This is a genomic window from Enterobacter sp. BNK-22 (genome assembly GCF_048684805.1).
GTDB lineage: Bacteria > Pseudomonadota > Gammaproteobacteria > Enterobacterales > Enterobacteriaceae > Enterobacter > Enterobacter quasiroggenkampii.
This window is the reverse complement of the sequence record NZ_JBLQTT010000001.1, coordinates 2,690,486-2,748,156: the sequence shown is the minus strand read 5'-3', so window position 1 is coordinate 2,748,156 and position 57,671 is coordinate 2,690,486. Positions and strand designations below refer to the sequence as shown.

General features: G+C 56.3%; 48 protein-coding genes and 1 pseudogene (2 of these 49 running past the window's edge). 24 read left to right on the top strand and 25 right to left on the bottom strand.

All coding sequences use genetic code 11. From position 1 onward, the window contains the following. From ACMGGE_RS13000 to ACMGGE_RS12990, 3 genes are all read right to left on the bottom strand, one after another. A protein-coding gene (locus ACMGGE_RS13000) for a glycoside-pentoside-hexuronide (GPH):cation symporter (RefSeq protein ID WP_045907808.1) crosses the window boundary here: on the bottom strand, window positions 1–712 show its 5' portion. 686 nt of this gene lie to the left of the window's left edge; 712 of the gene's 1,398 nt are visible here — the first part of the coding sequence; its start codon is at window positions 710–712; the stop codon falls past the left edge of the window. A 164-nt stretch (window positions 713–876) separates the two neighbouring features. Continuing rightward, complete coding sequence (aroP, locus tag ACMGGE_RS12995; RefSeq protein ID WP_024907477.1) at window positions 877–2,247, bottom strand: aromatic amino acid transporter AroP; 1,371 nt, start codon at window positions 2,245–2,247, stop codon at window positions 877–879. Window positions 2,248–2,293: 46 nt separating this feature from the next. Further along, on the bottom strand, window positions 2,294–2,521 hold the full coding sequence (locus ACMGGE_RS12990; protein ID WP_083261508.1) for a hypothetical protein: 228 nt from the start codon (window positions 2,519–2,521) through the stop codon (window positions 2,294–2,296). Between the two features lie 263 nt (window positions 2,522–2,784). On the opposite strand from ACMGGE_RS12990, the gene pdhR reads away from it, so the two are divergent. The 5 genes and pseudogenes from pdhR (at window position 2,785) to traT (ending at window position 10,455) form a co-directional block, all read left to right on the top strand. Beyond that, entirely contained in the window at window positions 2,785–3,549 is a 765-nt protein-coding gene (gene pdhR / locus ACMGGE_RS12985) for a pyruvate dehydrogenase complex transcriptional repressor PdhR (RefSeq protein ID WP_420293839.1), read from the top strand. 123 nt (window positions 3,550–3,672) lie between these two features. Beyond that, a complete protein-coding gene (gene aceE / locus ACMGGE_RS12980) occupies window positions 3,673–6,336 on the top strand; it encodes a pyruvate dehydrogenase (acetyl-transferring), homodimeric type (RefSeq protein ID WP_028015529.1) in 2,664 nt (887 codons plus the stop codon). A gap of 14 nt (window positions 6,337–6,350) precedes the next feature. After that, window positions 6,351–8,246 carry a pyruvate dehydrogenase complex dihydrolipoyllysine-residue acetyltransferase gene (gene aceF / locus ACMGGE_RS12975; RefSeq protein ID WP_023326706.1) on the top strand — a complete coding sequence of 632 codons (1,896 nt, stop codon included), beginning with the start codon at window positions 6,351–6,353 and terminating at the stop codon, window positions 8,244–8,246. Window positions 8,247–8,421: 175 nt separating this feature from the next. Then, window positions 8,422–9,846 carry a dihydrolipoyl dehydrogenase gene (gene lpdA / locus ACMGGE_RS12970; RefSeq protein WP_003856313.1) on the top strand — a complete coding sequence of 475 codons (1,425 nt, stop codon included), beginning with the start codon at window positions 8,422–8,424 and terminating at the stop codon, window positions 9,844–9,846. Between the two features lie 28 nt (window positions 9,847–9,874). Further along, window positions 9,875–10,455 (top strand): annotated as a pseudogene (traT, locus tag ACMGGE_RS12965) (complement resistance protein TraT). 55 nt (window positions 10,456–10,510) lie between these two features. Here the strand turns inward: traT and ACMGGE_RS12960 are convergent. Then, the gene (locus ACMGGE_RS12960) at window positions 10,511–11,302 is read right to left on the bottom strand and encodes a DUF2950 family protein (RefSeq protein ID WP_420293838.1); all 792 of its coding nucleotides are present in this window, start codon (window positions 11,300–11,302) and stop codon (window positions 10,511–10,513) included. Between the two features lie 10 nt (window positions 11,303–11,312). Further along, complete coding sequence (locus ACMGGE_RS12955; RefSeq protein WP_420293837.1) at window positions 11,313–12,881, bottom strand: DUF3300 domain-containing protein; 1,569 nt, start codon at window positions 12,879–12,881, stop codon at window positions 11,313–11,315. 893 nt (window positions 12,882–13,774) lie between these two features. Here ACMGGE_RS12955 and acnB point away from each other — a divergent pair. Next, window positions 13,775–16,372 (top strand): bifunctional aconitate hydratase 2/2-methylisocitrate dehydratase, encoded by a 2,598-nt coding sequence (acnB, locus tag ACMGGE_RS12950; RefSeq protein WP_032645211.1) that lies wholly within the window; start codon window positions 13,775–13,777, stop codon window positions 16,370–16,372. 190 nt (window positions 16,373–16,562) lie between these two features. Next, window positions 16,563–16,925, top strand: a complete 363-nt coding sequence (yacL, locus tag ACMGGE_RS12945; protein WP_045907811.1) for a protein YacL — start codon at window positions 16,563–16,565, stop codon at window positions 16,923–16,925. A 31-nt stretch (window positions 16,926–16,956) separates the two neighbouring features. On the opposite strand, the gene speD is transcribed toward yacL, so the two are convergent. The 3 genes from speD to ACMGGE_RS12930 form a co-directional block, all read right to left on the bottom strand. Beyond that, window positions 16,957–17,751: an adenosylmethionine decarboxylase gene (gene speD / locus ACMGGE_RS12940; RefSeq protein WP_008501953.1), complete on the bottom strand. Its 795-nt coding sequence runs from the start codon at window positions 17,749–17,751 to the stop codon at window positions 16,957–16,959. Continuing rightward, the gene (gene speE, locus ACMGGE_RS12935; RefSeq protein WP_039265690.1) at window positions 17,752–18,621 is read right to left on the bottom strand and encodes a polyamine aminopropyltransferase; all 870 of its coding nucleotides are present in this window, start codon (window positions 18,619–18,621) and stop codon (window positions 17,752–17,754) included. It abuts the gene before it with no gap. A gap of 115 nt (window positions 18,622–18,736) precedes the next feature. Continuing rightward, entirely contained in the window at window positions 18,737–19,084 is a 348-nt protein-coding gene (locus ACMGGE_RS12930) for a YacC family pilotin-like protein (protein ID WP_045327862.1), read from the bottom strand. Window positions 19,085–19,229: 145 nt separating this feature from the next. Here ACMGGE_RS12930 and cueO point away from each other — a divergent pair, with 145 nt between their 5' ends. Continuing rightward, window positions 19,230–20,798, top strand: coding sequence for a multicopper oxidase CueO (cueO, locus tag ACMGGE_RS12925; RefSeq protein ID WP_420293836.1), 1,569 nt, complete (start codon window positions 19,230–19,232; stop codon window positions 20,796–20,798). 86 nt (window positions 20,799–20,884) lie between these two features. Here the strand turns inward: cueO and ACMGGE_RS12920 are convergent, their stop codons facing one another. After that, complete coding sequence (locus ACMGGE_RS12920) at window positions 20,885–23,275, bottom strand: glucose/quinate/shikimate family membrane-bound PQQ-dependent dehydrogenase (protein ID WP_048225662.1); 2,391 nt, start codon at window positions 23,273–23,275, stop codon at window positions 20,885–20,887. A gap of 208 nt (window positions 23,276–23,483) precedes the next feature. Between ACMGGE_RS12920 and hpt the strand changes: the two genes are divergently transcribed. Next, window positions 23,484–24,020 carry a hypoxanthine phosphoribosyltransferase gene (gene hpt / locus ACMGGE_RS12915; protein ID WP_008501948.1) on the top strand — a complete coding sequence of 179 codons (537 nt, stop codon included), beginning with the start codon at window positions 23,484–23,486 and terminating at the stop codon, window positions 24,018–24,020. An 86-nt stretch (window positions 24,021–24,106) separates the two neighbouring features. Here hpt and can read toward each other — a convergent pair whose 3' ends face one another. Beyond that, window positions 24,107–24,769 (bottom strand): carbonate dehydratase, encoded by a 663-nt coding sequence (gene can / locus ACMGGE_RS12910; protein ID WP_008501947.1) that lies wholly within the window; start codon window positions 24,767–24,769, stop codon window positions 24,107–24,109. Window positions 24,770–24,876: 107 nt separating this feature from the next. Here can and ACMGGE_RS12905 point away from each other — a divergent pair, with 107 nt between their 5' ends. The 4 genes from ACMGGE_RS12905 (at window position 24,877) to ACMGGE_RS12890 (ending at window position 28,427) form a co-directional block, all read left to right on the top strand. Next, window positions 24,877–25,803 carry an ABC transporter ATP-binding protein gene (locus ACMGGE_RS12905; RefSeq protein WP_008501946.1) on the top strand — a complete coding sequence of 309 codons (927 nt, stop codon included), beginning with the start codon at window positions 24,877–24,879 and terminating at the stop codon, window positions 25,801–25,803. Continuing rightward, window positions 25,800–26,570 carry an ABC transporter permease gene (locus ACMGGE_RS12900; RefSeq protein WP_032675960.1) on the top strand — a complete coding sequence of 257 codons (771 nt, stop codon included), beginning with the start codon at window positions 25,800–25,802 and terminating at the stop codon, window positions 26,568–26,570. Before ACMGGE_RS12905 ends, ACMGGE_RS12900 begins: the two co-directional genes overlap by 4 nt. A gap of 104 nt (window positions 26,571–26,674) precedes the next feature. Beyond that, complete coding sequence (locus ACMGGE_RS12895) at window positions 26,675–27,115, top strand: PTS sugar transporter subunit IIA (protein WP_045907814.1); 441 nt, start codon at window positions 26,675–26,677, stop codon at window positions 27,113–27,115. Window positions 27,116–27,179: 64 nt separating this feature from the next. Beyond that, window positions 27,180–28,427 (top strand): polysaccharide deacetylase family protein, encoded by a 1,248-nt coding sequence (locus ACMGGE_RS12890; RefSeq protein WP_048225666.1) that lies wholly within the window; start codon window positions 27,180–27,182, stop codon window positions 28,425–28,427. A gap of 3 nt (window positions 28,428–28,430) precedes the next feature. Here ACMGGE_RS12890 and panD read toward each other — a convergent pair whose 3' ends face one another. The 9 genes from panD to thpR all read right to left on the bottom strand — a co-directional run bounded on the left by panD (window position 28,431) and on the right by thpR (window position 35,370). Then, window positions 28,431–28,811 carry an aspartate 1-decarboxylase gene (gene panD / locus ACMGGE_RS12885; RefSeq protein WP_003856284.1) on the bottom strand — a complete coding sequence of 127 codons (381 nt, stop codon included), beginning with the start codon at window positions 28,809–28,811 and terminating at the stop codon, window positions 28,431–28,433. Window positions 28,812–28,845: 34 nt separating this feature from the next. Next, window positions 28,846–29,697 carry a pantoate--beta-alanine ligase gene (panC, locus tag ACMGGE_RS12880; RefSeq protein ID WP_008501942.1) on the bottom strand — a complete coding sequence of 284 codons (852 nt, stop codon included), beginning with the start codon at window positions 29,695–29,697 and terminating at the stop codon, window positions 28,846–28,848. 11 nt (window positions 29,698–29,708) lie between these two features. After that, on the bottom strand, window positions 29,709–30,500 hold the full coding sequence (gene panB, locus ACMGGE_RS12875; RefSeq protein ID WP_008501941.1) for a 3-methyl-2-oxobutanoate hydroxymethyltransferase: 792 nt from the start codon (window positions 30,498–30,500) through the stop codon (window positions 29,709–29,711). A 123-nt stretch (window positions 30,501–30,623) separates the two neighbouring features. Beyond that, window positions 30,624–31,103, bottom strand: coding sequence for a 2-amino-4-hydroxy-6-hydroxymethyldihydropteridine diphosphokinase (gene folK, locus ACMGGE_RS12870; protein WP_420293835.1), 480 nt, complete (start codon window positions 31,101–31,103; stop codon window positions 30,624–30,626). Continuing rightward, a complete protein-coding gene (gene pcnB / locus ACMGGE_RS12865; protein ID WP_080347332.1) occupies window positions 31,100–32,497 on the bottom strand; it encodes a polynucleotide adenylyltransferase PcnB in 1,398 nt (465 codons plus the stop codon). Before pcnB ends, folK begins: the two co-directional genes overlap by 4 nt. 42 nt (window positions 32,498–32,539) lie before the next feature. Beyond that, window positions 32,540–33,430: a tRNA glutamyl-Q(34) synthetase GluQRS gene (gluQRS, locus tag ACMGGE_RS12860; RefSeq protein ID WP_420293834.1), complete on the bottom strand. Its 891-nt coding sequence runs from the start codon at window positions 33,428–33,430 to the stop codon at window positions 32,540–32,542. Between the two features lie 59 nt (window positions 33,431–33,489). Further along, on the bottom strand, window positions 33,490–33,945 hold the full coding sequence (gene dksA / locus ACMGGE_RS12855; RefSeq protein ID WP_001155232.1) for an RNA polymerase-binding protein DksA: 456 nt from the start codon (window positions 33,943–33,945) through the stop codon (window positions 33,490–33,492). 176 nt (window positions 33,946–34,121) lie between these two features. After that, the gene (sfsA, locus tag ACMGGE_RS12850) at window positions 34,122–34,826 is read right to left on the bottom strand and encodes a DNA/RNA nuclease SfsA (RefSeq protein ID WP_420293833.1); all 705 of its coding nucleotides are present in this window, start codon (window positions 34,824–34,826) and stop codon (window positions 34,122–34,124) included. Next, the gene (gene thpR, locus ACMGGE_RS12845) at window positions 34,816–35,370 is read right to left on the bottom strand and encodes an RNA 2',3'-cyclic phosphodiesterase (RefSeq protein ID WP_420293832.1); all 555 of its coding nucleotides are present in this window, start codon (window positions 35,368–35,370) and stop codon (window positions 34,816–34,818) included. The genes sfsA and thpR overlap by 11 nt, the downstream gene beginning before the upstream one ends. Before the next feature lie 73 nt (window positions 35,371–35,443). On the opposite strand from thpR, the gene hrpB reads away from it, so the two are divergent. The 6 genes from hrpB to fhuB all read left to right on the top strand — a co-directional run bounded on the left by hrpB (window position 35,444) and on the right by fhuB (window position 46,703). Continuing rightward, window positions 35,444–37,873: an ATP-dependent helicase HrpB gene (gene hrpB, locus ACMGGE_RS12840; protein WP_420293831.1), complete on the top strand. Its 2,430-nt coding sequence runs from the start codon at window positions 35,444–35,446 to the stop codon at window positions 37,871–37,873. Window positions 37,874–38,015: 142 nt separating this feature from the next. Beyond that, window positions 38,016–40,541, top strand: a complete 2,526-nt coding sequence (gene mrcB, locus ACMGGE_RS12835) for a bifunctional glycosyl transferase/transpeptidase (protein WP_045907821.1) — start codon at window positions 38,016–38,018, stop codon at window positions 40,539–40,541. A gap of 234 nt (window positions 40,542–40,775) precedes the next feature. After that, the gene (gene fhuA, locus ACMGGE_RS12830) at window positions 40,776–42,986 is read left to right on the top strand and encodes a ferrichrome porin FhuA (protein WP_420293830.1); all 2,211 of its coding nucleotides are present in this window, start codon (window positions 40,776–40,778) and stop codon (window positions 42,984–42,986) included. 50 nt (window positions 42,987–43,036) lie between these two features. Beyond that, window positions 43,037–43,834, top strand: coding sequence for a Fe3+-hydroxamate ABC transporter ATP-binding protein FhuC (gene fhuC, locus ACMGGE_RS12825; protein ID WP_420293829.1), 798 nt, complete (start codon window positions 43,037–43,039; stop codon window positions 43,832–43,834). Beyond that, on the top strand, window positions 43,834–44,724 hold the full coding sequence (gene fhuD, locus ACMGGE_RS12820; RefSeq protein ID WP_420293828.1) for a Fe(3+)-hydroxamate ABC transporter substrate-binding protein FhuD: 891 nt from the start codon (window positions 43,834–43,836) through the stop codon (window positions 44,722–44,724). Before fhuC ends, fhuD begins: the two co-directional genes overlap by 1 nt. Next, complete coding sequence (gene fhuB / locus ACMGGE_RS12815) at window positions 44,721–46,703, top strand: Fe(3+)-hydroxamate ABC transporter permease FhuB (protein ID WP_063620827.1); 1,983 nt, start codon at window positions 44,721–44,723, stop codon at window positions 46,701–46,703. The genes fhuD and fhuB overlap by 4 nt, the downstream gene beginning before the upstream one ends. A 93-nt stretch (window positions 46,704–46,796) precedes the next feature. Here fhuB and hemL read toward each other — a convergent pair whose 3' ends face one another. Beyond that, a complete protein-coding gene (hemL, locus tag ACMGGE_RS12810; protein WP_196365518.1) occupies window positions 46,797–48,077 on the bottom strand; it encodes a glutamate-1-semialdehyde 2,1-aminomutase in 1,281 nt (426 codons plus the stop codon). A gap of 177 nt (window positions 48,078–48,254) precedes the next feature. Between hemL and clcA the strand changes: the two genes are divergently transcribed. Together clcA and erpA are read left to right on the top strand one after the other, a co-directional pair. Then, window positions 48,255–49,655 carry a H(+)/Cl(-) exchange transporter ClcA gene (clcA, locus tag ACMGGE_RS12805; protein WP_420293827.1) on the top strand — a complete coding sequence of 467 codons (1,401 nt, stop codon included), beginning with the start codon at window positions 48,255–48,257 and terminating at the stop codon, window positions 49,653–49,655. A gap of 85 nt (window positions 49,656–49,740) precedes the next feature. Beyond that, the gene (erpA, locus tag ACMGGE_RS12800; RefSeq protein WP_013095643.1) at window positions 49,741–50,085 is read left to right on the top strand and encodes an iron-sulfur cluster insertion protein ErpA; all 345 of its coding nucleotides are present in this window, start codon (window positions 49,741–49,743) and stop codon (window positions 50,083–50,085) included. Window positions 50,086–50,143: 58 nt separating this feature from the next. On the opposite strand, the gene ACMGGE_RS12795 is transcribed toward erpA, so the two are convergent. From ACMGGE_RS12795 to mtnN, 3 genes are read right to left on the bottom strand one after another with little or no spacing between them, the layout of a single operon-like run. Then, entirely contained in the window at window positions 50,144–50,767 is a 624-nt protein-coding gene (locus tag ACMGGE_RS12795; RefSeq protein WP_223540034.1) for a TRIC cation channel family protein, read from the bottom strand. A 27-nt stretch (window positions 50,768–50,794) separates the two neighbouring features. Further along, complete coding sequence (btuF, locus tag ACMGGE_RS12790) at window positions 50,795–51,595, bottom strand: vitamin B12 ABC transporter substrate-binding protein BtuF (RefSeq protein ID WP_420293826.1); 801 nt, start codon at window positions 51,593–51,595, stop codon at window positions 50,795–50,797. Continuing rightward, window positions 51,588–52,286, bottom strand: a complete 699-nt coding sequence (gene mtnN, locus ACMGGE_RS12785; protein ID WP_420293825.1) for a 5'-methylthioadenosine/S-adenosylhomocysteine nucleosidase — start codon at window positions 52,284–52,286, stop codon at window positions 51,588–51,590. Before mtnN ends, btuF begins: the two co-directional genes overlap by 8 nt. A gap of 82 nt (window positions 52,287–52,368) precedes the next feature. On the opposite strand from mtnN, the gene dgt reads away from it, so the two are divergent. The 3 genes from dgt to cdaR all read left to right on the top strand — a co-directional run bounded on the left by dgt (window position 52,369) and on the right by cdaR (window position 56,755). Next, complete coding sequence (dgt, locus tag ACMGGE_RS12780; RefSeq protein WP_045907830.1) at window positions 52,369–53,883, top strand: dGTPase; 1,515 nt, start codon at window positions 52,369–52,371, stop codon at window positions 53,881–53,883. A 131-nt stretch (window positions 53,884–54,014) separates the two neighbouring features. Next, window positions 54,015–55,451, top strand: a complete 1,437-nt coding sequence (degP, locus tag ACMGGE_RS12775) for a serine endoprotease DegP (protein ID WP_025756813.1) — start codon at window positions 54,015–54,017, stop codon at window positions 55,449–55,451. A 146-nt stretch (window positions 55,452–55,597) separates the two neighbouring features. Continuing rightward, complete coding sequence (gene cdaR / locus ACMGGE_RS12770; RefSeq protein WP_045907831.1) at window positions 55,598–56,755, top strand: DNA-binding transcriptional regulator CdaR; 1,158 nt, start codon at window positions 55,598–55,600, stop codon at window positions 56,753–56,755. A gap of 92 nt (window positions 56,756–56,847) precedes the next feature. Here cdaR and ACMGGE_RS12765 read toward each other — a convergent pair whose 3' ends face one another. Both ACMGGE_RS12765 and dapD read right to left on the bottom strand, forming a co-directional pair. Further along, window positions 56,848–57,234 carry a DUF3461 family protein gene (locus ACMGGE_RS12765; protein WP_014168696.1) on the bottom strand — a complete coding sequence of 129 codons (387 nt, stop codon included), beginning with the start codon at window positions 57,232–57,234 and terminating at the stop codon, window positions 56,848–56,850. A gap of 111 nt (window positions 57,235–57,345) precedes the next feature. Beyond that, window positions 57,346–57,671, bottom strand: the end of a protein-coding gene (gene dapD / locus ACMGGE_RS12760; protein ID WP_008501915.1) for a 2,3,4,5-tetrahydropyridine-2,6-dicarboxylate N-succinyltransferase. Its footprint extends 499 nt past the window's final position; only the last 326 of its 825 coding nucleotides appear in the window; the start codon falls outside the window, past its right edge; the stop codon is at window positions 57,346–57,348.

Below are 57,671 nucleotides of genomic sequence, written 5' to 3'. Positions count from 1 at the left end.
TCAGCAGCAAAATGCGCACCCACTGGTCGTTCTTCCACACGTCTTTCAGATCGTTTTTCAACTCATCGTTGGTCTGCACCGCCGGGCGCACGCGCTCGCGCACGGTGGCGAAGCAGAACAGGAACATGCAGGTGCCAATCAGCGCTAGTACGGTCATCGCCATCTGGTAGCCTTTGGCTTTGTTGTCCCCGCCAAACCAGTCGGCCATCGGCAGCAGCGTTAATGAGAGCAGCAGCGTGGCGATGCCGACCAGCACGAAGCGATACGACTGGCAGGCGACGCGCTCTTTCGGGTCGTTAGTGATCACCCCGCCCAGCGAGCAGTAGGGGATGTTGATGGCGGTATAGGTCAGCGACAGCAGGAAATAGGTGACAAAGGCATAGATAACTTTGCTGTTATAGCTCCACTCTGGCGTGGTGAACATCAGGATGCTGAACAGCGCGTAGGGGAAAGCGATCCACAGCAGCCATGGACGAAACCGGCCATATTTGCTGCGGGTACGGTCGGCAATCGCGCCCATGATCGGGTCCGTTACGGCGTCAATCACGCGGACAGACAGCAGCAGCACGCCGACCAGCGCAGGGGCGAGGCCAAAAATATCCGTATAAAAATAGTTAACAAACAGCATGATGGCGCCAAAGATAATGTTGCATCCGGCGTCGCCCATCCCATAGCCGATCTTTTCTTTTACTGACAGTGTGTTGTTATCCATCGACAGCTCTCCGGTTTACGGTATGGAGAGAATTATTCGCTGGCGAAGGGATATATGCGTTGCAGTATCAGGGCGGTGATATGGATAAATGCGCTGTGGGCGCGAAAGTGTGAGGAAGGTAACAACGCGCGGTACCCGTAAAAGCAGGTACCGCGGAGGGAGGCTTAGTGCGCCTTCATGGCATTACGGCTTTTCTGACTGAACAGATAGCCCACGCCCAGGATCGCAATCCAGACCGGGATCAGGTAGACGGAAATCGCCATACCCGGCGTGATCAGCATGATCACCAGAACGGCCGCCATGAACAGCAGGCAGATCCAGTTACCCAGCGGATAGAGCAGGGCAGGGAAGCGCGTGGTGACGCCCTGCTGCTGTTTCGCGCGGCGGAACTTGATGTGTGCCAGGCTGATCATCGCCCAGTTGATGACCAGAGCAGAGACCACCAGCGCCATCAGCAGGCCAAACGCCGATTCCGGTGCCATGTAGTTAATGAGCACGCACAGGGCGGTCACGATGGCGGAAACAATGATGGTATTCACCGGCACGCCGCGTTTATCAACGTTAAGCAGCATCTTCGGTGCGTTGCCCTGTTGGGCGAGGCCGAACAGCATACGGCTGTTGCAGTATACGCAGCTGTTGTATACGGAGAGCGCTGCGGTCAGCACCACGATGTTCAGGGCGTTGGCGACAAAGGTGTCGCCCAGCTCGTGGAAGATCAGCACAAACGGGCTGGTGTCGGCGGTGACGCGCGTCCACGGCAGCAGGGAGAGTAGCACGGCCAGTGAGCCCACATAGAAGATCAGAATACGGTAGATAACCTGATTTGTGGCTTTCGGGATGCTCTGCTCAGGGTTGTCGGCTTCAGCGGCAGTGATCCCTACCAGCTCCAGACCGCCGAAGGAGAACATAATGATGGCCATCATCATCACCAGACCGGTCATGCCGTGAGGCAGGAAGCCACCCTGTTCCCAGAGGTTGCGCACGGTGGCCTGCGGGCCGCCGTTGCCGCTGAACAGCAGCCAACCGCCGAAGATAATCATCGCCACCACGGCAATGACCTTGATGATGGCAAACCAGAACTCCATCTCCCCGAACACTTTAACGTTAGTCAGGTTAATGGCGTTGATAATGACGAAGAAGGCTGCAGCAGAAGCCCAGGTTGGGATTTCGGGATACCAGAACTGAATGTATTTCCCGACGGCGGTCAGTTCGGCCATGGCAACCAGAACGTACAGCACCCAGTAGTTCCAACCCGAGGCGAAACCGGCAAAGCTGCCCCAGTATTTATAGGCAAAGTGGCTGAAGGAGCCCGCGACCGGCTCTTCTACTACCATTTCGCCCAGCTGGCGCATGATCAGAAAAGCAATGAAACCCGCAATCGCGTAACCCAAAATAATGCCCGGACCGGCAGACTGGATAACGGATGCGCTGCCCAGAAACAGGCCGGTACCAATCGCACCGCCCAGTGCGATGAGCTGAATATGGCGGTTTTTAAGCCCGCGCTTTAGCTGATCGCCGTGCTGTTGAGCTTCCATTTGAAACCTCGTGTGTGGTTGTTATGTTCACGCTGAGCGTGTGTAATTATGAAAATCCATATTCTGTATTTATTTCTTTACGGTAAACGAGACCGAAAAAAGCGGAGATGACTTCCGTAAGCGCCAGAATAGTGGTAAGTGCCTGCGAATGCACCTGCTTTATGAAGGGGTGATGACGACTTGAATAAAAAGAAAGCATTTGTAAATCGGCCCGCTCGTTGTTCCTCTCCCAACCTATAGAATAGAAATGCGCCTTAAGTGGGCGAATTTTCATTATTTGCCTTGTTGAATCGCTTCAGATTGCAAAAACCCTCGTTTCATTATGGTTAAAACTCCCTCTTTGGGGGTAATCAACTCATTTGTGCAAAGTTACATTTCTGAAACGTTATTTCTGTAAGGTTGTTAAAATGTGCAGGGTTTACTGATTTCAATCAAAACCAATATGGACAGAAGGTGAATACTTTGTTACTTTAGCGATACGAAATAGAAATTGGTAAGACCAATTGACTCCGGGCAAAAAGGCGTAAGACAGGGAATATGGCCTACAGCAAAATTCGCCAACCAAAACTATCTGATGTGATTGAGCAGCAGCTGGAGTTTTTAATCCTCGAAGGGACTCTGCGCCCGGGTGAGAAACTTCCGCCAGAACGCGAGCTGGCAAAACAGTTCGACGTTTCACGTCCTTCTCTGCGTGAGGCGATTCAACGTCTCGAAGCAAAGGGCTTGCTGCTTCGTCGCCAGGGCGGCGGAACCTTTGTGCAAAACAGCCTGTGGCAGAGCTTCAGCGATCCGCTGGTAGAACTTCTCTCTGACCACCCAGAATCCCAGTTTGACCTGCTTGAGACCCGTCACGCGCTGGAAGGTATTGCGGCCTATTACGCCGCCCTTCGCAGCACTGATGAAGATCGCGTGCGTATCCGCGAACTGCATCAGGCCATTGAACGGGCACAGAAGTCCGGCGATTTAGACGCCGAGTCCAGCGCCGTCGTCCAGTATCAAATCGCCGTCACCGAAGCGGCACACAATGTGGTGCTCCTCCATCTGCTACGCTGCATGGAGCCGATGCTGGCCCAGAACGTTCGTCAAAATTTTGAATTGTTGTATGCCCGTCGGGACATGCTCCCACTGGTAAGCAACCATCGCACCCGAGTATTCGAGGCGATAATGGCCGGGGAACCGGAGCAGGCGCGCGAAGCGTCGCACCGCCATCTGGCTTTCATTGAGGAAATCTTGCTGGACCGCAGCCGTGAACAATCGCGTCGCGAACGTTCATTACGCCGCATACAGCAACGAAAGGATTAAGCGCCAGGTACTTTTAGAGCGCGGCAACTAAACGCAGAACCTGTCTTATTGTGTTCTTGCCCAAGAGCACAATGGGACAGGTTCCAGACAAATCAACGTATTAGATAGATAAGGAATACCCCCATGTCAGAACGTCTCCAAAATGACGTGGATCCGATCGAAACTCGCGACTGGCTACAGGCGATCGAATCGGTCATCCGTGAAGAAGGTGTTGAGCGCGCTCAGTATCTGATTGATCAGCTGCTTTCTGAAGCCCGCAAAGGCGGTGTGAAGGTTGCTTCAGGTGCAGGGGCTAGCAACTACGTAAACACGATTGCCGTCGAAGACGAACCGGAATACCCGGGCAATCTGGATCTGGAACGTCGTATCCGTTCTGCAATTCGCTGGAACGCCATCATGACCGTTCTGCGCGCATCCAAGAAAGACCTGGAGCTGGGTGGCCACATGGCGTCCTTCCAGTCTTCTGCGACCGTTTACGAAGTGTGCTTCAACCACTTCTTCCGTGCAGCGAACGAGAAAGACGGCGGCGATCTGGTGTACTTCCAGGGCCACATCTCTCCGGGCATCTATGCACGTGCATTCCTGGAAGGTCGTCTGACTGAAGAGCAGATGAACAACTTCCGTCAGGAAGTTCACGGTAAAGGTCTGTCTTCTTACCCGCACCCTAAACTGATGCCTGAATTCTGGCAGTTCCCGACCGTATCAATGGGGCTGGGCCCAATCGGTGCGATCTACCAGGCGAAATTCCTGAAGTATCTGGAACACCGTGGTCTGAAAGACACCTCTGAGCAGACCGTATACGCCTTCCTGGGCGACGGCGAAATGGATGAGCCAGAATCCAAAGGCGCGATCACCATCGCGACCCGTGAGAAGCTGGACAACCTGTGCTTCATCATCAACTGTAACCTGCAGCGTCTGGATGGTCCGGTAACCGGTAACGGCAAGATCATCAACGAACTGGAAGGCATCTTCGCAGGTGCTGGCTGGAACGTGATCAAAGTCATGTGGGGTTCCCGTTGGGACGAACTGCTGCGTAAAGACACCAGCGGTAAACTGATCCAGCTGATGAACGAAACCGTTGACGGTGACTACCAGACCTTCAAATCCAAAGACGGTGCCTACGTGCGTGAGCACTTCTTCGGCAAATATCCAGAAACCGCAGCCCTGGTTGCAGACTGGACTGATGAGCAGATCTGGGCCCTGAACCGCGGTGGTCACGATCCGAAGAAAATCTACGCTGCACTGAAAAAAGCGCGTGAAACCAAAGGTAAAGCGACTGTAATCCTGGCCCACACCATCAAAGGTTACGGCATGGGTGATACCGCAGAAGGTAAAAACATCGCTCACCAGGTTAAGAAAATGAACATGGACGGCGTGCGTTATATCCGCGACCGTTTCAACGTTCCAGTCACCGATGAGCAGGTAGAAAACCTGTCTTACATCACCTTCCCGGAAGGCTCTGAAGAGCACAAGTACCTGCACGAACGTCGTCAGGCGCTGAAAGGCTACCTGCCAGCTCGCCAGCCTAACTTCACCGAGAAGCTGGAACTGCCAGCGCTGGAAGACTTCTCTCAGCTGCTGGAAGAGCAGAACAAAGAGATCTCTACCACTATCGCTTTCGTTCGTGCCCTGAACGTGATGCTGAAGAACAAGTCGATCAAAGATCGCCTGGTGCCAATCATTGCCGACGAAGCGCGTACTTTCGGTATGGAAGGTCTGTTCCGTCAGATCGGTATCTACAGCCCGAACGGCCAGCAGTACACCCCGCAGGACCGTGAGCAGGTTGCTTACTACAAAGAAGACGAGAAAGGTCAGATCCTGCAGGAAGGTATCAACGAGCTGGGCGCAGGCGCATCCTGGCTGGCTGCTGCGACCTCTTACAGCACCAACAACCTGCCGATGATCCCGTTCTACATTTACTACTCCATGTTCGGGTTCCAGCGTATCGGTGACCTGTGCTGGCAGGCAGGCGACCAGCAGGCTCGCGGCTTCCTGATCGGTGGTACTTCCGGTCGTACGACCCTGAACGGTGAAGGTCTGCAGCACGAAGATGGTCACAGCCACATTCAGTCTCTGACTATCCCTAACTGTATCTCTTACGACCCGTCTTACGCGTACGAAGTGGCAGTCATCATGCATGACGGTCTGCAGCGCATGTACGGTGAAGCGCAGGAGAACATTTACTACTACATCACCACCCTGAACGAAAACTACCACATGCCGGCAATGCCAGCAGGTGCCGAGGAAGGTATCCGTAAAGGTATCTATAAACTCGAAACCATCGAAGGTAGCAAAGGCAAAGTTCAGCTGCTGGGCTCCGGTTCTATCCTGCGTCACGTTCGTGAAGCAGCACAGATCCTGGCGAAAGACTACGGTGTCGGTTCCGATGTGTACTCTGTGACTTCCTTCACTGAACTGGCGCGTGATGGCCAGGATTGTGAGCGCTGGAACATGCTGCACCCAATGGAAACCCCACGCGTTCCGTACATCGCTCAGGTGATGAACGACGCGCCAGCGGTGGCGTCTACTGACTATATGAAACTGTTCGCTGAGCAGGTTCGTACTTACGTTCCAGCTGATGATTATCGCGTTCTGGGTACTGACGGCTTCGGTCGTTCTGACAGCCGCGAAAACCTGCGTCACCACTTCGAAGTTGATGCTTCTTACGTGGTTGTAGCAGCACTGGGCGAACTGGCTAAACGTGGCGAAATCGATAAGAAAGTGGTTGCGGACGCAATCACCAAATTCAACATCGATGCAGAAAAAGTTAACCCGCGTCTGGCGTAAGAGGTAAAAGAATAATGGCTATCGAAATCAATGTACCGGACATCGGGGCTGATGAAGTTGAAATCACCGAGATCCTGGTCAAAGTAGGCGACAAAGTTGAAGCTGAACAGTCGCTGATCACCGTAGAAGGCGACAAAGCCTCTATGGAAGTCCCGTCTCCTCAGGCTGGCATCGTTAAAGAGATCAAAGTCTCTGTTGGCGATAAAACCGAGACTGGCAAACTGATCATGATTTTCGATTCCGCCGACGGTGCAGCCGCTGCTGCACCTGCGCAGGAAGAGAAGAAAGCCGCTCCGGCCGCCGCTGCTCCAGCAGCTGCCGCGAGTGCGAAAGAAGTGAACGTGCCTGACATCGGCGGTGACGAAGTTGAAGTGACTGAGATTCTGGTGAAAGTGGGCGATACCGTTGCGGCCGAGCAGTCACTGATCACCGTAGAAGGCGACAAAGCCTCTATGGAAGTGCCAGCACCGTTTGCGGGTACCGTTAAAGAGATCAAGATCAACACCGGTGACAAAGTGTCTACTGGCTCCCTGATCATGATCTTCGAAGTGGCAGGTGCTGCACCTGCTGCCGCGCCTGCACAGGCCGCTGCTCCGGCACCAGCCGCAGCACCAGCCGCTGCTGGCGGCGCGAAAGACGTTAACGTACCGGACATCGGCGGTGACGAAGTTGAAGTCACCGAAGTGATGGTAAAAGTGGGCGACAAAGTTGCCGCTGAACAGTCACTGATCACCGTTGAAGGCGACAAGGCTTCTATGGAAGTCCCTGCGCCATTCGCGGGTACCGTTAAAGAGATCAAAATCAGCACCGGCGACAAAGTGTCTACCGGCTCTCTGATCATGGTCTTCGAAGTGGAAGGCGCTGCGCCTGCCGCAGCTCCGGCTGCTGCGGCTGCTCCAGCACCGGCTGCTGCACCGGCTCAGGCTGCTAAACCAGCCGCTGCCCCTGCTGCAAAAGCAGAAAAATCAGAGTTCGCTGAAAACGACGCTTACGTCCACGCGACGCCGCTGATTCGTCGCCTGGCGCGCGAATTCGGTGTGAACCTGGCGAAAGTGAAAGGGACCGGCCGTAAGGGTCGTATCCTGCGCGAAGACGTTCAGACCTACGTGAAAGACGCGGTGAAACGCGCCGAAGCTGCACCAGCTGCAGCCGCTGGCGGCGGTATCCCGGGCATGCTGCCATGGCCGAAAGTGGACTTCAGCAAGTTCGGCGAAATCGAAGAAGTGGAACTGGGCCGTATCCAGAAAATCTCTGGTGCGAACCTGAGCCGTAACTGGGTGATGATCCCGCACGTTACGCACTTCGATAAGACCGATATCACCGATCTGGAAGCGTTCCGTAAACAGCAGAACGCCGAAGCTGAGAAGCGTAAACTGGACGTGAAATTCACCCCAGTGGTCTTCATCATGAAGGCGGTTGCTGCGGCTCTGGAACAGATGCCACGCTTCAACAGCTCCCTGTCCGAAGACGGCCAGAAGCTGACGCTGAAGAAATACATCAACATCGGTGTTGCGGTTGATACGCCAAATGGTCTGGTTGTTCCGGTCTTCAAAGACGTGAACAAGAAGAGCATCACTGAGCTGTCCCGTGAACTGACCACCATCTCCAAGAAAGCGCGTGATGGTAAGCTGACTGCCGGCGAAATGCAGGGCGGCTGCTTCACCATCTCCAGCATCGGCGGCCTGGGTACCACCCACTTCGCGCCGATTGTGAACGCGCCGGAAGTGGCTATCCTCGGTGTGTCCAAGTCCGCGATGGAGCCGGTGTGGAATGGCAAAGAGTTCGTGCCGCGTCTGATGATGCCAATCTCTCTGTCCTTCGACCACCGCGTGATCGACGGTGCTGATGGTGCGCGTTTCATCACCATCATCAACAACATGCTGAGCGACATTCGCCGCCTGGTGATGTAATCGAAAAGCCGGCCAGTCGGCCGGCTTTTTTCTGATAATCTCATGGTGTTTGTGAGGTTATTGGCGAAAGCGACAATTCGTGAGCCGTTTGTTGTTTCAAAATTGTTAACAATTTTGTAAACTGCGGGCGGATAGAACGACCCGGTGGACGACGGGTATAAACTAAGAGGTCATGATGAGCACAGAAATCAAAACTCAGGTCGTAGTACTTGGGGCAGGCCCGGCAGGTTACTCCGCAGCATTTCGCGCAGCGGATTTAGGTCTGGAAACCGTCATCGTAGAACGTTACAGCACCCTCGGCGGTGTTTGTCTGAACGTCGGCTGTATCCCTTCTAAAGCGCTGCTGCACGTAGCGAAAGTTATCGAAGAAGCCAAAGCGCTGGCTGAACACGGTATCGTCTTCGGCGAGCCGAAAACCGACATCGACAAAATTCGTACCTGGAAAGAGAAAGTTATCACTCAACTGACCGGCGGTCTGGCGGGTATGGCCAAAGGCCGTAAAGTGAAAGTGGTAAACGGTCTGGGTAAATTCACCGGTGCGAACACCCTGGAAGTGGAAGGCGAAAACGGCAAAACCGTGATCAACTTCGACAACGCGATCATCGCGGCAGGCTCTCGCCCAATCGAACTGCCATTCATTCCACATGAAGATCCACGCGTGTGGGATTCCACCGATGCGCTGGAGCTGAAAACCGTTCCTAAGCGTCTGCTGGTTATGGGCGGCGGTATCATCGGTCTGGAAATGGGTACCGTGTACCATGCGCTGGGTTCAGAGATCGACGTGGTTGAAATGTTCGACCAGGTTATCCCGGCTGCTGACAAAGACATCGTTAAAGTCTTCACCAAGCGCATCAGCAAGAAATTCAACCTGATGCTGGAAACCAAAGTGACTGCCGTTGAAGCGAAAGAAGACGGTATTTACGTTTCCATGGAAGGCAAAAAAGCCCCATCCGAACCACAGCGTTACGACGCCGTGCTGGTGGCTATCGGTCGTGTACCGAACGGTAAAAACCTCGACGCGGGCAAAGCTGGCGTGGAAGTGGACGACCGTGGCTTCATCCGCGTTGACAAACAGCTGCGCACCAACGTGCCGCACATCTTTGCTATCGGCGATATCGTCGGTCAGCCAATGCTGGCGCACAAAGGTGTTCACGAAGGCCACGTTGCCGCTGAAGTTATCGCCGGCATGAAGCACTACTTCGATCCGAAAGTGATCCCATCTATCGCGTACACCGAGCCAGAAGTGGCATGGGTTGGTCTGACTGAGAAAGAAGCGAAAGAGAAAGGCATCAGCTACGAAACCGCCACCTTCCCGTGGGCTGCTTCTGGCCGTGCTATCGCTTCCGACTGCGCAGACGGTATGACCAAACTGATCTTCGACAAAGAGACTCACCGCGTAATCGGTGGTGCGATTGTCGGTACCAACGGCGGCGAGCTGCTGGGTGAAATCGGTCTGGCTATCGAAATGGGTTGTGACGCTGAAGACATCGCGCTGACCATCCACGCACACCCGACTCTGCACGAGTCCGTGGGCCTGGCGGCAGAAGTGTTTGAAGGCAGCATCACCGACCTGCCAAACGCGAAAGCGAAGAAGAAATAAGTTTCTTCCCTGATTGCTAACGCCTCCTCTGGAGGCGTTTTTTTTGCCTGAAAACTACCCATTAAGTGATGGCGCTGACCGGGTGCGGTGCGGTGCGATGACGACGGCGGTGAAAAAACGCAACCTGGAAGTAAAAACGCAGATGAGTGAAACCATCTGGCTTGAGCCATCCAGTGAAAAAACGGTCTACATTCAGGTTAAAAACACTTCTGATAAAGACATGAGCAACCTGCAGACGCTGCTGGCAAACAATCTGAGTGCCAAGGGATACAAGGTCACCAGCTCTCCTGACAGCGCATACTATTGGGTGCAGGCTAACGTTCTGAAAGCAGACAAAATGGACCTGCGTGAATCTCAGGGCTACCTGAAAACCGGCTATGAAGGCGCCGCTGTGGGTGCCGCGCTGGGTGCCGGTATCACGGCCTACAACAGCAACTCCTCCGGCGCAGCGCTGGGCGTGGGGCTGGCTGCGGGGCTGATCGGCAGGGCGACCGTGCGAAGTATCAAACCCGCGTGGTGTCGAACGCTAACAAAGTAAACCTGAAGTTTGAAGAAGCCAAACCGGTTCTGGAAGCTCAGTTGGCGAAATCAGTCGCCAATATTCTGTAAGTTAAAAAGCCGGGGGGCGGCTTCGCCTTACCCGGCCTACAGGCAGAGCGGGTATTCAGGGTTCGACGGGCTGCCAGGTCTTATCAGGCGCGTATGAGGCCAGCGCACGGGCCTTTTGCTCCGACTCGCTGCCGAGATCGGACTGGTACACCTTGTCTTCCTGATTTATTACAAAGCTCATCACGCCCGTCTCGCCGTAGCTAACCGGCCAGGCCACCATCGCGAAACCGTTTTTATCCGGCAGGATCCGGAAGCGATAGCCGTGATAGCCGGTCCCCGGCTCTTTTGGGCTAAATGCCGGTCCGAGCGGACTGGGCGCTTCGCCGGGAGAGGCGGGCCAGTACAAACCGTCTTTTTTGCCCTTCGAGCTGACAATCTTCTGCGCGTATTTCTGGTTCATCGCAAAGTAGCTTTGCTGCGCATCAACATAGGCATGTAAGGCTTCAATGGCGGCAAGTTCATTACGCCCGATTTCGCGGGTCAGGATCTCTTCCGCCCCTTCTTTGATATCGAATTGCCAACCGGTGGCGGTTTTGATCACCGGGATGGGAAGCTGCCAGCTGTTATCGCCGACAACAAGATGCGCCGTATCCCCTTCGACAACGGTGTTATGACGGACTTTCCAGTCGCGCAGGAAACGATCGACGGCATCCGGATCAACGCCTTCAGGGGGCAGAAAATCGCGCCAGTTCTCTCCAAGCAGATTGCTCATCGCGCGCTCATTATGCTCACCAATGGCGTTGGCCAGCGCATCGGTCGCCTGATCGGGCGTGCTGAAAGACTGCTGCGCCATCGCCGAGGCCGAAAGCATGAACAACACCATTCCACTGAGTAGTTTACTTTTCATGTCGGTTCCCTTAGCGATGTCGAATTTCACGGCGTTCAGCGCGTCCACCAGACGCCTGACGCGGCTGGTGCTGGCGAGCCGCAAGCTGTCTGCTTTGCGCACCACGCTGCTGCTGCGCCTGCCAGTTGGCGGAGCGGCTGTCGTTGCCGCTCAGCGCATTGGCCCGGGGCTGGCTGTTCCGCTGCTGCAGAGTGCGTTGCTGCGCGGGCTGCGTAACACGTTTCTCTTGTCTCTGCGCGGTGGTCTGGCGATTCTCTCGCTGCTGTGTGGTGGTTCGCTTCGCCGTCTGCGGTTTGGTGTCGTAGCCACGGTAGTTATTGCGCTGGGAAATCTGCTTCAGCTGTTCACTTGAGGCCTGACGCTGTACGTCTTTCGTGCCGGGACGTGCCGTTTGCGGGAGGGTTTTACCCGTGGATTTCTCCATCTGGCTCAGGGCCGCCTGACGCTGGCTGTCCCGGTTAACCGGTTTTTGCTGCGTTGAGCTTAGCCCGGTAGTCGTGCTGGTGGAGTGGAAACGGGTGTTGAGCTGGTTAGTCGGATAGGGCACACCTTCCCGATAGGCCGGGTTATGCTGCCAGGTACGGTTGGCGTCCGTCAGACGCTGTCCGCTGATTTTATTGAAGTTCTCAACGTTAATATTGATGTTGTTATCACCGTTGCGGTTATAGCCGCCGTGATTATCCCAGTCACCGTCATGATGGTGATCCCAGTCATCGTCGTCATCCCAGTCGATGTTGCTGAAAATGGCATAGGTTGTGGCGACACCCAGGCTGAAGCCTAAGCCGTTGACGAAGCTGTTGCCAAACTGCTCCCCGGGTGTAGGCGGGAGATAGGTGGGCGGATAGGCAGTGTTGGGCCAGGTCCCGTAAACCGTATTGGGGTTATAGGTGGGGACGTACACAACCTGCGGATCGGCAGATTCAATTTTGATCACCGTTGGCGCGGGCGCAGACGTGGTTGTGGTTGTCGTCGTTGCCTCGGTGGTGCTGGTTTTAGCCGGAGCCGGTTTAGTCACGGTGGTGACCGTCTGCTGAGGCGTGGATTGTAACGCGCCTGTCTTCTGTGCCAGCGCGCGCAGGCGCTGAACGGAATCCATCACGTCTTTCGGCTGCGCGAGAAATGCATCGCCCAAATTTTGTACCCACGGCGGGTTTTCACCCATCAGCGACATCAGTTGAGGAAACGCGACCAGCGATTTGACGCTCGGATCCCATGGCTGGCTGGCAACAGCCTGAATGGCGGCGTCCCCTTCCATTTTAGGGTTGTCTTTTGACCACTGCGCCGCCTGAATCACGTTGGCCGGGTAAGTCGAGGCCATCAAGATCTGTGACAGCAGGGCGTCCGGGTAGAGCGCGATAGGGGCAACCCACTGATCGATTTGCGCGGCAGTATAGGTTGGCGCGACGACAGGGGCGGGCGTTGCTGCTGCCGGTGCAGCGGGGGCCGCCGGTTGTTGAGCGACGGGGGCGGGCGCAACGGGTTCCGTTGCGCGGCTTTTGACAAACATGATGCCTGAGGCGGCAAGCAGCCCGGCACTGCACAGAAGGACGAGCAGATGTGGCTTAAAGGGCAACTTCATAAAATGACTCCAACGAGACAAGCGCTGTGCCGTGAGGCGTTACGGTTGGCGTGAGTATTATTCACCCGTCTTTTACTGTTTTGACTTTTATTGGGAAGCGTCCGGTACGTCCGAATAAAGAGTGTGAGTATTTATTACACAATTATATGCGATGCGGGAAAAACCGAAGGAAATTCAGAAGGCCGCTCTTACGAGCGGCCAGCAGCTAGTTGCCGAGGTTGACGACAAACAGCACCGTGATGTCGGATATGTTCCAGCCACCGTGCAGCGCGGTTAGCAGTAAACCAGTCACAACGATCAGCGCAGTGATTCGCATCTCCATTGCGTGCGTTCCTGTACAGGCTACGCGGGTTCATTCTCCACCGGGAAAGGCAGAACCAGGCAAATGAGTACATTGCCGCGTAGGTTACGGAACTGCTCCCGGGCCCGGTGACTGGTTGCTACACCAGCGAAGCAGGCCGAACGCAACAGTATTACAGCCTAAATGGACTGAAAAGAGGTGAAATGCAGTTTCATTCTTTTTCATTCGAAACTGGATGGCGGCTCGTAAACACAAAATATGGACTTGCGTATCTACATACTCAGGAGCATTATTCATGACGAGTGCATTGCCGCAAATCTGCCAACCCGGTGTGCTACCACCGCAAGGCAACAAATAAACCGCTATCAGGCGGTTTTTTTGTCCCCAAAATTCACCTCCTCACCCCGCTACACCATGCTTAACGATTCAGCAAATTTTTTAATGTTGCTTTTTTGTAAACGGATTAACACTGTGCAGAAATCCTGCTATGCTGCCCGACGCGGTATCGGGCATTTACCCTACAAACTGCTGTCTCACAGGAGCGTGAAGAGAACGCCCGCCGCATATGACAATGAGAGCGAGGAGAACCGTCGTGCTAGAAGAATACCGTAAGCACGTAGCAGAACGTGCCGCCGAGGGAATTGTACCCAAACCTTTAGATGCAACCCAAATGGCCGCGCTCGTCGAGCTGCTGAAGAACCCGCCTAAGGGCGAAGAAGAATTCCTGTTAGATCTGTTGATCAACCGCGTACCGCCTGGCGTAGATGAAGCTGCCTACGTAAAAGCCGGATTCCTTGCTGCTATCGCCAAAGGCGAAGCCACCTCCCCACTGGTTACTCCTGAAAAAGCCATTGAACTGCTCGGCACCATGCAGGGTGGTTACAACATTCATCCGCTGATTGACGCGCTGGATAACGACAAGCTGGCACCGATTGCCGCTAAAGCGCTCTCGTCTACGCTGCTGATGTTCGATAACTTCTACGATGTGGAAGAAAAAGCCAAAGCAGGCAACGTCTATGCGAAGCAGGTGATGCAGTCCTGGGCTGATGCCGAATGGTTCCTGAATCGTCCAGCACTTGCTGAAAAAATCACCGTCACCGTCTTCAAAGTGACCGGTGAAACCAACACCGATGACCTCTCTCCGGCACCGGACGCGTGGTCTCGCCCGGATATCCCTCTGCACGCCCTGGCGATGCTGAAAAACGCCCGTGAAGGCATTGAGCCGGATCAGCCAGGCAGCGTTGGCCCGATCAAACAGATCGAAGCCCTGCAGAAAAAAGGGTTCCCGCTGGCCTACGTGGGTGACGTTGTGGGTACCGGTTCTTCCCGTAAGTCCGCGACCAACTCCGTGCTGTGGTTCATGGGTGACGACATCCCGCATGTGCCAAACAAACGCGGTGGCGGCCTGTGCCTCGGTGGTAAAATTGCACCGATCTTCTTCAACACCATGGAAGATGCGGGCGCACTGCCGATCGAAGTGGACGTCTCCAACCTGAACATGGGCGACGTGATTGACGTTTACCCGTACAAAGGTGAAGTGCGTAACCACGAAACCAACGAACTGCTGGCGAGCTTTGAGCTGAAAACCGACGTGCTGATCGACGAAGTGCGTGCCGGTGGCCGTATTCCGCTGATCATCGGTCGTGGCCTGACCACCAAAGCGCGTGAAGCGCTGGGTCTGCCGCACAGTGATGTATTCCGTCACGCGAAAGACGTTGCGGAGAGCAATCGCGGTTACTCTCTGGCACAGAAAATGGTCGGTCGCGCCTGCGGCGTCGCCGGTGTTCGTCCTGGCGCATACTGCGAGCCGAAGATGACCTCCGTAGGTTCTCAGGACACCACTGGCCCAATGACCCGTGACGAACTGAAAGACCTGGCGTGCCTGGGCTTCTCTTCCGATCTGGTGATGCAGTCCTTCTGCCACACTGCGGCATATCCGAAGCCGGTTGACGTAACCACGCACCACACGCTGCCAGACTTCATCATGAACCGCGGCGGTGTTTCCCTGCGTCCGGGCGACGGCGTAATTCACTCCTGGCTGAACCGCATGCTGCTGCCGGATACCGTGGGTACCGGCGGTGACTCCCATACCCGTTTCCCAATCGGTATCTCCTTCCCGGCGGGTTCCGGTCTGGTGGCGTTTGCTGCGGCGACGGGCGTGATGCCGCTGGATATGCCGGAATCGGTGCTGGTGCGCTTCAAAGGTAAAATGCAGCCGGGTATCACCCTGCGCGACCTGGTTCACGCGATCCCGCTGTATGCGATTAAACAGGGTCTGCTGACCGTTGAGAAGAAAGGGAAGAAAAACATCTTCTCTGGCCGTATCCTGGAAATCGAAGGTCTGCCGGATCTGAAGGTTGAGCAGGCGTTCGAGCTGACCGATGCCTCCGCTGAGCGTTCAGCTGCGGGCTGTACCATCAAGCTGAACAAAGAGCCGATTATCGAGTATCTGAACTCTAACATCGTGCTGCTGAAGTGGATGATTGCAGAAGGCTACGGCGACCGTCGTACGCTGGAGCGTCGTATCCAGGGCATGGAGAAATGGCTGGCCGATCCGCAACTGCTGGAAGCCGATGCTGACGCAGAGTACGCGGCGGTGATCGACATCGATCTGGCGGATATCAAAGAGCCAATCCTGTGTGCACCGAACGATCCGGACGACGCGCGTCCGCTGTCCGAAGTTCAGGGCGAGAAGATCGACGAAGTGTTCATCGGATCTTGCATGACCAACATCGGCCACTTCCGTGCGGCTGGCAAGCTGCTGGATACCCACAAAGGCCAGCTGCCAACCCGTCTGTGGGTGGCGCCGCCAACCCGTATGGACGCGGCTCAGCTGACCGAAGAGGGCTACTACAGCGTGTTTGGTAAGAGCGGGGCGCGTATTGAAATTCCTGGCTGTTCCCTGTGTATGGGCAACCAGGCGCGCGTCGCCGACGGCGCGACGGTGGTTTCCACCTCGACCCGTAACTTCCCGAACCGCTTAGGTACCGGTGCGAACGTCTTCCTGGCCTCTGCGGAGCTGGCGGCGGTTGCGGCGCTGATTGGCAAACTGCCAACGCCGGAAGAGTACCAGACCTTTGTGGCTCAGGTGGATAAGACCGCGGTGGATACCTATCGCTACCTGAACTTCGACCAGCTCTCTCAGTATACCGAGAAGGCTGACGGGGTTATCTTCCAGACGGCGGTATAAACAGCAAAACCGTCTCTACGAGACGGTTTTTAGTGTTTGCACCCTCTCCCGTGGGAGAGGGACGGGGTGAGGGCATCAGGCCGCAGGGTCTTGCTCTCACCTTTTTATTTTCATTCCTCCCACCTCTCACGCTTTTTTTCTTCCTCTCTGCTGCGATAATTACCCTAATGGCTTTGCAGAGGAAAACACTATGGATTACGAATTTCTGCGCGACATCACCGGAGTGGTGAAAGTGCGTATGTCGATGGGCCACGAAGCCGTTGGACACTGGTTTAACGAAGAGGTGAAAGAAAATCTCGCCCTTCTTGATGAGGTTGAACAGGCGGCAAATACGGTGAAAGGCAGTGAACGCTCCTGGCAACGCGCCGGGCACGAATACACGCTGTGGATGGACGGGGAAGAGGTCATGGTGCGTGCCAACCAGCTCGAGTTTTCAGGCGACGAGATGGAAGAGGGGATGAGCTACTATGACGAAGAAAGCCTGTCGCTGTGCGGCGTTGAAGACTTCCTTCAGGTGGTGAATGCCTACCGCGAGTTCATGAAACAGCGGTAACTTCCCGAAGCGTCCCTGCTCCGGGCAACACTTACACGGCCGGAATGTTGCGGCCGTAGTAGATCTCGCGCATCTCTTTCCAGAGCAGGTCAGTAATCGCCTTACGCTCTTCTTCGCTCAAATCTTCCGGCTTCGTGTGGAACATATAGTGCTTAAGGTCGAATTCCTTAAGTAACATCTTGGTATGGAAGATGTTTTCCTGATACACGTTCACGTCCATCATGTCATACAGTGATTTCATGTCCTCGGACATAAAGTTCTGAATAGAGTTGATCTCGTGGTCGATGAAGTGCTTCATGCCGTTGACGTCACGGGTAAAACCGCGCACGCGGTAATCAATCGTGACGATATCTGATTCCAGCTGGTGGATGAGATAGTTCAGCGCGTTGAGCGGGGAGATCACGCCGCAGGTCGACACTTCAATATCGGCGCGGAACGTACACAGCCCACCTTCCGGGTGACTCTCCGGGTAGGTATGGACGCAGATATGGCTCTTATCAAGGTGGGCAACCACCACTTCCGGCAGCGGGCCCGGATGTTCCGTTTTGTCGATAAGCTTCGGGTCAACCGGCTCTTCGCTGACCAGGATGGTCACGCTGGCGCCCTGGGGTTCATAATCCTGTCGGGCGATATTCAGGATGTTGGCGCCGATTATGGAACAGGTTTCTGACAGGATCTCGGTCAGACGGTTGGCGTTGTAGAGTTCGTCGATATAGGCGATGTAACCATCGCGTTCTTCCGCTGTTTTGGCATAGCAGATATCGTAAATACAAAAACTCAGGCTTTTGGTCAGGTTGTTAAAGCCATGCAGTTTAAGCTTTTTCAATTAGCTCACCCCCTTAGTGGATAATGCGTCTTGCAGGTACTGCGGCAGAGCAAACGCTGCGGTATGAATAGCCGGATTGTAGTATCGGCACTGAAGGCCGGCCTGATGGAAGCGGGCCTGAATAATTTCGGTGGAGAGATGACGTAAGACGTCGTTATCCGTCGCCCAGGCAAAGGTCATGATCCCGCCGTAGTAGGTTGGAATTGCCGCCTGATAGAAGCTGACATCCTCGAAATAGGTGCTCAGCTTACGGTGGCTATCCAGCGCTTCATCCTGCTGCAGGAAGCAGACGCCATTTTGGGCGACGAAGATCCCGCCCGGGTTCAGACAGCGCTTGCAGCCTTCGTAGAACGAGGAGGTAAACAGCGACGCGCCAGGACCGATAGGATCGGTGCAGTCGGAGATGATCACGTCAAAGGTCTGCGAGGTCTGGTTAACGAAGTTAACGCCGTCGTCAATCACCAGGCTAAAGCGCGGATCGTCATAGCTGCCGGCATTGTGGTTGGGCAGATACTGGCGGCAGAAAGAGACGACGCCCGCATCGATTTCCACCATGGTGATGGTTTCAATGGAACGATGGCGGGAAACTTCACGCAGCATTGCGCCATCGCCACCGCCGATAATCAGGACATGCTTCGCGTGGCCGTGGGCCAGCAGCGGGACGTGGGTCATCATCTCATGATAGATAAACTCATCTCGCTCGGTCGTTTGCACGACGCCGTCCAGGGCCATGACGCGGCCAAAGGCAGCATTCTCGAAGATGATCAGATCCTGGTGATCGGTTTTCTCATGATAGAGCACGTTATCAACGGCAAAGTACTGACCAAACTGGTCATGCAGTGTTTCATGCCACAACGTGTGGTCGGCCATACGCGGACTCCTCCTTTGTTAACATCCGTTACGCTCACAAAAAATGAGCGAAACATGATAGCTAACTATAACCGTGGTTGCACGGCTATAGGTTCAACAGGGGGCGTCGGGAAGGTTATTTGACGTAGGCGAGCAGGCTGAGTGAGTCGCGAGCCAGCGCTTTGCATTTTTTAGAAGTGGGAATGCCAATACCGCTTAGGTCACGGTAGCTGTCTTCGCCGAGCGCCTTCATGTCGAAGCTGTCGTAGTTGCTGAGATCCCACTGGTTCTGCTGGGCAAAAAAGACCAGCGCGCGGCGAATTTGCCCGTTGGGTAAATTCTGGTAGCCACAATCATTTTTCAGGAATACAAAAACTGCCGTTAAATCGGCCATATCTTCCGCTTCATTTTCACTTAGCGCATAGCTGTTCGCACACATTGCCATCAGGCTACCGAACAAAATTGTCCTGAAAAACGTCTTCATTGCTTCTACCACTTCTTCACGGAAAATTAACGTTAGCATACTTGGTGCCAGTGCGACGATCTTTATTATTGCCGCTTTACTTGACCTTCCGGTAAGGGGAGGGTTTATGCTCAAAAGATCGCCTGCTGGAAATAAGGAAATGAACATGCAACGTCGTGATTTTTTAAAATATTCCGTTGCGCTGGGTGCTGCCAGCGCATTGCCTCTCTGGAGCCGCGCGGTTTTTGCGGCTGACAGGCCTGCCTTACCCATCCCTGATTTGCTGACCGCGGATGCCCGTAGCCGTATCAAGCTTGTTGTTCAGTCCGGCAGCACGCTGTTCGGTGCGCACAACGCGACAACCTGGGGCTATAACGGTAATCTGCTCGGCCCGGCGCTGCAGCTGCGCAAAGGGAAGGCGGTGACGGTGGATATCCACAATACGCTTGCTGAAGAGACGACGGTGCACTGGCACGGACTGGAAGTGCCGGGCGAGGTAGACGGCGGGCCGCAGGGCATCATCAAAGCAGGCGGTTCGCGCAGCGTCACCTTTACGCCTGACCAGCGCGCGGCAACCTGCTGGTTCCATCCGCATCAGCATGGCAAAACGGGCCATCAGGTGGCGATGGGGCTAGCGGGACTGGTGCTGATTGAAGACGACGAGAGTCGCCTGCTGCGCCTGCCGAAACAGTGGGGCATCGACGATGTGCCGGTGATTGTGCAGGACAAGAAATTCACCACTGACGGGCAAATTGATTACCAACTGGACGTGATGAGCGCGGCGGTAGGCTGGTTTGGCGACACGCTGTTGACCAACGGCGCCATTTATCCTCAGCACGCTGCGCCGAAAGGCTGGCTGCGACTGCGTCTGCTCAACGGCTGTAACGCGCGTTCACTCAACTTCGCCGCCAGCGATAAGCGTCCGCTGTACGTGGTCGCCAGCGACGGCGGGCTGCTGCCTGAGCCGGTGAAGGTCAACGAACTGCCGATGCTGATGGGAGAGCGTTTTGAGGTGCTGGTGGATATCAGCGACGGCAAGGCGTTTGACCTCGTGACCCTGCCGGTTAGTCAGATGGGGATGGCGGTCGCGCCGTTTGACAAGCCGCATCCGGTGCTGCGTATTCAGCCGTTACAGGTGACCGCTTCCGGCACGCTGCCTGATACGTTAACCACTCTACCTGCACTTCCGTCGCTTGATGGGCTTACGCAACGCAAACTGCAGCTCTCCATGAACCCGATGCTCGATATGATGGGCATGCAGGCGCTGATGGCAAAATATGGTGATAAGGCAATGGCGGGGATGCATCACGGGCAGATGATGGGCCACATGAATATGGACCACGGCAAAATGGGTGGCATGGGTAACATGAATCACGGCGACCATGGCTTTGATTTCCATAACGCCAATATGATCAACGGTAAAGCGTTCGACATGAACACGCCGATGTTTGCAGCGACAAAAGGGCAGTTTGAGCGCTGGGTGATTTCAGGTGAAGGGGACATGATGCTGCATCCGTTCCATATTCACGGTACGCAGTTCCGCATTCTTTCTGAGAACGGCAAAGCGCCGGACGCGCATCGCGCGGGCTGGAAGGATACGGTAAAGGTGGAAGGCGGCGTCAGCGAGGTGCTGGTGAAGTTTGACCACGATGCGCCGAAGGAGTTTGCCTATATGGCGCACTGCCATCTGCTGGAGCATGAAGATACGGGGATGATGCTGGGCTTTACCGTATAAAAAAAGCCGGGTGGCGGCTTCGCCTTACCCGGCCTATATAGCGTACCAGTAGGCCCGGTAAGCGTAAGCGCCACCGGGCTTTTCAGTTACTTGTTTTCGTCAGGCAGTGCATACGCGACAATATAGTCGCCCATCTTCGTGCCAAACGAACCGTGACCGCCCGCGGAGATGACAACGTACTGCTTGCCATTCACTTCATAGGTCATCGGCGTGGCTTGTCCACCCGCAGGCAGACGGCCTTGCCACAGTTTCTCACCGTTGGTCATGTTGTACGCGCGCAGGTAGTTATCTGCGGTTGCCGCGATGAACAGCACGTTACCGGCGGTGGAGATTGGGCCACCCAGCATTGGCATACCCATATTAAACGGCACAGGAACCGGCATCGGGAACGGCATGCTGTCCTGCGGGGTACCAATACGTTTTTTCCACACGATCTGGTTAGTTTTCAGATCCAGACCGGAGATGTAACCCCAGGCAGGCTGTTTACACGGCAGACCAAACGGCGACAGGAACGGGTTCAGCGTTACGCCGAACGGTACGCCATACTGCGGCTGAATACCGGCTTCGGTACCGCTGCCTTTCGCGTCTTTCGGCTGCTCCATTGGGTTGCCCGGACCGCGTGGGATCAGACGGGAAACGAACGGTAGCGCCATTGGGTTAGCAATAGCGACCTGACGGTTAGGGTCAACGGAGATCCCGCCCCACTCGAACATCCCCAGGTTACCCGGGAAGACCAGCGTGCCCTGCTCAGAAGGCGGCGTGAAGATGCCTTCATAGCGCAGCTGATGGAACATCACGCGGCACACCAGCTGGTCAAACATTGTGGCACCCCACATGTCTGCCCCGCTCAGGTCTTTCTTCGGACGGAAGCTCAGATCGGAGAACGGCTGGGTTTTGCTGACGTAATCACCTTTCGCCGCACCCTGCGGAACCGGTTTTTCCGGTGCCGGCACAACCAGCTTGCCGTTGCTGCGATCCAGTACGAAGATGTTGCCGGTTTTCGCCGGGGCGTAAATCACCGGAACGGTTTTGCCGTTAACGGTAATGTCCGCCAGCGTCGGCTGGGACGGCATATCCATATCCCACAGATCGTGGTGTACGGTCTGATAGCTCCAGGCCAGCTTACCGGTGGTCGCGTTCAATGCCACGATAGCGCTGGCATAACGTTCCTGCTCCGGCGTGCGGTTACCGCCCCAGATATCTGGCGTAGTAACACCCATCGGCAGGTAGACCAGGTCCAGCTTCGCGTCATACGCTGCAGGTGCCCAGGAGTTTGGCGAGTTAAAGGTAAATGTGTGCTCGTCCGACGGGATCGCATTCGGATCTTTCGCGCCCGGGTCGAAGGCCCACAGCAGTTTACCGGTATTCACGTCGAAACCGCGGATAACGCCGGAGGTTTCACGCGTGGAGAAGTTATCCGTTACCGAACCGGCAATCACGATGGTTTTATCAGTGATGATGGGCGGCGAGGTTGGCTCGTACAGACCCGGCGTGGTGTCCGGCATATTGGTCTGCAGATTCAGGATACCTTTGTTGGCAAAGGTTTCACACAGCTTGCCCGTTTCGGCATTGATGGCGAACAGACGACCATCGTTGACCGGCAGCATGATGCGGCGCGGACAGTCGGCAACCACTTCCGGGCTCGCGTTATCGGCGCGCGCTTCGTGATAAGAGACGCCACGGCAGGTCACGTGCTGGAAGGACGGGTTGGAGTTCAGCTGCGGATCGAAGTGCCATTTCTCTTTACCGGTGGCCGCGTCGAGCGCGAACAGACGCTGGTGCGCCGTACACAGATAAAGCATATCGCCGACTTTAATTGGCGTCACTTCGTTGGTCAGTTCACCCGGATCGTTCGGCATCTTCAGGTCGCCGGTACGGAATACCCAGGCTTCTTTCAGGTTCTTAACGTTGTCCGCGTTGATCTGCTTCAGCGGAGAGTAACGCTGGCCTTCCTGGTTACGACCATAGGCAGGCCAGTCGCCGTCAGCGACCTGTGAGATCGCTGCCGCAGGCGTCGATTCTGCATTCAGCGTACCGTTGATCTCCTGCGGATCGTTAAAGCCGGCCCATGTCAGGATACCCCCGCTGATCAGCAGCGCCACCACCAGCGCCGCAACGGCACCGCTGGACGGCACGATCAGGCGACGCCAGACGAATGGCAGGATCAGCCAGATACCGAAGAAGACCAGGATGTCACTGCGCGGCGTCAGCGCCCAGAAGTCAAAGCCGACTTCCCAGACGCCCCAGATCATGGTGGCAAGAAGGAGTGCGGCATACAGCCACAGTGCAGATTGTTTTCTACGCCAGAGCAGGACGGTTACGCCAAGCATAACCAGGCCCGCAATCGGGTAGTACCAGGAGCCGCCGATCGCGACCAGCCAGACGCCACCGATTAACAGGTACAGGCCGCAGAAGGCGGCGAATAGCGCTGTTAATGTCACCAGTAGACGCGGCTGTTTAGAGTTTGTTTCAGCCATAGAAAGTGTACTCGTCAGTTTTTGTTAATAATTTGCTAGCAACTAATTATAGGTATTAACAAGTGTGATCGGAATCACAATATTTGCTTTTTATAACTCATACGCCAGGGTTATCCATTTGCTGATATAATGGCTGGCTTGCGTATCAGTGCTGGATATTAACTCATCCGTATTGAGAGATTTTCATTAAAATCATTTGGTTAGTAATATGAAACATACTGTTGAAGTGATGATCCCGGAAGCCGAGATCAAAGCGCGTATCGCCGAACTGGGTCGTCAAATCACCGAACATTACAAGGACAGCGGCAGCGAAATGGTGCTGGTCGGTCTGTTGCGCGGCTCTTTCATGTTCATGGCCGACCTGTGCCGTGAAGTGCACGTGCCCCATGAGGTCGATTTTATGACCGCCTCCAGCTACGGCAGCGGCATGTCCACCACCCGTGATGTGAAAATCCTGAAAGATCTGGATGAAGATATTCGTGGTAAAGATGTGTTGATCGTTGAGGACATCATCGACTCCGGCAACACGCTGTCAAAAGTGCGCGAGATCCTGAGCCTGCGTGAGCCAAAATCGCTGGCGATTTGCACCCTGCTGGATAAACCTGACCGCCGTGAAGTGCAGGTGCCGGTAGAGTTTGTCGGTTTCTCTATTCCTGACGAATTCGTCGTCGGTTACGGCATTGACTACGCACAGCGTTATCGCCATCTGCCGTATGTTGGGAAAGTGGTATTGCTGGACGAGTAATTGCGGTTTGTTGCCCGGTGGCGCTGCGCTTACCGGGCCTACGAATGGGCACATGTAGGCCGGGTAAGCGCAGCCGCTACCCGGCTTTATTTATGGTTTACGTGCTTAAGCTGAAGGTTGGCAATTCCCGAACGGTAACGCTGCTCCAGCGTTTCCCGGTTGGTGGCGGTCACTTCTAGGTTGCGCAGCAGACCGTCGTGAATACCGTACGCCCAGCCGTGGATCGAGACTTTCTGCCCGCGTTTCCACGCCGATTGCATGATCGTTGAGTGGCCCAGGTTATACACCTGCTCCATCACGTTGAGTTCACACAGGGTATCCATGCGACGCTCCTGCGGCATTTCGCCCAGCAGTGAGCTATGTTTGAACCAGATATCGCGGATGTGCAGCAGCCAGTTATCAATGAGCCCCAGCTCCGTGTTTTCAACCGCCGCCTGCACGCCGCCGCAGCCGTAGTGGCCGCAAATGATGATGTGCTCGACTTGCAGAACGTCAACGGCATACTGAACAACAGAAAGACAGTTGAGATCGGTGTGAATCACCAGGTTGGCTACGTTGCGGTGAACAAACAGTTCGCCGGGCTCGAGGCCGGTCAGGCGCTCCGCCGGTACGCGGCTGTCGGAGCATCCAATCCAGAGAAAGCGTGGATTTTGCGCCTGCGCGAGTTTTCCAAAAAATCCGGGGTCTTCCTCCACCAGCATTTTTGACCATAGTGCATTGTTGCTGATGAGTGTATCTATGTTGTTCATGGAGGTTAGCGACCTGTAACCGAGTAATTGCGTTGCGCTACTATAGGGTAACCCGACTTTTAATGAAACCACACAACGTGTGTCAGAACTGAAGGTAAGTTAATTTCATGGCAATTGCACTGGAGCTTGAGCAGCTTAAAAAAACCTATCCGGGCGGCGTTCAGGCGCTGCGCGGAATAGATCTAAAAGTAGAGGCCGGTGATTTTTACGCGCTTCTGGGGCCGAACGGGGCGGGGAAATCGACCACCATTGGGATTATCAGTTCGCTGGTCAATAAAACGTCCGGCCGGGTGAGCGTCTTTGGTTATGACCTGCAAAAAGATGTGGTGAACGCCAAGCGTCAGCTGGGTCTGGTGCCGCAGGAGTTCAACTTCAATCCGTTTGAGACGGTGCAGCAGATTGTCGTTAACCAGGCGGGTTATTACGGCGTTGAGCGTAAAGAGGCCCTGGAGCGGAGCGAAAAATACCTCAAGCAGCTCGACCTGTGGGAAAAGCGTAACGAACGCGCCCGGATGTTATCCGGCGGGATGAAGCGCCGCCTGATGATTGCCCGCGCGCTGATGCACGAGCCAAAACTGCTGATTCTTGATGAGCCGACGGCGGGTGTCGATATTGAACTGCGCCGCTCCATGTGGGGCTTCCTGAAAGACCTCAACGACAAAGGCACCACCATTATTCTGACCACCCACTATCTGGAAGAGGCAGAAATGCTGTGCCGCAACATCGGCATCATTCAGCACGGCGAGCTGGTGGAAAACACCTCGATGAAGAACTTGCTCTCCAAGTTGAAGTCAGAAACCTTTATTCTCGATCTGGCGGCAAAGAGCCCGCTGCCGAAGCTCGAAGGTTATCAATACCGCCTCGTCGATACCTCGACGCTGGAAGTGGAAGTGCTGCGCGAGCAGGGCATCAACAGCGTGTTTTCACAGCTGAGCGCGCAGGGTATTCAGGTCTTAAGTATGCGTAACAAAGCGAACCGACTGGAAGAGCTGTTTGTCTCTCTGGTGCAGGATAAACAAGGAGACAAGGCATGACGCATCTTTACTGGGTCGCGCTGAAAAGCATTTGGGCGAAAGAGATTAACCGCTTTATGCGCATCTGGGTGCAAACCCTGGTGCCGCCGGTCATCACGATGACGCTCTATTTCATCATCTTCGGTAACCTGATTGGCTCCCGGATTGGCGAGATGCACGGCTTTACCTATATGCAGTTTATCGTGCCGGGCCTGATTATGATGGCGGTGATCACCAACGCCTATGCCAACGTGGCGTCATCGTTCTTTAGCGCCAAGTTCCAGCGCAATATTGAAGAGCTGCTGGTGGCACCGGTGCCAACGCACGTCATTATTGCCGGTTACGTCGGCGGCGGCGTGGCGCGCGGGCTGTGCGTCGGGATCCTGGTCACGGCGATTTCGCTGTTCTTTGTCCCGTTCCAGGTGCACTCCTGGCTGTTCGTCGCGCTGACGCTGCTCCTGACGGCAATCCTCTTCTCGCTGGCCGGTTTGCTGAACGCCGTGTTTGCCAAAACGTTTGACGACATCAGCCTGATCCCGACCTTCGTGCTGACGCCGCTGACCTATCTTGGCGGGGTGTTCTACTCCCTGACGCTGCTGCCGCCGTTCTGGCAGGCGCTGTCGCACCTGAACCCGATCGTCTATATGATCAGCGGCTTCCGCTTCGGCTTCCTCGGCATCACCGATGTGCCGCTGTTTACCACGGTGGCGGTGCTGGCGGTGTTCATCATCGTCTTCTACCTGCTGTGCTGGTACCTGATCCAGCGCGGACGCGGTCTGCGCAGCTAGCCCTCAGCCCGGCGACATTCTGTTTGCCGGGCATTTTCTTTGACAGTTATCACCGTAAGCTAACCTTCACTCCGCTAAACTACTTGCCTGCTAAGGAGAGAGTTATGCTGGGATGGGTTATCACCTGCCACGATGAACGGGCGCAGGACATGCTGCTGAAGCTGGAAGCCAGGTTTGGTCCACTGCCACAGTGTCGCGCCGTCAACTACTGGCGCGGCTTGAGCACCAATATGCTTGGCCGGATGATGTGCGATGCCCTGCATGAAACTGACACCGGAGAGGGCGTCATTTTTCTTACTGATAAATCCGGCGCGGCGCCGTACCGTGCAGCGGCTCTGATGAGCCATAAGCACGACGGCTGCGAGGTAATCTCCGGTATTAGCCTTCCATTGCTTGAAATGATGTATCCCCAGCGCGAAACATTAACCAGCGCGGCGTTCCGTAACGCTATCGTCGCGCAGGGTACACCGGGCGTCAGCAGCTTGTGGCATCAGCAGCAAAAAAATCCCCCCTTTGTCCTGCTTCATGACCTGTATAAGAATTAAACATTGGTATTGATGTCGCTTTTGCTACAATGGCATAAGTATTTCCGCTTCGAATAAGACCCTCATGTTCACGCGTATTGTTTTCCTGCTATTGATGTTCGTCTCCGGCACTTCTTCTGCCAGTTTATTAAGTCAGCAAAGACTGCCTGCTCAATATATGCAAACCACCGAAGATGCGGCGATTTGGGCGCAGGTCGGCAACAGCGTCATTAACGTTGGCAACGTGCGGGCAGGGCAGATCCTTGCGGTGGTGCCTGCGGCGGCGGACTACTATGAATTTCGCTTCGGATTTGGCACGGGCTTTATCGACAAGGGGCACCTGGAGCCGGTGCAGGGCAAACAGCGCGTCGAGGATGGCCTGGGGGATTTGAATAAACCGCTGAGCAATCAAAACCTGATAACGTGGAAAGACACGCCCGTTTATAACGCCCCGAACAACGGTAGCGCACCCTTCGGCACCTTAAGCGCCAATCTTCGCTATCCGATCCTGAACAAGCTCAAAGATCGCCTCAATCAGACCTGGTTCCAGATCCGCATCGGCAACCGCCTGGCCTGGATCAGCAGCCTGGACGCGCAGGAAGATAACGGCATTCCGGTCATTACCTACCACCATATTTTGCGCGACGAAGAGAACACCCGTTTTCGCCATACCTCCACGACCACCAGTGTGCGTGCGTTCAACAACCAGATGACCTGGCTGCGCGATCAGGGCTATACCACCCTGACCCTGTATCAGCTGGAAGGGTATGTGCGCAACAAGATGAACTTGCCGGCGAAATCGGTGGTGATTACCTTCGACGATGGCCTGAAGTCCGTTAATCGCTATGCTTACCCGATCCTCAAAGCGTATGGCTTTAAGGCGACGGCGTTCATCATCTCGTCGCGTATCAAGCGCCACCCGCAAAAATGGGCGCCAAAATTTCTGCAGTTTATGAGCGTGTCGGAGCTGGAGCAGATGCATGACGTGTTCGACTATCAGTCCCACACGCACTTCCTGCACCGCGTCGACGACAACCATCAGCCCATTTTACTGAGCCGCAGCTATCACAATATTTTGTTTGATTTTAAGCGCTCGCGCCGCGACCTGGCGCAGTTTAACCCGCACGTGCTTTACCTCTCGTATCCGTTCGGCGGTTATGACGATAAGGCGATTAAAGCTGCGAATGACGCCGGGTTCCATCTGGCGGTGACGACGGTACGAGGGAAGGTCAAACCGGGGGATAATCCGTTCTTGCTGAAGCGCCTGTATATCTTAAGAACGGATTCGCTGGAGACGATGTCGCGGCTGATCAGCAATCAGCCGCAGGGGTAGTGCTTATGCAACCTGAACCGGAATCGCCTTTGCGGTGCGCTTCATTTCATTGTCGCCTTCGAAGTAGGCGACTTTAGGCTGCCAGCGACGCGCTTCTTCGTCAGACATCATCACGAAGCTGGCGATGATCACGATATCACCCACGTCCGCGCAGTGCGCCGCAGCGCCATTTACGGAGATGATTTTAGAACCGCGCTCGGCGGCAATCGCGTAGGTAGAGAAGCGTTTACCGTTGTTCACGTTCCAGATATCAATCGCTTCGTTTTCGAGGATACCTGCTGCATCAAGGAAATCCTGGTCAATGGCGCAGGAGCCTTCATAGTGCAGGTCGGCCTGCGTGACTTTCACACGGTGAAGCTTACCTTGCAGCATTTTGCGAATCATTACGTTTACCTATAATTATCAGGGGTGAAAGGAACTACGCCAGCTCAACCACTTTATTGTCGATCAGACGCGCCTGACCTAGCCAGGCCGCCACCAGGATGACTGCGCGCTTGCTGTTCTGGGTTAATTCCAGCAGCGTATCAGCATCACGAATTTGTACGTCGTCAGCACGAAGCCCCTTATCGTTAAGCGCCTGCTCGGCAAGGGCGATAATCTCTTCTGCTGTTAACTCTTTTGCCAGCATCTGCTCAGCCATGGTGTTCATGACCTTGCTGAGACCCGGCGCGATTTTACGCTGTTCGGCGGTCAGGTAGCCATTACGCGAGCTGAGTGCCAGGCCGTCTTTTGCGCGTACGATCGGTACGCCGACAATCTCGATATCGTAACCCATATCCGCAACCATCTTGCGGATCAGCGCCAGCTGCTGGAAATCTTTCTCGCCAAAGCAGGCAACGTCCGGCTGTACCAGGTTGAACAGCTTGCTGACGATTGTGGAAACGCCACGGAAATGGCCCGGGCGGCTCGCGCCTTCGAGCATGGTGGAAATACCCGGGACGTCAACGTAGGTTGCCTCTTCGGTACCCTGCGGGTAAACATCCGCCGGTGCAGGTGAGAAGACGATATCCGCGTGGCGTTTTTTTAGCTTCTCGCAATCTTCCTGCAGGGTGCGCGGGTAGCGCGCCAGATCGTCTGCGCGGTCAAACTGCATGGGGTTCACGAAGATACTGACCACCACGATATCTGCCCGCGCGCGGGCTTCGTCGACGAGCTTCATGTGGCCGTCATGCAGATTGCCCATGGTCGGGACCAGTGCGATACGTTTACCTTCCTGACGCGCGCGGCGGATATGCTGGCGAAGCAGCGGCAGGGTTTCAATGATTAGCACAACGAGACTCCTTAATGGAAACTGTGTTCTTCACCCGGGTAAACACCGGATTCAACGTCGGCAATATACTGCCTGACCGCAGCGCGCATGTCGCCCGCTTCGGCGAGGAAATTTTTGGCAAATTTCGGGATGTGTCCGCCGGTGATACCGAAGGCGTCGTGCATCACCAGGATCTGACCGTCGGTGACGTTACCTGCCCCAATACCAATCACCGGAATGGACAGCGCGTCGGTAATGCGTTTCGCCAGCTCAACCGGCACGCACTCCAGCACCAGCAGCTGTGCACCTGCGGCTTCCAGCGCCAGAGCATCATCCAGCAGCGTCTGGGCGGCATCGCCGCGGCCCTGCACCTTGTAGCCGCCGAAGATATTCACGGACTGCGGCGTCAGGCCTAAATGCCCGCACACCGGCACGGCGCGCTCGGTGAGCATCTTCACCGTATCAACAAGCCAGGCGCCGCCTTCAATTTTGACCATATTGGCACCGGCACGCATCACTGCCGCCGCGTTTTCGAATGCCTGTTCCGGCGTGGCATAAGCCATAAACGGCAGATCGGAAAGCAGCAGACAGGCTGGAGCGCCACGGCGCACGGCGCGGGTATGGTAAGCAATGTCCTCAACCGTCACCGGCAGGGTGGAATCATGTCCTTGTACCGTCATCCCTAACGAATCCCCGACCAGCATGACGTTGATCCCCTCTTCGGCAAACAGTTTGGCGAAGCTGTAGTCATACGCGGTGATGGTCGCGAAGCGTTTTTTTTCCTGTTTGCATTTCTGCAGTAAGGAGATGGTGGTTGGTTTCATACTGTTTCCTGATAGCCCAAAAGCGAATCTTTGCGCATTCTAACAGTAACATTCGAGGGAACAATGATTTTAGGCAATCGATTAACCACAAATATTTTATGGTTAACCAATAAAAAAACGGCTTTACCAGCGAGCGGGTTTTTCCGCACCGAGACTGTTGAGAACGGCCTTTAGCGAGAGCCCGTCAGGGAAGGTAAGGGAAGGGGCGACTTCAAACAGCGGCCAGAGCATAAACCCGCGATTTTTCATGTCGTAATGCGGAACGGTGAGACGTTCAGTGTTAATCGTCTCGTGACCAAACAGCATAATGTCGAGGTCGAGCGTGCGGGGGCCCCAGCGTTCGGCTTTGCGCACACGGCCCTGTTGAAACTCAATACGCTGGGTATTGTCCAGCAGCGCTTCGGGACCCAGTTCAGTCTCAAGGACCACGGCGGCGTTGAGGTAGTCTGGCTGATCCTGCGGCCCCAGCGGCGGCGTGCGGTAGAACGAGGAGACCGCCACGATCCGACTCTGTGGGATGTCGCCCAGCGCCTGTACGGCAGCATTCACCTGCTCCAGCGGAGAGGCTAAATTGCTGCCGATGGCAATATACGCGAGGGTCATGCTGTTCCTTCACGACGCGGCGCGCGTTTGCGCGGGCGACGATGACGGCGACGCGGTTCCGGCTCTTCATCCAGCCCGGTCAGCATATCTTTCTGCTCTGGCGGGGCGGAGACCTGGAATTCAGCCCACCACTGCGCCAGACGCTGCAGCTCCTGGTTGCGTTCAATTTCCGCGCGCAGCGACAGGAGATCGAAGGCCGCGCGGAATTTAGGATGCTCCATCAGTTTCCAGGCGCGTTTGCCCTGACGACGGGACATGCGCAGCTGAAGCTGCCAGATGTCGCGCACCAGGGTGGTAATCCGTTTCGGAATGGCGAGCGTGCGGCAGCCTTCGTCCAGCACGTCGTTGGCGGCCAGCGCGAACGCATCGTAATAGGCGAGCCCGCTCTCCTGGGTAATACGCTGTGCCGTTTCCAGCAGCGGATACCAGAACATCGCGGCAAAGAGGAACGCCGGGTTCACGCGCATGTCGTTGCGAATGCGGGTATCGGTATTTTTCAGCACCTGCGCAATCATCCGCTCCATTGGGCTGTCACCGTTTTCGGTAAAGTAGCGGGTAATGGTCGGGAACAGCGGCTGGAACAGGTTGTATTCGCGCAGAAGTTTGTAGGTTTCAAAACCGTGGCCGGCCTGCAGCAGCTTCAGCGCCTCTTCAAACAGGCGAGCAGGCGGCACGTCGTTAATCAGCGTCGCCAGACGCGGGATTGGCTCTGCCGTTTCCGGGCTGATGCGCATATTCAGCTTGGCGGCGAAACGCACGGCGCGCAGCATACGCACGGGATCTTCACGGTAGCGCGTTTCCGGCGTGCCGATCAGGCGGATCAGACCTTCTTTCAGGTCCTGCATGCCGCCGACGTAATCGCGCACGGTGAAATCCGCCACGCTGTAATAAAGGCTGTTGATGGTGAAGTCGCGACGCTGAGCATCTTCTTCGATAGAGCCGAAGATATTGTCGCGCAGCAGCATACCGTTCTGGCCGCGCTGCGACGTGGTGCGATCGGACGCGCCCGCTTCGTGGTGGCCGCGGAAGGTCGCCACTTCGATGATTTCCGGCCCAAACATCACGTGAGCCAGACGGAAACGGCGGCCAACGAGACGGCAATTACGGAATAATTTGCGCACCTGCTCAGGCGTGGCGCTGGTCGTCACGTCGAAATCTTTGGGTTTTTTGCCCAGCAGTAAATCACGCACTCCACCGCCCACGAGATAGGCCTCGTAGCCCGCTTTATTCAGACGATAGAGCACCTTGAGGGCATTTTCACTGATATCTTTGCGGGAAATAGTGTGCTGCTCACGCGGAATAACCGACATGTGTGGCTGTGCAATAGCATCGTTCGCCATGCTCTCTTCGCGGCTTAGCACTTTACGGCAAAAATTAGCGACTCGGGTAAAAATGGTACACCTCGTAGTGTGTTTTGTTATGAAAAAAGCGGCTAATCATAGCTCAGCGCAACGCATTTGAGAATGCTGGATTTTTGGCACTGCCGCGAGCGTCCAGTTAGCAATGGCCATTTTCAGCAGTTCGTCAATACGCAAATCCTGCCATTCGTTGATTACATTCTGGTTGAGAAATCGCAGCGCGTCGATCAAAACAGGACGCGGATCGCCGTCTGGCAGGGCCGGGGCGTGGTTCTGCTTTGACAATTTTAAGCCCTGCGCATTAACCGCCAGCGGCAGATGAATGTAATCCGGCGCCGTCCAGCCAAACTGATGATAGAGCGAGATTTGTCGCACGGTCGGCTCGACCAGATCCGCCCCGCGCACTATTTCCGTCACGCCCTGAAAATGATCGTCCACCACCACGGCCAGGTTGTAGGCGAACAGGCCATCGCGACGGTGAATAATAAAATCCTCACGCGCCAGACGATCATCGGCATGAATCTCACCGGAGAGTAAATCGTTAAAGTGCGTCACCGGGGAGTGCTGTCTGATGCGCACGGCGGCATTTTCAGGACCGTTGTTCAGCGTGCGGCAGTGGCCGTCATAGACGCCGCCTGCGCTCTGGATGCGCGCGCGGGTGCAGGTGCAGTTATAGGAAAGCCCCTGAGCGCGAAGCCAGGCCAGACGTTCCCGATAGGCCTCGTGACGCTTTGACTGCCAGAGAACCTCGTCATCCCAGTGAAGACCGTAATGTTCCAGCTGACGCAGAATGGTCTCTGCTGCACCGGGAACTTCACGCGGAGGGTCAATATCTTCGATGCGGACGAGCCATTTTCCCTGGCGGGCGCGAGCCTGCAGGTAGCTGCCGAGCGCGGCAATTAATGAGCCGAAGTGTAATTCACCGGAAGGAGATGGCGCGAAGCGCCCAATATAGTGTGATTCAGACATATCAACAGTAACAAGGCGGGAGAGACTCCCGCCTTTGGAGTGTGTAAACAGCGCTGGTATTAACCGGCCATCTGTTTTTCGCGGATTTCGGCCAGCGTTTTGCAGTCGATGCACAGATCGGCGGTTGGACGCGCTTCCAGGCGACGAATGCCAATTTCAACACCGCAGGATTCGCAGTAGCCAAAATCTTCGTCTTCGACTTTTTTCAGCGTTTTCTCGATCTTTTTGATCAGTTTGCGTTCGCGGTCACGGTTACGCAGTTCGAGGCTGAACTCTTCTTCCTGAGCGGCACGGTCTACCGGGTCCGGGAAGTTAGCAGCTTCATCCTGCATATGAGTAACGGTGCGATCGACTTCATCCCTGAGTTGATTACGCCATGCTTCAAGAATACGCTTGAAGTGCGACAGCTGGGCTTCGTTCATATACTCTTCGCCCGGTTTCTCTTGATACGGCTCCACCCCAGCGATGGCGAGAATACTCAGGGACGATGTTTTACGGTTTTGCCCTTCTTGCATGTTGCTTCTCCTTAACACGCACTATCGATCCCCGTGTTGGGGGAAAAATCAGGTCGCTATAAATAGCAGATGCTTTTCCGTATGGCAATTATCTAAACGTAACACTTGACAAGCCTGTGAGGAAAAGCGTATTTGCGCACGCGGCCAGAACACTTAATCGTCAATCGTCTAATCCCTTATAAGACAATGGGAAGAGAGGATCTCAGAGTCATATTATCGGCAGAAAGTTCCGCTTTATAAGCGAAAACCTCTACCCCCTGCTTTTGTGCCTCATTCAACAATTGCGCGTATTTAGGATCAATATGGCGGGCAGGGTAGAAACGTTCAATGGCTGAATGCAACACTGCAAACAGCAATACGGCGCGTTTGCCCGCCGCCGCAACACTCATTAGCTCTCGCAGATGCTTCTGGCCACGTAGCGTTACCGCATCCGGGAAGTAGCCATTTTCCTGTTCCGCTAACGTCACTGATTTCACTTCAATATAGCACTCCGGCCTGTCTTCCGCCTGTAACATGAAGTCAATTCTGCTGCCTTCATCGCCATATTTCACTTCGCTTTTATGCGTGCCATAACCAACCAGTTCGGGAATTACGCCATGGGTCAGCGCTTCCTTAACCAGTTGATTGGCGCGCAGGGTATTAACGCAAATAAATGCCCCGTTCTGGGTTTCGGTCATTTCCCAGGTATGGGCATATTTGCGTTTAGTATTTTCTGATGTGGAATACCAGACCCTGTCACCCGGCGTCGCGCATCCCGTCATGGCACCGGTATTGGGGCAGTGCAGGGTGAGCGGTTCGCCTTCAGGCGTGATCACATCGGCGAGGAAGCGTTTGTAGCGTTGGATAAGCGTAGCGTGCTGCAGGGGAGGACTAAACTTCATCAGAGTTCCTTTCGGTGTTGCCCAGCGTCCAGCGCTGTAGCGGCGTATAGCGGGTGCGCCCCTGTGTAAAGACGGATTCATAAAGCGCGAATGTGTTGACCGGAAAGGCCCAGTGAAAACCTGGTGCCGGGATGGCAACGGCCTGACCGGCATCGCGCAGCAGGGTAATGTGCGGATGAAACGGCTGTGGGCTTTGATAACAGCCGCTGCGCGCCGCCTGCGCGCGCAGCATGTTCGCCAGCTGCAATAATCCGCGCGGAGGCTGGCGCGTCCCCAGCCAGACCACGCGCGAACGCAGCCACTGACCCGCGTCGTCGAGGTGTAGCGTAAATTCCGGCTGGGCAATACGCCCGGCCAGTGCGGCTAACGCCCGCTGTTTTTCGGCACTGACATCGCCCAAAAAGGCCAGCGTCAGGTGCAGGTTAGCCGCCGCGACAGGACGACCGGCTTCCGGCGGGAAGCGATCGGCGCGCCAGCGAACAATTTGACGCTGTAGTGTTGTGGGCAATTCAATGGCAAAAAACAGCCGTTTCGACTCAGGCATACGGAGGACTCGGTAATGATATGCGCCGATGCTACAATGTACGCCGACTAATGTTAACCCTCTGGAGCTGTTAGTGTCCTCATTGCCGGTCGCCGTCGTTCTTCCTGACCTTCTCGCTGCCTTACGCCATGCCCCGCAGGTTTTGCTGAATGCCCCGACGGGGGCGGGTAAGTCCACCTGGCTGCCGCTGCAAATTCTGAAAGACGGGAACATCAGCGGGAAAATTATCCTGCTGGAGCCGCGCAGGCTGGCCGCGCGCAACGTGGCGCAGCGCCTGGCGGAACTGTTGAATGAAAAACCGGGCGAAACGGTAGGTTACAGGATGCGCGCCGAGACCTGCGTGGGCCCGACCACGCGCCTTGAGGTGGTCACCGAGGGGATTCTCACCCGCATGCTGCAAAACGATCCGGAGCTGACCGGCATCGGGCTGGTGATCCTGGATGAATTCCACGAGCGCAGCCTGCAGGCGGATCTGGCCCTTGCGCTGTTGCTGGACGTTCAGCAGGGACTGCGTGACGATCTCCGTCTGCTGATAATGTCGGCGACGCTGGACAATGTGCGGCTACGGCAGGCGCTACCTGATGCGCCGGTTATCAGCTCTGAGGGGCGAGCGTTTCCTGTTGAACGCCGCCATCAACCGCTTCCCTCCCACCTGCGTTTTGACGAGGCGGTCGCCATTGCCACTGCTGAACTGCTGCGCCAGGAACCCGGTTCCCTGCTGCTGTTTTTGCCGGGTGTCGGTGAGATCCAGCGCGTGCAGGAGCAGCTTTCCTCTCGCGTAGGCGGTGATGTACTGCTGTGCCCGCTCTACGGCGCGCTGTCGCTGCAGGAGCAGCGTAAAGCTATCCTTCCTGCCCCGGTGGGGCAGCGCAAGGTGGTGCTGGCAACCAACATCGCTGAAACCAGTTTGACCATCGAAGGTATTCGCCTGGTGGTGGATAGCGCGCAGGAGAGGGTGGCAAGCTTTGATCCGCGCACCGGGCTGACTAAACTCCTGACGCAGCGCATCAGCCAGGCGTCAATGGTGCAGCGCGCGGGCCGCGCGGGGCGTCTCGAGCCGGGGATCTGCCTGCATCTGACCAGCGCAGAGCAGGCTGAACGCGCGGCGCAGCAAAGCACGCCGGAAATTTTACAAAGTGATTTGTCGGGCCTGGTGATGGATCTGCTGCAGTGGGGTTGCCCGGATCCTGGACAGCTTACCTGGCTTGATTCTCCCCCTGTCGTTAACCTCACCGCTGCGCGCAGTCTGTTAACTGAGCTTGGCGCGCTGGAGGGCGAACGTCTGACGGTACGCGGCCAGAAAATGGCGGCGCTGGGCAACGATCCGCGTCTGGCCGCGATGCTGGTGGCCGCGCAAGGGGATGATGAAATTGCCACGGCGGCTAAACTGGCGGCTATCCTTGAGGAGCCGCCACGCGGAGGCAGCAGCGATCTGGGGCAGGCGTTTTCACGCAATCAGGGGAACTGGCAGCAGCGGGCGCAGCAACTGTGCAAACGGCTTAACAGCCGCGGCGGCGTGCCAGAGAGCGAGAGGATTTCCCGGCTGTTAGCGCAGGCGTTTCCGGACAGGATTGCGCGTCGGCGCGGGCTGGACGGTCGCTATCAGCTGGCAAACGGCATGGGGGCGATGCTGGACAGCGATGACGCCCTGACGCGTCATGAGTGGCTAATTGCGCCGCTCCTGCTGCAGGGGAGCAACTCCCCCGATGCGCGTATCCTGCAGGCGATTGCCGTCGATATTGACGCCCTGACCCGTAGCTGTCCGCAGTTGCTTAAGCAATCGGACATCGTCGAGTGGGATGATGCGCAGGGCACGCTGAAGGCGTTTCGTCGTAGCCAGATTGGGAAACTGACGCTCGGGACGAAGCCGCTGGCGAAGCCGTCGGAAGACGAGCTTCATCAGGCTATGCTGAACGGCATTCGGGAAAAAGGGCTGAGCGTGCTGAACTGGACGCCGGAGGCGGAACAGTACCGCATTCGCCTGCACTGCGCCGCAAAGTGGCTACCGGAACAGGGCTGGCCAGCGGTGGATGATGAGACGCTGCTGGCTACGCTTGAACGCTGGCTACTGCCGCAGATGAGCGGCGTGCACTCTCTGCGCGCCCTTAAAGCGCTTGATGTTAAGACTGCGTTACAGAATTTACTGGACTGGTCATTGCGTCAACGTCTGGATAGTGAACTGCCAGGGCATTACACTGTGCCGACCGGAAGCCGGATTGCCATCCGTTATCATGAGGATAATCCGCCGGCGCTGGCGGTTCGGATGCAGGAGATGTTTGGTGAAGCAACCACGCCGTCTATCGCTGAAGGACGCGTGCCGTTGGTGCTTGAACTGCTGTCGCCTGCGCATCGCCCCTTGCAGATCACCCGAGATTTAGGGGCGTTCTGGGCGGGGAGCTACCGTGACGTGCAGAAAGAGATGAAGGGGCGGTACCCCAAACACGTCTGGCCGGACGATCCGGCGAATACGGCGCCGACGAAGCGGACGAAGAAATATTCCTGAAAGGGATGTGTGGCCTGATGCCCTCACCCCGGCCCTCTCCCCCAGGGAGAGGGAGAACTAATTTTGAGAGATTTCTTCTTTCACAGGCCTGTGAAAGAAAAGAAAATCTGGCCTTTGCGCCTGAAAGTTGCGGAGAAAAAGCATGGCGGGGAATGACCGCGAGCCAATAGGACGTAAGGGAAAACCAACGCGTCCGGCGAAAGAAAAAGTAAGCCGTCGTCGCCTCAGAGATGAGGACTATGACGATGACTATGAAGACGATGATGAGGATGAAGAACCGATGCCGCGTAAAGGGAAAGGCAAAGGGCGCAAGCCTCGGGGCAAACGCGGCTGGTTCTGGCTGCTGCTGAAGCTCTTTATTGTTTTTGTTGTGCTGATGGCAATTTACGGCGTGTATCTGGATCAGAAGATCCGCAGCCGTATCGACGGTAAAGTCTGGCAGTTACCTGCGGCAGTGTATGGCCGTATGGTGAACCTTGAGCCAGATATGTCCATCACGAAAAACGAAATGGTAAAACTGCTGGAAGCCACCCAGTATCGTCAGGTGTCAAAAATGACGCGCCCTGGCGAATTTACCGTGCAGGCGAACAGCATTGAGATGATCCGTCGTCCGTTTGATTTCCCGGACAGCAAAGAGGGTCAGGTGCGCGCGCGTCTGACCTTTGACGGGGATCGTCTGGATACCATCGAGAACATGGATAACAACCGCCAGTTCGGTTTCTTCCGTCTCGATCCGCGTCTGATCACCATGCTCTCGTCGGCAAACGGCGAGCAGCGTCTGTTCGTGGCGCGTAACGGCTTCCCGGATCTGCTGGTCGATACGCTGCTGGCGACCGAAGACCGTCACTTCTACGAGCACGACGGCATCAGCCTCTACTCGATTGGTCGTGCGGTACTGGCGAACCTGACTGCCGGTCGTACCGTGCAGGGAGCGAGTACGCTGACTCAGCAGCTGGTGAAGAACCTCTTCCTCTCCAGCGAACGATCTTACTGGCGTAAAGCGAACGAAGCCTACATGGCCGTGCTGATGGACGCGCGCTACAGCAAGGATCGTATCCTTGAGCTTTACATGAACGAGGTGTACCTCGGTCAGAGCGGCGATAACGAAATCCGCGGCTTCCCGCTGGCGAGTCTGTACTACTTTGGTCGTCCGGTGGAAGAGCTGAGCCTGGACCAGCAGGCGCTGCTGGTGGGCATGGTGAAAGGGGCGTCCATTTATAACCCGTGGCGTAACCCGAAACTGGCGCTGGAGCGTCGTAACCTGGTGCTGCGTCTGCTGCAACAACAGCAGGTGATTGACCAGGAGCTGTACGACATGCTGAGCGCACGTCCGCTTGGCGTTCAGCCGCGCGGTGGGGTGATCTCGCCTCAGCCTGCGTTTATGCAGCTGGTGCGTCAGGAGCTGCAAAGCAAGCTTGGCGATAAGGTCAAAGATCTCTCCGGCGTGAAGATCTTCACCACCTTTGACTCCGTGGCGCAGGATGCGGCAGAAAAAGCGGCGGTGGAAGGTATTCCGGCGCTGAAGAAACAGCGTAAGCTCTCCGATCTTGAAACCGCGATGGTGGTGGTTGACCGCAACTCCGGCGAAGTTCGTGCGATGGTGGGCGGTGCCGAGCCGCAGTTTGCAGGCTACAACCGTGCCATGCAGGCGCGTCGCTCGATCGGTTCTCTGGCAAAACCGGCGACCTATCTCACTGCCCTGAGTCAGCCAAACCAGTATCGTCTGAATACCTGGATTGCGGATGCGCCTATCTCCCTGCGCCAGCCTAACGGCCAGGTGTGGTCACCGCAGAACGACGATAAGCAGTTCAGCGGTCAGGTGATGCTGGTAGATGCGTTGACGCGCTCCATGAACGTGCCGACGGTAAACCTGGGCATGTCGCTGGGCCTGCCGGCCATTGTCGATACCTGGCAGAAGCTGGGCGTGGCGAAAGATCAGCTGCACCCGGTGCCGGCGATGATCCTCGGGGCGCTTAACCTGACGCCGATCGAAGTGGCGCAGGCGTTCCAGACCATCGCCAGCGGCGGTAACCGCGCGCCGCTGTCCGCCCTGCGTTCGGTGATTGCCGAGGATGGCTCTGTGCTGTATCAGAGCTTCCCGCAGGCGGAGCGTGCCGTTCCTGCTCAGGCGGCCTACATGACGCTGTGGACGATGCAGCAGGTGGTGCAGCGTGGTACGGGTCGTCAACTGGGTGCGAAGTATCCGGGCCTGCATCTGGCAGGTAAGACCGGGACCACCAACAACAACGTTGATACCTGGTTTGCCGGTATCGATGGCCGTGAAGTGGTCATTACCTGGGTAGGACGCGACAACAACCAGCCGACCAAGCTGTACGGGGCGAGCGGGGCGATGTCGATTTACCAGCGCTATCTGGCGAATCAGTCACCAGTGCCGCTGAACCTTGTCGCGCCGGAAGATATCGTCGATATGGGCGTGGACAGCTCCGGTAACTTCGTCTGCGGCGGCGGAATGCGTACTCTGCCGGTCTGGACAACCAACCCGGATTCCCTGTGCCAGCAGAGCCAGCCTGAACAGCCGACCGGCAACCCGTTCGATCAGTCTTCTCAGCCACAGCAGCCGCAGCAGCAACAGCCGCAGCAGCAGAATGAGAAGAAAGACAGCGATGGCGTAGCCGGCTGGATTAAGGACATGTTTGGCGGTAACTAACTTTTAAAGCCCTCTTCCCCGGAAGGGGGCTTTTTTTACCCGTAAACCTCATTTCGTTAACCCTCACTTTAACTCTGATTAACCCTTCGTTTTCTCTTGTCTATTTCTTATACCCTTAATTCTCGTAGGGCCGCTTACTGCTTGCTATGCAACCCGCGTTTCGCATATTATTCTGGCGCTCATAATAATAATTCTCGTTTACGTTATCATTCACTTTTCCATCAGAGAAACATCATGGCGCTTTCCAATACTGCTCAGCCAATGAACACGTCGCTGCGTAAACTCGCGGTCGTCGTCGCCACAGCGGTTGCCGGCGTGTCCGCGTATGCTCATGCGGCAGAAACCCCGAAAAAAGAAGAAACCATCACGGTAACCGCAGCACCTGCGGCACAGGAAAGTGCCTGGGGACCGGCACCCACGATTGCGGCCAAACGCACCGCCACCGCGACCAAGACCGATACCCCGATTGAGAAAACCCCGCAGTCTATTTCTGTCGTCACCCGCGAAGAGATGGATATGAAGCAGCCGGGTACGGTTAAACAGGCGCTGGCCTATACGCCGAGCGTGTTCGCAACGCGCGGCGCGTCAACAACGTATGATGTTGTTTCTATCCGTGGGTTCACCACCTCCAGTACCGTGAATACCAACCAGTATCTGGACGGGATGAAGCTGCAGGGTGATAACTATTCTGAAGCGTCCATGGATCCGTATTTCCTTGAGCGCGTCGAGCTGCTGCGCGGCCCTACGTCCGTTCTGTACGGTAAAAGCCACCCGGGCGGCGTGGTCAGCATGGTCAGCAAGCGGCCAACCACCGAGCCACTGAAAGAAATTCAGTTCAAAATGGGTACCGATAACCTGTGGCAGACAGGGTTTGATTTCAGCGATGCGATTGATGATGACGGCGTGTGGTCATACCGTCTGACCGGTCTGGGGCGCAGCGAAAATGCGCAGCAGGAGATGGTGAAATCTTCCCGCTACGCTATTGCACCTGCTTTCAGCTGGCGTCCTGACGATAAAACCGATTTTACTTTCCTGAGCAACTTCCAGAGCGATCCGGATGCAGGCTATTACGGCTGGCTGCCGCGGGAAGGTACCGTTGTGCCTTACTATGACGCCAACGGCAACGCGCACAAGCTGCCGACCGATTTCAACGAAGGTGACGAAGACAACAAGATCTCCCGTCGCCAGAAAATGGTGGGCTACAGCTTCTCGCATCAGTTTGATGACACCTTTACCGTGCGTCAAAACCTGCGCTACACCAAAATCAATACGCTTTACCGTTCCGTTTACGGTAACGGCTATATTGCACCGGCTCAGATCAGCCGCGCGTACGTGCGCTCTGATGAGGACCTCAACTCGTTCACGGTCGATACCCAGCTGCAGTCCAAATTTGCGACCGGTGCAGTGGATCATACTCTGTTAACGGGCGTCGATTACCTGCGCATGCGTAACGATATTGATGCAGATTACGGCAGCGCTGACCCTATCAGCATGACGAATCCGCAGCACAACAATGCCAATATCAACGTGAACTTCCCGTATGCCGTGCTCAATCGTCAGGAGCAAACGGGCCTGTACGCGCAGGATCAGGCTGAGTGGGATAAGTGGGTACTGACCCTGGGTGGACGCTATGATTTTGCCAAAACGTCCACACTGACGCGTTCCTCCGACACGACGGCTGAAATCAACGATCGGGCATTCACCTGGCGCGGCGGGATCAACTACCTGTTTAATAACGGTATTACGCCGTACTTCAGCTATAGCGAATCCTTCGAGCCTATTTCCGGCGCAACCCAGGGCGGCAAACCGTTCGATCCGGCTCGCGGCAAGCAGTATGAAGCGGGCGTGAAGTATGTACCGAAAGATCTGCCTGTGGTGGTCACCGCTGCGGTGTATCAGCTGACCAAAAACAACAACCTGACGGCCGATCCGGCGAACCCGACCAGCGGCTTTAGCGTACAGGGCGGTGAAATTCGCTCTCGCGGTTTCGAACTGGAAGCGAAAGCGGCAGTATCTGCCAACGTGAACGTGACGGCTTCCTATAGCTTTACTGATGCGGAATACACGCACGATACCTGGTATGAAGGCCGTCGTCCGGCGGAAGTGCCGCGTAACATGGCGTCTCTGTGGGCAGATTACACCTTCCACGAGACGGCGTTGAGCGGTCTGACGGTAGGGGCAGGCACCCGTTACATCGGTAACACCGTGTCCTACTACTCTGCCTCGTCGCCAAAAGCCTACCAGTCGTTCAACGTCGCGGGCTACGCACTGGTTGACGCGACCGTGAAATACGACCTGGCACGCTTTGGACTGCCGGGCTCATCCGTCGGCGTCAACGTGAACAACATCTTCGATCGTGAATACGTCTCCAGCTGCTACAGCGAATATGCATGCTACTGGGGCGCAGGACGTCAGGTTGTTGCCACCGCGACCTTCCGCTTCTAATCTCTGTCCGGGCACGGTTCGCCGTGCCCTTTTTATTTAAGTTGGCTGATATGCAGGATAATCAAACGCAACCCGACACCACCTTTACGCTCAACCATCTCTCCTTTCGCGTACCCGGGCGCACCTTGCTGCATCCGCTCTCTTTGACGTTCCCCGCAGGTAAAGTCACTGGCCTGATTGGTCACAACGGTTCCGGTAAGTCCACGCTGCTCAAGATGCTGGGACGCCATCAGCCGCCTTCAGAAGGCGACATTCTGCTGGATGACCAACCGCTCGAGAGCTGGAGCAGCAAAGCGTTTGCCCGCAAAGTGGCGTATCTGCCGCAGCAGCTGCCGCAGGCGGAGGGGATGACGGTGCGAGAGCTGGTGGCGATTGGGCGTTATCCGTGGCATGGCGCGCTTGGACGCTTTGGCGTGGCCGACAGAGAGAAAGTGGAAGAGGCGATTGCGCTGGTCGGGCTAAAGCCGCTGGCGCACCGTCTGGTGGATAGCCTGTCCGGCGGTGAACGCCAGCGCGCGTGGATTGCGATGCTGGTGGCCCAGGACAGCCGCTGCCTGCTCCTTGATGAACCCACCTCCGCGCTCGATATCGCCCATCAGGTCGATGTCCTGGCGCTGGTGCACCGCTTAAGCCAGCAGCGCGGTCTGACGGTGATTGCGGTGCTGCATGACATCAACATGGCGGCGCGCTATTGCGACTACCTTGTCGCGCTGTGCGGCGGCGAAATGATTGCGCAGGGAACGCCGTCCGAGCTGATGTGCAGCGAAACGCTGGAACATATTTATGGTATTCCGATGGGTATTCTGCCTCACCCGGCCGGGGCTGCACCGGTGAGCTTCGTCTACTGATGCTCGACAACATGCGCATTAGCCGCCGTCGCCTGCTGACGGCGATGGCCCTCTCACCGCTGCTGTTAAAAATGAATACGGCGCGTGCCGCCGCCGTCGATCCGCACCGCATAGTTGCGCTGGAGTGGCTGCCGGTCGAGCTGATGATGGCGCTCGGCGTCACGCCCTACGGCGTGGCGGACATTCCTAACTATAACCTCTGGGTGAACGAGCCGAAGCTGCCGGACTCGGTAATCGACGTCGGCCTGCGGACGGAGCCAAACCTCGAGCTGCTCACCCAGATGAAACCGTCGTTCCTGTTCTGGTCCGCGGGCTACGGTCCGTCAGAAGAGACTATGGCGCGCATTGCGCCCGGACGTGGATTTGCTTTCAGCGACGGTAAAAAACCGCTGGCGATGGCGAAAAAGTCGGTTAACGAGATGGCGCATTTCCTCAACCGTGAGGCGGAGGCTAAAAAACATCTCGACGAATTCGATGCCCTGATTGACGCTCTGAAGCCGCGTTTTGCTCACCGGGCCGATCGTCCGCTGCTGATGGTGACGCTGCTGGATGCCCGCCATATGCTGGTTTTCGGTAAAAACTGCCTGTTCCAGGAAGTCCTCGACAGTTTTGGTATTCGTAATGCCTGGGAAGGGGAGATGACGTTCTGGGGCAGTACCGCTGTGGGTATCGATCGTCTCGCGGCGTTTCGCGACGTGGATGTGCTGTGCTTCGATCACGGCAACGAGCGCGCCATGCAAACCCTGATGGCGACGCCGCTCTGGCAGGCGATGCCGTTTGTCCGTGAGCAACGCTTCCAGCGCGCCCCGGCGGTCTGGTTCTACGGCGCGACGCTGTCGGCCATGCATTTTGCCCGCGTGCTGGATAACGCGCTGGGAGGTAAAGCATGAGTTCACGGATTGCCCGCTTCCCGGCGCTTCTGCTGGTGCTGATTTTCCTTGCCGCGCTGGCGTTAACCGGGTTTAACCTCTCGGCCGCATTACCGCGCGCGCAGTGGGGTGCCGCGCTGGCCTCGCCGGATATCGACAATATTCAGCAGATGCTGTTCCACTACAGCCTGCTGCCGCGTCTGGCAGTCTCCCTGCTGGTTGGTGCCGGTTTAGGGCTGGTGGGCGTGCTGTTCCAGCAGGTTTTACGTAACCCGCTGGCGGAACCCACCACACTCGGCGTCGCGACCGGCGCCCAGCTAGGGATCACCATCACCACGCTGTGGACGCTGCCGGGGGCGTTAGCCTCGCAGTTTGCGGCGCTTGCCGGAGCGTGTGCGGTGGGCGCGCTGGTCTTTGGCGTGGCCTGGGGTAAACGTCTTTCCCCGGTGACGCTGATTCTGGCCGGGCTGGTGGTCAGCCTGTACTGTGGGGCGATCAACCAGCTGCTGGTTCTGTTCCACCACGATCAGCTGCAAAGCATGTTCATGTGGAGTACCGGGACGCTGACCCAGACCGACTGGAGCGTGGTGCAGCGCCTGTGGCCGCAGCTGGCTGGCGGTGTTGTGCTGACGCTGCTGCTCCTGCGTCCTCTGACGCTGATGGGACTGGATGATGGCGTGGCGCGCAACCTGGGGCTGGCGCTGTCGCTGGCTCGCCTGGCGGCGCTGACGCTGGCGATTGTATTGAGCGCCCTGCTGGTGAACGCGGTCGGCATCATCGGGTTTATCGGCCTGTTTGCCCCGCTGCTGGCGAAGATGCTCGGAGCGCGTCGCTTGCTGGCGCGTCTGATGCTGGCGCCGCTGATTGGGGCGCTGATCCTCTGGCTTTCCGATCAGCTTATTCTCTGGCTGGCGCAGGTCTGGCGTGAAGTCTCCACCGGCTCGGTCACCGCGCTGATCGGGGCGCCGCTGCTCCTGTGGCTGCTTCCGCGCCTGCGCAGCATGAGCGCACCGGCGATGGATGCGGGTGATAAAGTCCATACTGAGCGTCAGTCGGTACTGTGGTTTAGCCTTGTCGGGCTGGCGGTGCTGATTATCGCCTCGTTCGCGGCGCTCTCATTCGGACGCGATGCCGCGGGCTGGCACTGGGCAACGGGTGATTTACTCAACGCCCTGCTGCAGTGGCGCTGGCCGCGTATCCTCGCTGCGCTGATCGCAGGCGTGATGCTGGCGGTGGCAGGATGCATTATTCAGCGTCTGACCGGCAACCCGATGGCGAGCCCGGAAGTGCTCGGGATCAGCTCTGGCGCTGCCTTTGGCGTGGTGCTGATGCTGTTCTTCGTGCCGGGCAATGCGTTTGGCTGGCTGCTGCCTGCCGGCAGTCTCGGGGCGGCGGTTACGCTGATGATTATCCTGATTGCCGCTGGTCGAGGCGGGTTTTCACCGCACCGTATGCTGCTGGCGGGGATGGCGCTCAGCACCGCATTCACGATGCTGCTGATGATGCTGCAGGCAAGCGGCGATCCGCGTATGGCGAAGATCCTGACCTGGATATCCGGCTCAACGTACGGCGCGACCGGCAGCCAGGCGATCGGGTCCGGGATCGTAATGATCGTACTGCTGGCGATGGTGCCGCTGTGCCGTCGCTGGATGACCATTCTTCCGCTCGGCGGGGAAACCGCGCGCGCGGTGGGAATGGCGCTGACGCCAGCGCGTATAGCGTTGCTGCTGCTCGCTGCGTGCCTGACGGCGACGGCGACCATGACGATTGGCCCGCTGAGTTTTGTGGGGCTAATGGCGCCGCACATTGCCAGAATGATGGGGTTCCGCCGGACGATGCCCCATATCGTGATGTCGGCCCTGACGGGCGGGGTGATGCTGGTGTTTGCGGACTGGTGCGGAAGAATGGTGCTGTTCCCGTATCAGATCCCGGCGGGTCTGCTGTCGACCTTTATCGGTGCGCCGTATTTTATTTATCTGTTGAGAAAGCAGAGTCGGTAATAAAAGTAAACGGCAATCCTTAGATTGCCGTTTTAGTATTTGCTCCCTCTCCCCGTGGGAGAGGGTTGGGGTGAGGGCATCAAGCCGCACATCTTACAGTTTCGCAAACACCTTACGCGCCGCGTCAATGGTGTTATTGATATCTTCTTCACTGTGCGCCACGGACATAAAGCCCGCTTCGAACGCTGACGGTGCCAGGTACACGCCTTCTTCCAGCATCAGGTGGAAGAAGCGCTTGAAGCGTTCAACGTCGCACTTCACCACGTCCTGATAGCAGGTCACGGTTTTCGCCTCGGTGAAGAAGATCCCGAACATGCCGCCCACGTGGTTGACCACCAGAGGGATACCGGCCTCTTCTGCGGCGTCCAGCAGACCGTTTGCCAGTTGCGTGGTCCGGTCGGTCAGGGTTTCGTGGATGCCTGGCTGAGCCACTTCGGTCAGGCAGGCAAAGCCCGCCGCCATCGCGATAGGGTTACCGGAGAGCGTGCCCGCCTGGTAAACCGGGCCGGTTGGCGCCAGCGCTTCCATGACGTCCTTACGTCCACCGAATGCGCCGACCGGCATGCCGCCGCCGATGATTTTACCCAGGCAGGTCAGGTCCGGCTCGACGCCGTAGTAAGACTGGGCGCCCGCCAGCGCTACGCGGAAGCCGGTCATCACTTCATCGATGATCAGCAGCGCACCGAATTCATCGCACAGGGCGCGCAGGCCCGGCAGGAAATCAGGCTGCGGTGGAATGCAGTTCATGTTGCCCGCAACCGGCTCAACGATGATGCAGGCGATCTCCTGCGGATACTGCTCGAACGCCGCGCGAACGGTGTCCAGATCGTTGTAGGTGCAGGTCAGGGTATGCTTCGCGAAGTCAGCCGGTACGCCAGGTGAGTTTGGCTGGCCGAGCGTTAGCGCGCCGGAACCCGCTTTCACCAGCAGGCAGTCCGCATGACCGTGGTAGCAACCCTCAAACTTGATAATCTTGTCGCGACCGGTAAAGCCGCGCGCCAGGCGGATGGCGCTCATGGTCGCTTCGGTACCGGAGTTCACCATGCGCACCATGTCCATGGTCGGGACCAGCTCGGTAACCAGCTCCGCCATTTTCACTTCCATTTCGGTTGGCGCACCGAAGCTCAGGCCGCGCTGAGCGGCTTCAATCACCGCGTTACGAATGGCCGGGTGGTTGTGTCCCAGCACCATCGGGCCCCAGGAGCCGACATAATCGATATAGGCTTTGCCATCGACATCATACAGATACGCGCCGTCAGCACGTTCGATAAACAGCGGCGTGCCGCCCACGCCGGTAAAGGCGCGCACAGGTGAGTTCACGCCACCCGGAATAAGCTCGCGGGCTGCACTGTAGAGGTTTTCAGACTTGCTCATGGCGTCGTTCCTGGTTCGTATAAAATGATTAAGCCCACTATTCTAAGTGATTCGGGGAAGGTTATGAAATTTTTAGCCGGGTAATGCTTTAAGATTTGTTAAGTAATTTTCAGGAGACGGTGGGGCTGTCTCTGGTAAAATCCTCGCGGCTTTTTGTATGACGAATAAGTACAGGACATGAAATCAGATTCTCCGTCTTTTGAAGAACAACAGTTTACGCGCGCCCAGCATCGAATCAGTATTCGACGGCTGCTCAATCGCGATAAAACGCCGCTGGCGATCCTGCTGGCCGCTGCCGTGGTGGGAACACTCGCCGGTCTGGTGGGCGTGGCATTTGAAAAAGCGGTTAATGCCGTGCTCAACTGGCGAGTGGGAACCGTGGCCGGTTTCGCCGACAGCCGATGGCTGGTCTGGGTTGCTGCGTTCGGGCTGTCGGCGCTGTTTGCCATGGTGGGGTATTTCCTGGTGCGTAAATTTGCGCCGGAGGCGGGCGGGTCCGGCATCCCGGAAATTGAAGGGGCCCTGGAGGAGTTGCGTCCGGTGCGCTGGTGGCGTGTCATCCCTGTGAAGTTTATCGGCGGCATGGGTTCGCTGGGCGCGGGGATGGTTCTTGGCCGGGAAGGGCCTACGGTTCAGCTGGGCGGGAACGTCGGCCGCATGGTGGGCGATCTGTTTCGGATGCGCAGCGCCGAAGCGCGCCATACGCTGCTGGCAACCGGTGCGGCGGCGGGGCTGTCGGCGGCCTTTAACGCGCCGCTGGCGGGCATTTTGTTTATCATCGAAGAGATGCGCGCGCAGTTTCGCTACAACCTGATCTCCATTAAAGCGGTGTTTACCGGCGTCATTATGTCGAGCATCGTGTTTCGCCTCTTTAATGGCGAAGGGGCGGTCATTGAGGTGGGTAAACTGACCAACGCGCCGGTGAACACCCTGTGGCTTTACCTGATCCTCGGCATGATTTTTGGCGTGGTGGGGCCGCTGTTTAACACCTTTATCCTACGCGCTCAGGATATGTTCCAGCGTATTCACGGTGGGAATACGACCAAATGGGTGCTGATGGGGGGCCTGCTGGGCGGAATCTGCGGCGTGCTCGGGTTTATCGAGCCGAATGCCGCAGGCGGCGGGTTCGGGCTGATCCCCATTGCGGCGGCGGGGAACTTTAGCGTGGGTCTGCTGCTGTTTATGTTTATCTCCCGCGTCATCACGACGGTGCTCTGTTTTTCCTCCGGCGCGCCCGGTGGGATATTTGCCCCGATGCTGGCGCTGGGAACCTTGCTGGGCACCGCGTTTGGTATGGCGGCGGAAGCGGGCTTTCCCGCCTATCACCTTGACGCCGGGACCTTTGCGGTGGCCGGAATGGGCGCGCTGCTTGCCGCCTCCCTGCGCGCGCCATTGACCGGGATCGTGCTGGTGCTGGAGATGACGGATAATTACCAGCTCATTTTGCCAATGATCATTACCTGTCTCGGCGCGACACTATTAGCCCAGTTCCTGGGTGGAAAACCGCTATACTCCACCATTCTTGCACGTACTCTGGCAAAACAAGAGGCGGAGCGGGCCGCAACGCAGAATACTTGAATGAATTACCAGGGTATTAGATAATGACACAAAGAATTGGGTGAATTTTACCCAATAGCAGTAGCAGTATTCATGGGAGCATAAGATGAGTGATGATGTAGCGTTGCCGCTGGAGTTTACCGAAGCAGCAGCCAACAAAGTGAAAACCCTGATTGCCGACGAAGACAATCCGGATCTGAAACTGCGTGTCTATATTACCGGCGGCGGCTGCAGCGGCTTCCAGTACGGTTTTACCTTTGACGATCAGGTTAACGATGGCGATATGACCATCGAGAAACAGGGCGTTGCGCTGGTGGTTGACCCGATGAGCCTGCAATATCTGGTGGGCGGTTCGGTGGATTACACCGAGGGTCTGGAAGGTTCGCGCTTTGTGGTCACCAACCCGAACGCAACAAGCACCTGCGGGTGTGGTTCTTCGTTCAGCATTTAAGCCTGAATGCGGATTGTAGGCCCGGTAAGCGAAGCGCCACCGGGCTTATAAACGACGCCTATCTTGAATTTTCATCCAGCGCAAACGTCGGCAGCTTCAGGTGCCAGCGTATCGCCGCTAGACGTATCACCAGCGTCACGACCATCCCCAGCATCGCGGCGTTTTCCAGCGGAAATGCAAACGTGTAGTACGCGGTCGCATGGACAATGCCGCCCGCAATACAGGCCGTCGCGTAAATTTCAGTACGCAGGATCATCGGTACCTCACGCGCCAGAATGTCGCGAATGATCCCGCCGCCTACGCCGGTTAATACGCCCATGCAGATCGCCACCATCGGACCGGTGCCCGCATTAAACGCCTTATTGACGCCAATACCGACAAACACGGCCAGACCGACGGCATCCAGTACCGGCAATATCCATTTTGGTAATCGGCGGGGCTGGCGAACCAGCACAATGGTTAACAGGCAGGTGACCATCGCGACCACCAGATCGGTCGGATCTTTCACCCAAAACACCGGGCCATTCGCCAGCGCCATATCGCGGATTGTCCCGCCGCCCACGGCGGTCACCACGCCTAGTACCAGCACGCCAAACGGATCCATGCGTAGTTTTCCGGCGAGCAGGACGCCGGAGATAGCAAAAACGGCTGTGCCAAGAATATCCAGCCAATAAACGAGCATCGTTAAATCCTCGAAAAGGGTCTTATGTTAGTGACTCTCTGCCAGCGCGGCACAGAGCTGTTTTGCGGCGAGGATAATACGCGGGCTGGCGCGTTCAAACCAGTCGCTGTTGAGGGGTATTACCGGTATTTTTAGCTGCTTTTGCCAGAATTGCTCAATTTTGGGAATTTCGCTCGCATTTCCGACCACGACGATGGCCTGTGGCTGGCGCGCCAGAACCTGCTCACGGCTTACCTGAGGCCACGGCACCCGGCTGGCTGCAAAGATGTTTTCACCGCCACAAACTTCCAGCACCTGGTTTTGAATCGACCCTTTTCCGGTGGTGAACAGCGGCTGGCTGCCAAACTGCAGGAAGATGCGCTTTTTAACAGGGGTATCGTATCGGGATTTCAGCGCGGCATAGTCGCTCAGCATCTGTTTCGCCGCAGCCTCGGCTTTTTTGGGCGTAGGGCTATAGGGTGCCAGGGCGCGTAGCGCCTGTGCGACCTGTTCAATGCTGACGGCATCAATCCACATGACCTTTATGCCAAGGGAAGTGAGCTGATTGACCTGCCGCTCGGCGTTGCCGCCACGCCAGGCCAGCACGAGATCCGGTTTCAGCGCCACGATGCGCTCAAGGTTCATCCCTTGCCAGGTAGCCACTTGCTCAATCCCCGCGGCCTGCGGCGGATAATCGGAAAAGCTGCTCACGCCGACGGGCGTAATGCCGGCGGCAAACGCCAGCTCCGTATTGGCGGGAGAGAGCGTAATCACGCGCGGTACAGCATAGAGCCACAGCGGGGCGAGAAGAAGCAGGGCGGCAAGCGCCCTGAGGGTATGTTTAGCCACGTGCCAGATTCTGCACCAGGCGTTCCACCATCACGGTGGACTGTTTTGCCGCAACGGTCAGGAACTCGTCGAAGCTGATGTGGGACTGCTGGTCAGCCACGTCAGAGATGGCGCGAACCACCACGAACGGTACGTTGAAGTTATGGCAAACGTGCGCAATCGCAGTCGCTTCCATCTCAACGGCCACCGCCTGAGGGAAGTTATGACGGATTTTCGCCAGACCCACGGAACCATTGATGAACGCGTCACCGCTGACAATCAGACCGCGTACCGCGTTGAGGTTGAGCTCCGCAATGCAGGTCTCTGCCGCCGCAATCAGTTTGTCGTCCGCTTTAAACCCTGCCGGGCAGCCCGGAAGCTGGCCGTACTCGTAACCGAACGCGGTGACGTCAGCATCGTGGTAACGCGCTTCGTCGGAAACAACGATATCACCCAACTTCAGCGTCGGCGCCAGGCCGCCCGCAGAGCCGGTATTCACGATCACGTCCGGCTTGCAGCGCTCAAGCAGCAGGGTGGCACCCAGCGCCGCAGCGACTTTACCGATGCCTGATTTCAGCAGAGCCACGTCAACACCGTTTAGCTGACCGGTATAGATCTCACAACCCCCCAGAGAGAGGGTCTGACGGTTCTCAATTTTGTCACGCAGGAGCGTAACTTCTTCTTCCATTGCACCAATAATGCCGATTTTCATAGATTTACTCGCGATGTGCCTTGTTAAGATGCATAGTCTATCATGCGGTTAAGGGGAAACGCATTCTCACGCGGGGGAGCACATGTCACCAATCGATTTTCGCACCAAAATTAACTGGCACCGACGTTTCCGTTCGCCGCAGGGCGACAAGAGCGAACATGAGATCCTGCGTATCTTCGAAAGCGATCGCGGGCGGATCATCAACTCGCCCGCCATCCGCCGTCTGCAGCAAAAAACCCAGGTCTTTCCGCTGGAGCGTAACGCCGCAGTGCGCACGCGCTTAACCCACTCTATGGAGGTGCAGCAGGTCGGGCGCTATATAGCCAAAGAGATTTTGAGCCGTCTCAAAGAGCAGCGCTTGCTGGAAACCTATGGTCTGGACGAGCTGACGGGGCCTTTCGAGAGTATCGTTGAGATGGCCTGCCTGATGCATGACATCGGCAACCCGCCTTTCGGTCATTTTGGTGAGGCGGCAATTAATGACTGGTTTAAACAACGGCTTTACCCTTCGGATGCGGTAAGCCAGCCGCTGAGCGACGACCGCTGCATCGTACGCGATTTACGCCTGCGTGAAGGCGAAGAGGGGCTGAACGATTTGCGCCGCAAGGTGCGCCAGGATCTCTGTCATTTTGAGGGCAACGCGCAGGGGATCCGGCTGGTCCACTCCCTGATGCGTATGAACCTGACCTGGGCACAGGTCGGCTGCATTCTGAAATATACGCGCCCCGCGTGGTGGACGGGGGAGACGCCCGCGTCCCACAGTTATTTAATGAAAAAACCGGGCTATTATCTTTCCGAAGAGGCCTATATTGAACGGCTACGTAAAGAACTTTCATTGACGCCAAACGGCCGCTTTCCATTGACCTGGATTATGGAAGCCGCCGATGATATTTCCTATTGCGTGGCCGATCTGGAAGACGCGGTTGAGAAAAGAATCTTCAGCGTCGAGGAGCTTTATCAGCATCTTTATACGGCCTGGGGCACCCATGAAAAAGGCTCGCTGTTTGCGCAGGTTGTCGAAAATGCCTGGGATAAATCGCGCTCAAATACATTAAGCCGCAGTACGGAAGACCAGTTCTTTATGTATTTGCGGGTAAATACATTAAATAAGCTGGTGCCGTACGCGGCGTCGCGCTTTATTGATAATTTGCCGCTGATTTTCAGCGGGGAATTCAACCATGCGCTACTGGAAGATGACAGCAGTTTCAGCCAGCTCCTCGAGCTTTATAAACATGTGGCGATGCGGCATGTCTTCAGCCATCCGGATGTCGAACAGTTAGAGCTGCAGGGCTACCGGGTGATCAGCGGGTTACTGGAAATTTATGCCCCGCTGCTCCAGCTGTCCGTTGACGAATTCAGCGAGCTGGTGGAACACGAGCGCGTGCGCCGCATCCCCATCGAATCCCGACTTTATCAGAAACTCTCTACCCGACACCGTCTGGCGTATGTCGAAGCGATTGGCAAGCTGGATCGTCATTCTCCCCAGTGGCCGGTGATGGAATATTATTATCGCTGCCGTCTTATCCAGGACTATATCAGCGGCATGACGGATTTGTATGCCTGGGATGAATATCGCAAGCTGATGGCGGTGGAATAACGCCGGAGTTTTGTAAAGACGGCCAATAAATTTTTACCTTTTCCATAAACTTATCGCCGGAACTAAGCGGTATAAAACGAATCTGAGTTACACAGCAATTTTGCGTTACCTGTAAATCGAGATTGAGAAACATGAAAAAAACCACATTAGCAATGAGTGCACTGGCTCTGAGTTTAGGTTTAGCGCTGTCTCCTCTGACTGCTACTGCAGCCGAGACCGCGTCGTCGGCAGCAACCGCGCAGCAGATGCCAAGCCTGGCACCGATGCTCGAAAAAGTGATGCCATCGGTGGTGAGTATTAACGTTGAGGGTAGCACGACCGTCAATACGCCGCGCATGCCGCGTAACTTCCAGCAGTTCTTCGGCGACAACTCGCCGTTCTGCCAGGACGGTTCGCCATTCCAGAGCTCTCCGTTCTGTCAGGGCGGTGGCGCAGGGGATGACAGCCAGGGCGGCGGCCAGCAGCAGAAATTCATGGCGCTTGGCTCGGGGGTAATCATTGATGCAGCGAAAGGCTACGTCGTCACTAACAACCACGTTGTCGATAACGCGAACAGCATTAAGGTTCAGCTGAGCGATGGCCGTAAGTTTGACGCCAAAGTGGTCGGCAAAGACCCGCGTTCTGACATTGCGCTGATCCAGATTCAGGATCCGAAAAACCTGACGGCGATTAAAATTGCCGACTCCGACGCGCTGCGCGTGGGCGACTATACCGTGGCGATCGGTAACCCGTTCGGTCTGGGTGAAACCGTGACCTCGGGTATCGTCTCTGCGCTGGGCCGTAGCGGCCTCAATGCCGAGAACTATGAGAACTTCATCCAGACGGATGCGGCGATCAACCGCGGTAACTCCGGCGGTGCGCTGGTCAACCTGAACGGCGAACTGATCGGTATCAACACCGCGATCCTTGCCCCGGACGGCGGCAATATCGGGATCGGTTTTGCTATCCCAAGTAACATGGTGAAAAACCTGACCGCGCAGATGGTGCAGTATGGCCAGGTGAAACGCGGTGAGCTGGGTATCCTGGGTACGGAACTGAACTCCGAACTGGCGAAGGCGATGAAGGTTGACGCCCAGCGCGGGGCATTCGTCAGCCAGGTGATGCCGAACTCCTCTGCCGCTAAAGCGGGCATTAAAGCGGGGGATGTGATCACCTCCCTGAACGGTAAACCGATCAGCAGCTTTGCCGCCCTGCGTGCGGAAGTCGGCTCTATGCCTATCGGCAGCAAAGTGACCCTTGGTCTGCTGCGCGACGGTAAAGCGGTTAACGTGAGCCTGGAGCTGCAGCAGAGCAGCCAGAATCAGGTGGACTCCAGCACCATCTTCAGCGGGATTGAAGGTGCCGAGATGAGCAACAAAGGCGCAGACAAAGGCGTGGTGGTGAACAACGTGAAAGCGAATTCACCGGCAGCCCGTATCGGCCTCAAGAAAGGCGATGTGATCATGGGCGCTAACCAGCAGCCGGTGAAAAATATCGCTGAACTGCGTAAAATTCTCGACAGCAAGCCTTCCGTGCTGGCGCTGAATATCCAGCGTGGTGATACCTCTATTTACCTGCTGATGCAGTAATCCTCTGAAGCCCCTGTTCGCAGGGGCTTTCTCGTTTCTGTGACCCTTCCCACAAGTCCATACTTCTTCTTCTCTCTTTGTGCATTCGCACAATGCAGCCGTCGCTGAACATCCCTATGCTTGAGCTCTGCTCACAGGAGGGTTCTATGGCTGGCTGGCATCTTGATACCAAAATGGCGCAGGATATCGTGGCGCGCACCATGCGCATCATTGATACCAATATCAACGTAATGGATGCCCGCGGGCGCATTATTGGCAGCGGCGATCGCGAGCGTATTGGGGAATTGCACGAAGGCGCGCTGCTGGTGCTCTCCCAGGGGCGCGTGGTCGATATCGACGATGCGGTAGCGAAACACCTGCACGGCGTCCGTCAGGGCATCAATTTACCGCTGCGCCTCGAAGGCGAGATTGTGGGGGTCATCGGTCTCACCGGCGAGCCCGAGTCACTGCGAAAATACGGTGAGCTGGTCTGCATGACGGCGGAGATGATGCTCGAGCAGTCGCGCCTGATGCACCTGCTCGCTCAGGACAGCCGCCTGCGTGAGGAGCTGGTGATGAACCTTATTCAGGCGGAAGAGCATACGCCTGCGCTCAGTGAATGGGCGCAGCGTCTGGGGATCGACCTGAATCAGCCGCGCGTGGTGGCGGTGATTGAAGTCGATAGCGGCCAGCTGGGCGTAGACAGCGCGATGGCCGAACTGCAGCAGCTGCAAAATGCGCTGGCGACGCCGGAGCGCGATAACCTGGTGGCGATCGTTTCTCTGACGGAAATGGTGGTGCTCAAACCAGCGCTTAATGCGTTCGGCCGCTGGGATGCGGACGATCATCGTCGTCGCGTGGAGCTGCTGATCGCCCGAATGAAGGAGAATGGCCAACTGCGTTTTCGCGTTGCGCTGGGCAATTATTTTACCGGGCCGGGCAGTATCGCCCGCTCCTGGCGTACCGCACGCACCACCATGATGGTGGGCAAGCAGCGAATGCCGGAGAGCCGCAGTTATTTTTATCAGGACCTGATGCTGCCGGTGCTGCTCGACAGCCTGCGCGGTGGCTGGCAGGCCAATGAGCTGGCGCGGCCATTGGCGCGCCTGAAAGCCATGGACAATAACGGCCTGCTGCGCCGGACTCTGCAGGCGTGGTTCCGTCATAACGTGCAGCCGCTGGCGACGTCAAAAGCGCTGTTTATCCACCGCAATACCCTGGAGTATCGGTTAAACCGAATTTCAGAGCTGACGGGGCTGGATCTGGGGAATTTCGACGACAGGCTGCTGCTGTATGTGGCGCTGCAATTGGACGAGCAGAGATGACTGAATGCGGTCTGGTGCCCTCATCCTATCCCTCTCCCATGGGGAGAGGGCGCAAACCTTAAAAACGGCAATCAAGGATTGCCGTTTTGCTTTTATTTCCGGGTTAACTTCTCAAGATCCGCTTCAATCTCGCTGATCTTATTGGTAACAACGCTTTCAAGGTGACGCAGGTCGTCAAGGATCTTACGCTTGAGATCGACTTCGGTGCGGTCGCGCTGGCAGATCTGATCGAGTTCATCGATCACATAGCGCAGGTTAGGGCTGATTTCCTGTACTTCTTTGTATCCCTGTCCTACACCGTCAGCAACAACGGTCTTACGCTGGCGTGGGTATTTAAACTTCACGCTTTTGGCGAAAAACTCTCCTTTGTCCTTGTGAAAATAGATTTTCAAAATATCGTTGTTGGCTTCCTGGCGGAGGCTGTAACGATCAATTTCATCAGGATTGGTAATGCCCAGACTTTTCAGATTATCGTACATAGCGGTACCCTTGATCTCAACATAACCTTTGAATAATTAACGAAAAAATCTATTTTCGCCACCCTCAGATATAAAAAAAGCGGGGTTGCCCCCGCTTTTTGTTATACCCGATTAATCGATGGTGCGCAGCAATTCGTTGATGCCCACTTTACCACGCGTTTTCGCATCCACTTTCTTCACGATAACCGCACAGTACAGGCTGTATTTGCCATCTTTTGACGGCAGGTTGCCGGACACCACGACGGAGCCCGCCGGAACGCGACCGTAATGCACTTCGCCGGTTTCACGATCGTAAATACGGGTGCTCTGGCCGATGTAAACGCCCATAGAGATCACGGAGCCTTCTTCCACGATCACGCCTTCAACCACTTCAGAGCGCGCGCCGATGAAGCAGTTATCTTCGATGATGGTCGGGTTAGCCTGCAGTGGCTCCAGAA

Bases quoted from the DNA above. Each gene is read 5' to 3' on its own strand.
- aroP (WP_024907477.1), bottom strand. From the start codon at position 2,247: ATGGAAGCTCAACAGCACGGCGATCAGCTAAAGCGCGGGCTTAAAAAC.
- ACMGGE_RS12990 (WP_083261508.1), bottom strand. From the start codon at position 2,521: ATGAAAATTCGCCCACTTAAGGCGCATTTCTATTCTATAGGTTGGGAG.
- pdhR (WP_420293839.1), top strand. From the start codon at position 2,785: ATGGCCTACAGCAAAATTCGCCAACCAAAACTATCTGATGTGATTGAG.
- aceE (WP_028015529.1), top strand. From the start codon at position 3,673: ATGTCAGAACGTCTCCAAAATGACGTGGATCCGATCGAAACTCGCGAC.
- aceF (WP_023326706.1), top strand. From the start codon at position 6,351: ATGGCTATCGAAATCAATGTACCGGACATCGGGGCTGATGAAGTTGAA.
- lpdA (WP_003856313.1), top strand. From the start codon at position 8,422: ATGAGCACAGAAATCAAAACTCAGGTCGTAGTACTTGGGGCAGGCCCG.
- ACMGGE_RS12960 (WP_420293838.1), bottom strand. From the start codon at position 11,302: ATGAAAAGTAAACTACTCAGTGGAATGGTGTTGTTCATGCTTTCGGCC.
- ACMGGE_RS12955 (WP_420293837.1), bottom strand. From the start codon at position 12,881: ATGAAGTTGCCCTTTAAGCCACATCTGCTCGTCCTTCTGTGCAGTGCC.
- yacL (WP_045907811.1), top strand. From the start codon at position 16,563: ATGGATTACGAATTTCTGCGCGACATCACCGGAGTGGTGAAAGTGCGT.
- speE (WP_039265690.1), bottom strand. From the start codon at position 18,621: ATGGCCGACCACACGTTGTGGCATGAAACACTGCATGACCAGTTTGGT.
- ACMGGE_RS12930 (WP_045327862.1), bottom strand. From the start codon at position 19,084: ATGAAGACGTTTTTCAGGACAATTTTGTTCGGTAGCCTGATGGCAATG.
- cueO (WP_420293836.1), top strand. From the start codon at position 19,230: ATGCAACGTCGTGATTTTTTAAAATATTCCGTTGCGCTGGGTGCTGCC.
- ACMGGE_RS12920 (WP_048225662.1), bottom strand. From the start codon at position 23,275: ATGGCTGAAACAAACTCTAAACAGCCGCGTCTACTGGTGACATTAACA.
- hpt (WP_008501948.1), top strand. From the start codon at position 23,484: ATGAAACATACTGTTGAAGTGATGATCCCGGAAGCCGAGATCAAAGCG.
- can (WP_008501947.1), bottom strand. From the start codon at position 24,769: ATGAACAACATAGATACACTCATCAGCAACAATGCACTATGGTCAAAA.
- ACMGGE_RS12905 (WP_008501946.1), top strand. From the start codon at position 24,877: ATGGCAATTGCACTGGAGCTTGAGCAGCTTAAAAAAACCTATCCGGGC.
- ACMGGE_RS12900 (WP_032675960.1), top strand. From the start codon at position 25,800: ATGACGCATCTTTACTGGGTCGCGCTGAAAAGCATTTGGGCGAAAGAG.
- ACMGGE_RS12895 (WP_045907814.1), top strand. From the start codon at position 26,675: ATGCTGGGATGGGTTATCACCTGCCACGATGAACGGGCGCAGGACATG.
- ACMGGE_RS12890 (WP_048225666.1), top strand. From the start codon at position 27,180: ATGTTCACGCGTATTGTTTTCCTGCTATTGATGTTCGTCTCCGGCACT.
- panD (WP_003856284.1), bottom strand. From the start codon at position 28,811: ATGATTCGCAAAATGCTGCAAGGTAAGCTTCACCGTGTGAAAGTCACG.
- panB (WP_008501941.1), bottom strand. From the start codon at position 30,500: ATGAAACCAACCACCATCTCCTTACTGCAGAAATGCAAACAGGAAAAA.
- folK (WP_420293835.1), bottom strand. From the start codon at position 31,103: ATGACCCTCGCGTATATTGCCATCGGCAGCAATTTAGCCTCTCCGCTG.
- gluQRS (WP_420293834.1), bottom strand. From the start codon at position 33,430: ATGTCTGAATCACACTATATTGGGCGCTTCGCGCCATCTCCTTCCGGT.
- dksA (WP_001155232.1), bottom strand. From the start codon at position 33,945: ATGCAAGAAGGGCAAAACCGTAAAACATCGTCCCTGAGTATTCTCGCC.
- sfsA (WP_420293833.1), bottom strand. From the start codon at position 34,826: ATGAAGTTTAGTCCTCCCCTGCAGCACGCTACGCTTATCCAACGCTAC.
- thpR (WP_420293832.1), bottom strand. From the start codon at position 35,370: ATGCCTGAGTCGAAACGGCTGTTTTTTGCCATTGAATTGCCCACAACA.
- mrcB (WP_045907821.1), top strand. From the start codon at position 38,016: ATGGCGGGGAATGACCGCGAGCCAATAGGACGTAAGGGAAAACCAACG.
- fhuA (WP_420293830.1), top strand. From the start codon at position 40,776: ATGGCGCTTTCCAATACTGCTCAGCCAATGAACACGTCGCTGCGTAAA.
- fhuC (WP_420293829.1), top strand. From the start codon at position 43,037: ATGCAGGATAATCAAACGCAACCCGACACCACCTTTACGCTCAACCAT.
- fhuD (WP_420293828.1), top strand. From the start codon at position 43,834: ATGCTCGACAACATGCGCATTAGCCGCCGTCGCCTGCTGACGGCGATG.
- fhuB (WP_063620827.1), top strand. From the start codon at position 44,721: ATGAGTTCACGGATTGCCCGCTTCCCGGCGCTTCTGCTGGTGCTGATT.
- hemL (WP_196365518.1), bottom strand. From the start codon at position 48,077: ATGAGCAAGTCTGAAAACCTCTACAGTGCAGCCCGCGAGCTTATTCCG.
- clcA (WP_420293827.1), top strand. From the start codon at position 48,255: ATGAAATCAGATTCTCCGTCTTTTGAAGAACAACAGTTTACGCGCGCC.
- erpA (WP_013095643.1), top strand. From the start codon at position 49,741: ATGAGTGATGATGTAGCGTTGCCGCTGGAGTTTACCGAAGCAGCAGCC.
- ACMGGE_RS12795 (WP_223540034.1), bottom strand. From the start codon at position 50,767: ATGCTCGTTTATTGGCTGGATATTCTTGGCACAGCCGTTTTTGCTATC.
- mtnN (WP_420293825.1), bottom strand. From the start codon at position 52,286: ATGAAAATCGGCATTATTGGTGCAATGGAAGAAGAAGTTACGCTCCTG.
- dgt (WP_045907830.1), top strand. From the start codon at position 52,369: ATGTCACCAATCGATTTTCGCACCAAAATTAACTGGCACCGACGTTTC.
- degP (WP_025756813.1), top strand. From the start codon at position 54,015: ATGAAAAAAACCACATTAGCAATGAGTGCACTGGCTCTGAGTTTAGGT.
- cdaR (WP_045907831.1), top strand. From the start codon at position 55,598: ATGGCTGGCTGGCATCTTGATACCAAAATGGCGCAGGATATCGTGGCG.
- ACMGGE_RS12765 (WP_014168696.1), bottom strand. From the start codon at position 57,234: ATGTACGATAATCTGAAAAGTCTGGGCATTACCAATCCTGATGAAATT.